Source organism: Yinghuangia soli (genome assembly GCF_021502675.1).
Classification (GTDB): domain Bacteria; phylum Actinomycetota; class Actinomycetes; order Streptomycetales; family Streptomycetaceae; genus Yinghuangia; species Yinghuangia soli.
In genome coordinates this window covers 111,278-168,948 of sequence record NZ_JAKFHA010000007.1, presented here as the reverse complement: position 1 = coordinate 168,948, position 57,671 = coordinate 111,278, and the positions used below count along the sequence as shown (strand labels likewise).

The 57,671-nt window shown below is 71.6% G+C and carries 45 protein-coding genes and 2 pseudogenes (2 of these 47 running past the window's edge); 29 read left to right on the top strand and 18 right to left on the bottom strand.

The genetic code is table 11. The features are described from left to right. The 4 genes from leuC to LZ495_RS15390 form a co-directional block, all read left to right on the top strand. On the top strand, positions 1-825 hold the 3' portion of the coding sequence (gene leuC / locus LZ495_RS15405; RefSeq protein WP_235052759.1) for a 3-isopropylmalate dehydratase large subunit. It extends 597 nt beyond the left edge of the window; only the last 825 of its 1,422 coding nucleotides appear in the window; its start codon lies beyond the left edge, outside the window; its stop codon occupies positions 823-825. A 5-nt stretch (positions 826-830) separates the two neighbouring features. Next, complete coding sequence (gene leuD, locus LZ495_RS15400) at positions 831-1,424, top strand: 3-isopropylmalate dehydratase small subunit (RefSeq protein WP_235052758.1); 594 nt, start codon at positions 831-833, stop codon at positions 1,422-1,424. A gap of 284 nt (positions 1,425-1,708) precedes the next feature. After that, positions 1,709-2,026, top strand: coding sequence for an SCO5555 family protein (locus LZ495_RS15395; RefSeq protein ID WP_235052757.1), 318 nt, complete (start codon positions 1,709-1,711; stop codon positions 2,024-2,026). A 78-nt stretch (positions 2,027-2,104) separates the two neighbouring features. Next, positions 2,105-2,716 (top strand): HU family DNA-binding protein, encoded by a 612-nt coding sequence (locus LZ495_RS15390; protein ID WP_235052756.1) that lies wholly within the window; start codon positions 2,105-2,107, stop codon positions 2,714-2,716. Between the two features lie 869 nt (positions 2,717-3,585). On the opposite strand, the gene LZ495_RS15385 is transcribed toward LZ495_RS15390, so the two are convergent. Next, a complete protein-coding gene (locus LZ495_RS15385) occupies positions 3,586-3,804 on the bottom strand; it encodes a cold-shock protein (RefSeq protein ID WP_235052755.1) in 219 nt (72 codons plus the stop codon). A gap of 93 nt (positions 3,805-3,897) precedes the next feature. Beyond that, positions 3,898-4,596 carry a 2-phospho-L-lactate guanylyltransferase gene (gene cofC, locus LZ495_RS15380; RefSeq protein WP_235052754.1) on the bottom strand — a complete coding sequence of 233 codons (699 nt, stop codon included), beginning with the start codon at positions 4,594-4,596 and terminating at the stop codon, positions 3,898-3,900. 273 nt (positions 4,597-4,869) lie between these two features. Between cofC and LZ495_RS15375 the strand changes: the two genes are divergently transcribed. The 3 genes from LZ495_RS15375 to LZ495_RS15365 all read left to right on the top strand — a co-directional run bounded on the left by LZ495_RS15375 (position 4,870) and on the right by LZ495_RS15365 (position 7,914). Further along, entirely contained in the window at positions 4,870-5,670 is an 801-nt protein-coding gene (locus tag LZ495_RS15375; RefSeq protein ID WP_235052753.1) for a lysophospholipid acyltransferase family protein, read from the top strand. Next, positions 5,667-6,680, top strand: a complete 1,014-nt coding sequence (locus LZ495_RS15370) for an NAD(P)H-dependent glycerol-3-phosphate dehydrogenase (RefSeq protein WP_235052752.1) — start codon at positions 5,667-5,669, stop codon at positions 6,678-6,680. Before LZ495_RS15375 ends, LZ495_RS15370 begins: the two co-directional genes overlap by 4 nt. Positions 6,681-6,756: 76 nt before the next feature. Further along, a complete protein-coding gene (locus LZ495_RS15365) occupies positions 6,757-7,914 on the top strand; it encodes a D-alanine--D-alanine ligase family protein (RefSeq protein WP_235052867.1) in 1,158 nt (385 codons plus the stop codon). A gap of 35 nt (positions 7,915-7,949) precedes the next feature. Here LZ495_RS15365 and LZ495_RS15360 read toward each other — a convergent pair whose 3' ends face one another. Both LZ495_RS15360 and LZ495_RS15355 read right to left on the bottom strand, forming a co-directional pair. Further along, a complete protein-coding gene (locus LZ495_RS15360; RefSeq protein ID WP_235052751.1) occupies positions 7,950-8,558 on the bottom strand; it encodes a DUF3515 family protein in 609 nt (202 codons plus the stop codon). Positions 8,559-8,628: 70 nt separating this feature from the next. Then, positions 8,629-8,865 (bottom strand): Lrp/AsnC family transcriptional regulator, encoded by a 237-nt coding sequence (locus LZ495_RS15355; RefSeq protein ID WP_235052750.1) that lies wholly within the window; start codon positions 8,863-8,865, stop codon positions 8,629-8,631. A gap of 268 nt (positions 8,866-9,133) precedes the next feature. Here LZ495_RS15355 and LZ495_RS15350 point away from each other — a divergent pair, with 268 nt between their 5' ends. Next, positions 9,134-10,078 carry a thiamine-phosphate kinase gene (locus LZ495_RS15350; RefSeq protein ID WP_235052749.1) on the top strand — a complete coding sequence of 315 codons (945 nt, stop codon included), beginning with the start codon at positions 9,134-9,136 and terminating at the stop codon, positions 10,076-10,078. 65 nt (positions 10,079-10,143) lie between these two features. Further along, positions 10,144-10,920 (top strand): annotated as a pseudogene (gene thiD / locus LZ495_RS15345) (bifunctional hydroxymethylpyrimidine kinase/phosphomethylpyrimidine kinase); the annotation flags it as partial. A 266-nt stretch (positions 10,921-11,186) separates the two neighbouring features. Here thiD and rpmB read toward each other — a convergent pair. Further along, positions 11,187-11,297: pseudogene (rpmB, locus tag LZ495_RS45435) on the bottom strand (50S ribosomal protein L28); the annotation flags it as partial. A 206-nt stretch (positions 11,298-11,503) separates the two neighbouring features. On the opposite strand from rpmB, the gene LZ495_RS15335 reads away from it, so the two are divergent. The 9 genes from LZ495_RS15335 to mutM all read left to right on the top strand — a co-directional run bounded on the left by LZ495_RS15335 (position 11,504) and on the right by mutM (position 20,477). Continuing rightward, positions 11,504-13,243: a DAK2 domain-containing protein gene (locus LZ495_RS15335; protein ID WP_372498574.1), complete on the top strand. Its 1,740-nt coding sequence runs from the start codon at positions 11,504-11,506 to the stop codon at positions 13,241-13,243. Between the two features lie 104 nt (positions 13,244-13,347). Then, positions 13,348-15,615, top strand: a complete 2,268-nt coding sequence (gene recG / locus LZ495_RS15330) for an ATP-dependent DNA helicase RecG (RefSeq protein ID WP_235052747.1) — start codon at positions 13,348-13,350, stop codon at positions 15,613-15,615. A gap of 66 nt (positions 15,616-15,681) precedes the next feature. Further along, positions 15,682-16,251: a 16S rRNA (guanine(966)-N(2))-methyltransferase RsmD gene (rsmD, locus tag LZ495_RS15325; protein ID WP_235052746.1), complete on the top strand. Its 570-nt coding sequence runs from the start codon at positions 15,682-15,684 to the stop codon at positions 16,249-16,251. A gap of 59 nt (positions 16,252-16,310) precedes the next feature. Continuing rightward, positions 16,311-16,793 (top strand): pantetheine-phosphate adenylyltransferase, encoded by a 483-nt coding sequence (coaD, locus tag LZ495_RS15320; RefSeq protein ID WP_235052745.1) that lies wholly within the window; start codon positions 16,311-16,313, stop codon positions 16,791-16,793. Positions 16,794-16,853: 60 nt separating this feature from the next. Beyond that, positions 16,854-17,777, top strand: a complete 924-nt coding sequence (locus tag LZ495_RS15315; protein WP_235052744.1) for an ATP synthase subunit B family protein — start codon at positions 16,854-16,856, stop codon at positions 17,775-17,777. Between the two features lie 292 nt (positions 17,778-18,069). Continuing rightward, positions 18,070-18,585, top strand: a complete 516-nt coding sequence (locus LZ495_RS15310) for a YceD family protein (protein WP_235052743.1) — start codon at positions 18,070-18,072, stop codon at positions 18,583-18,585. 2 nt (positions 18,586-18,587) lie between these two features. Beyond that, the gene (gene rpmF, locus LZ495_RS15305; protein ID WP_235052742.1) at positions 18,588-18,761 is read left to right on the top strand and encodes a 50S ribosomal protein L32; all 174 of its coding nucleotides are present in this window, start codon (positions 18,588-18,590) and stop codon (positions 18,759-18,761) included. 20 nt (positions 18,762-18,781) lie between these two features. Then, positions 18,782-19,531, top strand: a complete 750-nt coding sequence (gene rnc, locus LZ495_RS15300) for a ribonuclease III (RefSeq protein WP_235052741.1) — start codon at positions 18,782-18,784, stop codon at positions 19,529-19,531. Between the two features lie 67 nt (positions 19,532-19,598). Next, entirely contained in the window at positions 19,599-20,477 is an 879-nt protein-coding gene (gene mutM / locus LZ495_RS15295; RefSeq protein ID WP_235052740.1) for a bifunctional DNA-formamidopyrimidine glycosylase/DNA-(apurinic or apyrimidinic site) lyase, read from the top strand. 106 nt (positions 20,478-20,583) lie between these two features. Here the strand turns inward: mutM and LZ495_RS44865 are convergent, their stop codons facing one another. Continuing rightward, positions 20,584-21,471, bottom strand: a complete 888-nt coding sequence (locus LZ495_RS44865) for a CAP domain-containing protein (RefSeq protein ID WP_235052739.1) — start codon at positions 21,469-21,471, stop codon at positions 20,584-20,586. 579 nt (positions 21,472-22,050) lie between these two features. Here LZ495_RS44865 and LZ495_RS15285 point away from each other — a divergent pair. Together LZ495_RS15285 and smc are read left to right on the top strand one after the other, a co-directional pair. After that, positions 22,051-22,245: a hypothetical protein gene (locus LZ495_RS15285; RefSeq protein ID WP_235052738.1), complete on the top strand. Its 195-nt coding sequence runs from the start codon at positions 22,051-22,053 to the stop codon at positions 22,243-22,245. A gap of 333 nt (positions 22,246-22,578) precedes the next feature. Further along, complete coding sequence (smc, locus tag LZ495_RS15280) at positions 22,579-26,211, top strand: chromosome segregation protein SMC (RefSeq protein ID WP_235052737.1); 3,633 nt, start codon at positions 22,579-22,581, stop codon at positions 26,209-26,211. Between the two features lie 134 nt (positions 26,212-26,345). Here the strand turns inward: smc and LZ495_RS15275 are convergent, their stop codons facing one another. Further along, positions 26,346-27,338 carry an LLM class flavin-dependent oxidoreductase gene (locus tag LZ495_RS15275; protein ID WP_235052736.1) on the bottom strand — a complete coding sequence of 331 codons (993 nt, stop codon included), beginning with the start codon at positions 27,336-27,338 and terminating at the stop codon, positions 26,346-26,348. Between the two features lie 205 nt (positions 27,339-27,543). Between LZ495_RS15275 and ftsY the strand changes: the two genes are divergently transcribed. Then, positions 27,544-28,743: a signal recognition particle-docking protein FtsY gene (ftsY, locus tag LZ495_RS15270; RefSeq protein ID WP_235052735.1), complete on the top strand. Its 1,200-nt coding sequence runs from the start codon at positions 27,544-27,546 to the stop codon at positions 28,741-28,743. 73 nt (positions 28,744-28,816) lie between these two features. Here the strand turns inward: ftsY and LZ495_RS15265 are convergent, their stop codons facing one another. Next, on the bottom strand, positions 28,817-29,488 hold the full coding sequence (locus tag LZ495_RS15265) for a bifunctional DNA primase/polymerase (protein WP_235052734.1): 672 nt from the start codon (positions 29,486-29,488) through the stop codon (positions 28,817-28,819). Between the two features lie 442 nt (positions 29,489-29,930). On the opposite strand from LZ495_RS15265, the gene LZ495_RS15260 reads away from it, so the two are divergent. Continuing rightward, entirely contained in the window at positions 29,931-31,385 is a 1,455-nt protein-coding gene (locus tag LZ495_RS15260) for an NsdA family TPR-like regulatory protein (protein WP_372498578.1), read from the top strand. A 139-nt stretch (positions 31,386-31,524) separates the two neighbouring features. Here the strand turns inward: LZ495_RS15260 and LZ495_RS15255 are convergent, their stop codons facing one another. The 10 genes from LZ495_RS15255 to LZ495_RS15210 form a co-directional block, all read right to left on the bottom strand. Continuing rightward, positions 31,525-33,171, bottom strand: coding sequence for an ABC transporter substrate-binding protein (locus LZ495_RS15255; protein ID WP_235052733.1), 1,647 nt, complete (start codon positions 33,169-33,171; stop codon positions 31,525-31,527). Positions 33,172-33,599: 428 nt separating this feature from the next. Then, positions 33,600-35,216, bottom strand: a complete 1,617-nt coding sequence (locus LZ495_RS15250; RefSeq protein WP_235052732.1) for an ABC transporter substrate-binding protein — start codon at positions 35,214-35,216, stop codon at positions 33,600-33,602. Between the two features lie 359 nt (positions 35,217-35,575). Further along, entirely contained in the window at positions 35,576-37,126 is a 1,551-nt protein-coding gene (locus LZ495_RS15245; protein WP_235052731.1) for an ABC transporter substrate-binding protein, read from the bottom strand. A gap of 201 nt (positions 37,127-37,327) precedes the next feature. Next, positions 37,328-38,785 carry an ABC transporter substrate-binding protein gene (locus tag LZ495_RS15240; protein WP_235052730.1) on the bottom strand — a complete coding sequence of 486 codons (1,458 nt, stop codon included), beginning with the start codon at positions 38,783-38,785 and terminating at the stop codon, positions 37,328-37,330. A 302-nt stretch (positions 38,786-39,087) separates the two neighbouring features. After that, on the bottom strand, positions 39,088-40,722 hold the full coding sequence (locus tag LZ495_RS15235; protein ID WP_235052729.1) for an ABC transporter substrate-binding protein: 1,635 nt from the start codon (positions 40,720-40,722) through the stop codon (positions 39,088-39,090). A 357-nt stretch (positions 40,723-41,079) separates the two neighbouring features. Continuing rightward, positions 41,080-42,681, bottom strand: coding sequence for an ABC transporter substrate-binding protein (locus LZ495_RS15230; protein ID WP_235052728.1), 1,602 nt, complete (start codon positions 42,679-42,681; stop codon positions 41,080-41,082). A gap of 414 nt (positions 42,682-43,095) precedes the next feature. Continuing rightward, positions 43,096-44,124 (bottom strand): ABC transporter ATP-binding protein, encoded by a 1,029-nt coding sequence (locus LZ495_RS15225; protein WP_235052727.1) that lies wholly within the window; start codon positions 44,122-44,124, stop codon positions 43,096-43,098. After that, on the bottom strand, positions 44,121-45,428 hold the full coding sequence (locus LZ495_RS15220; RefSeq protein WP_235052726.1) for an ABC transporter ATP-binding protein: 1,308 nt from the start codon (positions 45,426-45,428) through the stop codon (positions 44,121-44,123). Before LZ495_RS15220 ends, LZ495_RS15225 begins: the two co-directional genes overlap by 4 nt. Before the next feature lie 38 nt (positions 45,429-45,466). Beyond that, the gene (locus tag LZ495_RS15215) at positions 45,467-46,375 is read right to left on the bottom strand and encodes an ABC transporter permease (protein ID WP_235052725.1); all 909 of its coding nucleotides are present in this window, start codon (positions 46,373-46,375) and stop codon (positions 45,467-45,469) included. Continuing rightward, complete coding sequence (locus LZ495_RS15210) at positions 46,372-47,340, bottom strand: ABC transporter permease (protein ID WP_235052724.1); 969 nt, start codon at positions 47,338-47,340, stop codon at positions 46,372-46,374. Before LZ495_RS15210 ends, LZ495_RS15215 begins: the two co-directional genes overlap by 4 nt. Before the next feature lie 648 nt (positions 47,341-47,988). Here LZ495_RS15210 and LZ495_RS15205 point away from each other — a divergent pair. The 7 genes from LZ495_RS15205 to proS form a co-directional block, all read left to right on the top strand. Further along, positions 47,989-49,299: an ammonium transporter gene (locus LZ495_RS15205; RefSeq protein WP_235052723.1), complete on the top strand. Its 1,311-nt coding sequence runs from the start codon at positions 47,989-47,991 to the stop codon at positions 49,297-49,299. Beyond that, positions 49,296-49,634: a P-II family nitrogen regulator gene (locus LZ495_RS15200; protein WP_235052722.1), complete on the top strand. Its 339-nt coding sequence runs from the start codon at positions 49,296-49,298 to the stop codon at positions 49,632-49,634. The genes LZ495_RS15205 and LZ495_RS15200 overlap by 4 nt, the downstream gene beginning before the upstream one ends. 186 nt (positions 49,635-49,820) lie before the next feature. Continuing rightward, positions 49,821-52,157 (top strand): [protein-PII] uridylyltransferase, encoded by a 2,337-nt coding sequence (locus tag LZ495_RS15195; RefSeq protein WP_235052721.1) that lies wholly within the window; start codon positions 49,821-49,823, stop codon positions 52,155-52,157. Positions 52,158-52,276: 119 nt separating this feature from the next. Beyond that, entirely contained in the window at positions 52,277-53,812 is a 1,536-nt protein-coding gene (gene ffh, locus LZ495_RS15190; RefSeq protein ID WP_235052720.1) for a signal recognition particle protein, read from the top strand. 97 nt (positions 53,813-53,909) lie between these two features. After that, positions 53,910-54,458: a GNAT family N-acetyltransferase gene (locus LZ495_RS15185; protein WP_235052719.1), complete on the top strand. Its 549-nt coding sequence runs from the start codon at positions 53,910-53,912 to the stop codon at positions 54,456-54,458. Positions 54,459-54,549: 91 nt separating this feature from the next. Further along, positions 54,550-56,304, top strand: a complete 1,755-nt coding sequence (locus tag LZ495_RS15180) for an alkyl sulfatase dimerization domain-containing protein (RefSeq protein WP_235052718.1) — start codon at positions 54,550-54,552, stop codon at positions 56,302-56,304. A gap of 86 nt (positions 56,305-56,390) precedes the next feature. Then, positions 56,391-57,671, top strand: partial view of a proline--tRNA ligase gene (gene proS, locus LZ495_RS15175; RefSeq protein ID WP_235052717.1) — the 5' portion only. 132 nt of this gene lie beyond the right edge of the window; the window shows 1,281 of its 1,413 coding nt (coding positions 1-1,281); the start codon lies at positions 56,391-56,393; its stop codon lies beyond the right edge, outside the window.

The window sequence follows — 57,671 nt, the reverse complement described above, 5'->3', positions numbered from 1 at the left end:
GTCATCGAGTACCGCGGCGAAGCGATCCGGAACCTCTCGATGGAGGGCCGGATGACCGTCTGCAACATGTCCATCGAGGCGGGCGCCCGGGCCGGCATGATCGCCCCGGACGACACGACGTTCGCGTACCTGAAGGGCCGCGACCACGCGCCCCAGGGCGCCGACTGGGACGCCGCGGTCGAGTACTGGTCCTCGCTGAAGACCGACGAGGACGCCGCGTTCGACCACGAGGTGGTCATCGAGGCCGCCGAGCTCACGCCGTTCGTCACCTGGGGCACCAACCCGGGCCAGGGCGCGCCGCTCTCCGCGAAGGTGCCGGACCCGGCCTCGTTCGCCGACCCGTCCGAGCGCAACGCCGCCGAAAAGGCCCTGGAGTACATGGGCCTGACCGCCGGCCAGCCGCTGCGCGACATCAAGGTCGACACCGTCTTCATCGGCTCGTGCACGAACGGCCGCATGGAGGACCTGCGTGCGGTCGCCGACATCCTGCGCGGCCGCAAGGTCGCCGACGGCGTGCGCATGCTGGTCGTCCCGGGCTCGGTCCGGGTCTCCATCGAGGCCGTCAGCGAAGGCCTGGACAAGGTGTTCACCGACGCCGGCGCCGAATGGCGTTACGCGGGCTGCTCGATGTGCCTGGGCATGAACCCGGACCAGCTGGCCCCGGGCGAGCGCAGCGCCTCGACGTCCAACCGCAACTTCGAAGGCCGGCAGGGCAAGGGCGGGCGCACCCACCTCGTCTCGCCCCAGGTGGCCGCCGCCACGGCGGTCCTGGGCCACCTGGCCGCCCCCGCCGACCTCGACGCCGCCGTGCCCGCAGGAGTCTGATCGCCATGGAACCGTTCACCACGCACACCGGTACGGCCATCCCGCTGCGCCGCAGCAATGTCGACACCGACCAGATCATCCCGGCGCACTGGCTCAAGAAGGTCACCAAGACCGGCTTCGAGGACGGGCTGTTCGAGGCCTGGCGCAAGGACCCGGAGTTCGTCTTCAACGAGCCGGCCCGGCAGGGCGCCTCGGTCCTGGTCGCCGGACCGGACTTCGGCACCGGCTCGTCCCGCGAGCACGCCGTCTGGGCGCTGCAGAACTACGGCTTCAAGGCCGTCATCTCCTCGCGCTTCGCGGACATCTTCCGCGGCAACTCGCTGAAGGGCGGCCTGCTGACGGTCGTCCTCCCGCAGGAGACCGTGGACGCCCTGTGGGCGCTGACCGAGGCCGACCCGGCCGTCGAGGTCACCGTCGACCTGGTCGAGCGGCAGGTCCGAGCGGGCGATGTGGTCGCCGACTTCGAGATCGACGACTACACCCGCTGGCGGCTGCTGGAGGGTCTGGACGACATCGGACTGACCCTGCGGCACGAGGAAGACGTCACCGCGTTCGAGGCCGGCCGGCCGTCCTGGCTGCCCCGCACGCAGAGCGTCTGAGCCCCTTCGAGCGGCTCTCCGGACGGGTCTTCGGGCAGGTCCGAGCCCTGCCGGGCGGGCCTTCCGGCACGCAAAATCCGGCCACTGCGGGAGCAACCCGGAGGTAGGCCAACTGCCTTGCGGAAGCGGGGGGGGGGGGCCGCCCACCCCCGGCGGGCCCCCCCGGGTTGGCGCCCCCGGTGCGTGCGGGCGGCGGCGGACCCCCCCCCCCCCCCCCCGCTTCCGGCTTTTCCCGGACGGGGCAAGAGGGTTCCCCCGATCCGGCTCAACAGGCTCATTGTCGGATGAGCTGTCACAATCACGGTGTGGAGCAAGCACAGCATCCAGACAGCCCTGACGAAGTCGGGCTATACGCCGAACTCGCCACCCGGTTGAAGGAGGCGCATGCACGGGTGCGTAAGCTCGACATACCGGACGGCGCGAAAGTGGCGCTGGTACGCCGCCTCCTGGTCGTCACCGATGCCGCAAAGCACGATCTGGCGGACGCCGCACGGCGTCTGACCAAGCTCATGGAGGAGCTCGACGAGGATGCCGCGGGAGCCGCGGACACCGCCGAGATCTGTAATCCGTTGCGACACAAGGGTGATTCGTCCGTTCGGTAATTGCTTCAGCACAATTGGGCGCTTAGCGTGCCCAATGCCGGACTATCTGATACGGCATCGGTTTTCGAAGGGGAAGACGTGAACAAGGCTCAGCTTGTCGAGGCGGTCCAGGACCGACTGGGTGGCCGTGCGGCCGCCGCAGACGCGGTGGACGCCGTCCTCGACGCCATCATCCGCGCGGTCGCGGGCGGAGACCGCGTGTCCATCACGGGGTTCGGCTCGTTCGAGAAGGTCGAGCGCGCCGCCCGCTACGCACGCAACCCGCAGACCGGTGAGCGCGTCCGGGTCAAGAAGACCGCGATCCCGCGCTTCCGTCCCGGCCAGGGCTTCAAGGACCTGACCTCGGGCACCAAGAAGATGCCGAAGTCGGGCAGCGCGGCCGCCAAGGCCAGCCCGACCCCGCGTCCCAGCAGCGCCAAGCCGGCCCGCAAGACCGCGGCGAAGGCCACCACCCGCGCGGCTGCCGCGAAGAAGACGACGGCTGCCGCCGCGAAGCCGGCCGCGACCCGCAAGACGGCTGCTGCCGCCAAGCCGGCCGCGACCCGCAAGACGGCCGCCGCGAAGAAGGCGACGCCGGCGAAGAAGGCCACGGCCACCGCCAAGAAGGTCGCGGCGAAGCCCGCCGCCAAGAAGACCGTGGCGAAGAAGACCACGGCCAAGAAGACGGCGACCAAGCGCGCCGCCAAGTAACACCACCGCGCCAAAGCCGACGCGGATCCCGACCCGAGGTCCTGCAGCACCGGGATCCCCATCGGTCCCCGGCGACGGTCCGAAGCACGGACCGGACCCGAGCCGGAACTGCGGCAAAGCGCGACGGGCCGGACCCTCCCCGAGGGTCCGGCCCGTCGCGCGTTCCGGCCCGGGAGGGGGAGAACTCCCGCTTCAGGCCTGCGGGAAGCCGAGGGCACGCCGCCGCCCGCCACGCCCGCCACAGGGGCCGCGGCGGCCGCGGCAGGCGGTTCCGGCCCACCCGGGGCGACCGCGAGACCCCGACCGGGACCCGGTGGCCCGCAGTGCGGCTCGTCGCTCGACCGGCCCGCGGATCCGGTCCGGTACCGAGGGGTTCACCGATCGACGGCTTACTCCGGTTGCGCCACATGGGTGTTCGTGGGCCCCGGCAGGAGTGAAGCTTGCGCTCCGCGGAGACACGGTGCGGGACCCGCGCGTTCGCGGCCCGGCCGGGCCGCGCACCGGTCCGGGAGCCGATTTCCCGGTCTGGAGCGGCCGTACGAGCCCCGGTGCGGGCGGATATGGTCTGCTGGCGCACATGCGGTGCCGCACAGGGCCGTGCGGGGCCGCCAGGCCCCTCAGGCGCGTTGCGGCCGTACGGGTGCTCTTTCGTACGGCGCAGGGCCCGCGCAGTCGGAATGAACCCTGCGCGGGGGCAAGGGAACTGGCGTCGGAACCCGCCGGTTTCCCGTATCTGCACCGGAGTTCGCCCTGCGCGGCGCCGATCCACCGGCCTAGGCGGCGACTTCGGTTGTCCACGCGCTGATTTTCCCCGTGCCAGGGCCTGTTCGGTCCCGGTGCCGCCGAGCAGGCTTAGGCCGTACGGGTGTTCACACGAACGGGTCGGAGAGTGTGGCGATGGTCAGGAAGACCGCGGCCCGTTCCGGTCCTTCGCCCTCGACCTTGAGGCGTACGCGTTGGCCCGGACGCAGCAGCCGCAGCCCCGACGCGTCGAACGCCGAAGCGGGATAGGCCAGCGCGGTGCCGTCGTCGAGCAGCACGGTGCCGGAGCGCGTCGCGGCGTCGAAAGTGTGCACGGTTCCCTGCATGCCCCGAGCGTAGCCGCCGCAGGCTGCAGACCCGCCCCGCAGCGCCCCCGCAGCGCCCCCGCAGCGTCCTCGGCCCGCGGCGGCCGCCGGCGCTCAGCAGCCTGCGGTCAGCAGCGGCAGGACCGCCCAGGTGCGCGGACCCACGCCCAGTTCGACCGCCCGGGCCAGGTCCGCACCAGTGTCCACGTCGCGGCGTACCGAGTCGACGTCGGCCGGCCCGAGTTCATACGCCCCCGAAGCGCGGTGCCGGGCGCGCGAGGCGCCCCCGAAGCCCGGGGCCAGCGCGATGCCCGGCGCGGCGGCCAGGAGGGTCGTGCCGATGCCCGCCGCATCGGCGAGGAACGCCCGGCGGTGGGCGCCCGCTTCGGCCAGCACCCGGTCCAACTCCTCGGGGCGCAGGGCCGGCAGGTCGGCGGACAGCGCGGCGATCCCGGCACCGGGGCGGCGCCGCGCGGCATGCACCGCGCCGTGCTCCAGCGCCCGGTTGAGGCCGCCGCCCACATCGCCGACGGTCTCCGCACCCGCGGCCCGCACCGCGGCGCGGACCGCCGCATCGTCGGTGACCACGAGCACGCCGTCCACCCGGGAGCAGGCGAGCGCCGCGCTCACGGTGTCGACCGCGAAGGCGAGCGCGAGCTCTCCGCGGTGCTCGCCGGTGGCCGGCGCCAGCCGGCTCTTCGCCAGCGGCAGCGGCTTCACCGGGACGACCAGCTGCCAGCGGCGCGCTGCGGGCGGGACGACGGGAAGTCCGGGCCGGGCCGCGAGGCCGGGGATCACACGGGGTTCCCGCATTGCCGTTCCCTGCCCTTTCCGCGCTCCGGCGGCGCCTGCCCGGGGCCGCCCACCGGCAGTGATCCGGAGTGCGCCGGTCCGGTGGACGAGCGCCTTTCTCGACATTGCGACGATTCACACGGGAAACTACGGAGGTCGACCGGGGCCCGGGGGTATCGCCCGGGTGAGATCACACCATGGTGTTCCCTTGTACATAATCGGCATCCGCTCAGCCCGGGCGCCGATTGTGTGAGCAGGGACACGGCGCAACACGACTCAGGAGGCTCGCTACTGATGGCCCGCAGAAGGATCGGCTTCTGGTACCGCGTCGTGGTCGTGGTGGTCAAACCCCTTCTCCTGCTGTTCACGAAGCGGGAATGGCGCGGCATGGAGCACATCCCGGCCGAGGGCGGTTTCGTCACCGCGGTCAACCACATCAGTTACGTCGATCCTCTGACGTACGCGCATTTCCAGTACGACTCGGGCCGTGAGGCGCACTTCCTGGCCAAGTCCTCGCTGTTCAAGATCCCCGTCGTCGGGCGCATCATCAAGGGCGCCGGCCAGATCCCCGTGTACCGCGACTCCGCGGACGCCGCGCTGGCCTTCAGGGCGGCCGTGGAGGCGGTGGAACGCGGCGACTGCGTGGCGGTCTACCCCGAGGGCACGATCACCCGCGACAAGGCCATGTGGCCGATGCCGGGCAAGACCGGCGCGGCGCGCATCGCGCTCAGCACCGGCGCCCCGGTCATCCCGGTCGCGCAGTGGGGCGCGCAGGACATCCTCCCGCCGTACGGCAAGCGCCCGAAGCTGCTGCCCCGCAAGAAGATCAAGGTGCTCGCCGGACCGCCGGTCGACCTCGACGAGTTCCGCGGCCGCGAGATGACCGCCGAGGTCCTGCGCGGCGCCACCGACCGCATCATGGACGCGGTCACCGAACTCCTCGTCAAGCTGCGCGACGAGCCCGCGCCGCCGCGCGAGCAGCGCCGCAAGGGCAAGGCCGCGGCTGCGAACGGCACCGAGAACGGCACCGAAGGCACCACCGGCGGCAGCGCCGCGGCGGACGGCGGCAAGCCCGTCGAGGACGGCGCCGCATGACGCGCTGCGCGGTGTTCGGCACCGGCTCGTGGGGGACCGCGTTCGCGATGGTGCTGGCCGATGCCGGCTCCGAGGTCACGTTGTGGGGCCGCCGCCCCGAACTCGTCGAGGCGATCGACGCCCGGCACGAGAACCCCGACTACTTCCCCGGCGTACGCCTGCCGGACTCGATCTCGGCGACCACCGACCCGGCCAAGGCCGCCGAGGGCGCCGACTTCGTGGTGCTCGCGGTGCCGTCCCAGACGCTGCGCGCCAACCTCACCGCCTGGGCCCCGCTGCTGCCGCCCGACGCCGTCCTGGTCAGCCTCATGAAGGGCATCGAACTGGGCAGCGCCAAGCGGATGAGCGAGGTCATCGGCGAGGTCGCCGGCCTCGGCGCGGACCGCGTCGCGGTGGTCAGCGGCCCCAACCTGGCCCGCGAGATCGCCGCCCGGCTGCCCGCCGCCAGCGTGGTCGCGTGCGCCGACGAGGACGTCGCGCGGCGGCTCCAGGCCGCCTGCATGGCGCCGTACTTCCGCCCGTACACCAACACCGACGTGGTCGGCTGCGAGTTGGGCGGCACCGTCAAGAACGTGATCGGACTGGCCGCGGGCGTCGCGGACGGCATGGAACTCGGCGACAACGCCAAGGCCTCGCTCATCACCCGCGGCCTGGCCGAGACTTCCCGGCTGGGCGCCGCGATGGGCGCCGACCTGCACACGTTCGCCGGCCTCGCCGGGCTCGGCGACCTGGTCGCGACCTGCACGTCGACGCTGTCCCGCAACCACACCTTCGGGGTCAACCTCGGCCGCGGCATGACGATGGCCGAGGCCACCGCGGCGGTGCGGCAGACCACCGAGGGCGTGAAGTCCTGCGTGGCCGTGCAGGATCTGGCCCGGCGGCACGGCGTCGAGATGCCGATCGTCGACACCGTGGTGTCGATCGTGCAGGACGGGAAGTCGCCGTACCTGTGCATGAAGGAGCTCATGTCGCGCTCCGCCAAGCCCGAGCGGTACGACGTCGACGGCTGACCCGCGGCCCGCATCCCCGCGATCGAACACGTGTGGCTATAGGGTTTTCGACACCATGGAAGACGCAGACGACGCAATGAACGACGTGAACCACATCCCTGCCGCTCCCGCGGCCCCCGACACGCGGCCCCGCGTCGCGGTGGTCTTCGGCGGGCGCAGCTCGGAGCACGCGATCTCCTGTGTCACCGCGGGCAGCGTGCTGGCCGCGATCGACCGCGCCAAGTACGACGTGCTGCCCCTCGGCATCACCCAGGACGGCCGCTGGGCCCTGGTCGCGGACGCCGCCGAGCGCCTCGCGATCGGCCCGTCCGGCGACCTGCCCGACGTCGAGGGCATCGCCGAGCCGGGCGGCTCGGTGGTGCTGGCCGCCGACCCGACGCAGCGCGAGATCACCGTCGTGGCGCAGGGCGAGGTGGCCAAGCTGCTCGGCGAGGTCGACGTCGTCTTCCCGCTGCTGCACGGCCCGTACGGCGAGGACGGCACCATCCAGGGGCTCCTCGAACTGGCCGGCGTGCCCTACGTGGGATCCGGCGTGCTGGCCAGCGCGGTCAGCATGGACAAGGAGTACATGAAGCGGGTCTTCGAGGGCTTCGGCCTTCCGGTGGGCCCGTACGTGACGATCCGGCCGCGCGACTGGGAGCGCGACCCGCAGACCTCGCGCGACGCCGTCGCGGCGCTCGGCTTCCCGGTGTTCGTCAAGCCCGCCCGGGCCGGTTCGAGCATGGGCATCACCAAGGTGCACCGCATCGAGGACCTCGACGCGGCGGTCGAGGAAGCCCGCACGCACGACCCCAAGGTCATCGTCGAGGGCATGCTGCGCGGCCGCGAGATCGAGTGCGGCGTGCTGGAGTTCGAGGACGGCCCGCGGGCCAGCCTGCCCGCCGAGATCCGGGTCGGCGGCGGCCACGAGTTCTACGACTTCGCCGCGAAGTACCTGCCGGACAACGGCACCGAGCTCGACGTGCCGGCCAAGCTGACCGGCGCCGAGACCGGCGAGGCGCAGCGCCTCGCGGTGGCCGCCTTCGAGGCGCTGTCCTGCGAAGGCCTGGCCCGGGTGGACTTCTTCCTGCTCGAGGACGGCTCGTACGTCATCAACGAGGTCAACACGATGCCGGGCTTCACGCCGGTCTCGATGTACCCGCAGATGTGGAAGGCCACCGGGGTCGACTACCCCGCACTGGTCGACCGCCTCGTGCAGGCCGCGCTCGGCCGTACCAACAGCCTGCTGCGCTGAGGCTTTTCGCCCCCCGGCCCGGTGCGGGCCGGGGGTCAGCCCTCGCCCATGGTGGCCGGCACGGTGCGCTTGAGCGGCTCCGCGAACGCGGTCAGCACGCCGGGCGCCTGGTTGAACGACGCGGGGACCGTCACCTCGACGTTGACCTCGCGGTGCAGCGTGGTGAACCGGACGCCCTTGCCCTCGCCGAGGAACGTGAAGGTCCAGTCGACGCCGTTCACCCCGGCGGTGTTCTGCGCGGGATCGTAGTTCGGGTCGTCCGGCCGCAGCGAGACCGGCTTGGGCACCCCGCAGCGCAGCACCACGGCCGGGTCGCCCCACGCCGCGGTCAGGTCGGAGGCGGGCACCGTCTTGCGGGACTTGTTGCCCAGCACGTCGGACGGCAGCTGCCGGTCCAGTTCGCGGCACATCGCCTCGATCTTCCCGCGGACCTCCTCGGGCGGCTGCGGCAGCTTGACCCGGGCCGGGTCGTCGCCGTCCAGGGCCGCCACCAGGGTCAGCAGCAGACCGCCCGCGACCACCGCGGCCGGCAGGCCGTAGCGCAGCAGGCGGGACTTGCGCGGGGCGCCCGGGCCGGGCGCCGCCGCCTCGGCGGGCGCGGCCGCGCGCACCGGACCGGAGGCGGGGGAATCGGAGTCGGTCACGGACCGATCCTAGGGACCGGGGGAGCCGGCCCGGGCATCGGGGCGGGGCGCGGCGAGCGCTCCGGACGCGTCAGGCGAGGTGCACCACCGGGCAGGTGAGGGTCCGCGTGATGCCTTCGACGCGCTGGACCTGGGCGACCACGAGACGGCCCAGTTCGTCGACGTCGGCGGCCTCGGCGCGCACGATCACGTCGTACGGCCCGGTCACGTCCTCGGCTGCGGTGATGCCGGGCAGTTCCGCGATCGCCCGGGCCACTGCCTCTGCCCGACCGACCTCGGTCTGGATCAGGATGTATGCCTGTACCACCAGGGCCTCCCGGCACGCCAGGATCGAGGGGACCTTCCGGAGCCGCCACCGTACCGTGCGCGCACGGACGCGGCGGATGCAACCATTGTCGACCGCGCGACCGCGCACGACCACATGGCTGCCGCGCCCGCATCATCCTGACAACATGCATGACCGGAACATGACCGGTATTCGCCGGAAACTGGACACGGTCGGCAGATCCGGCACATTCGACAGTTTCGACGGACTCGACAGTCCCGACGGATTCGACAGAACAGGGGCGCACCGCATGAGTGGGACGCTGGGGGATCTCGGCGAGTTCGGACTCATCGGCGCGCTCACCGAACGCGTGCCGGTCGGCCCGCACGTGCCGCTCGGTCCCGGCGACGACGCGGCCGTGGTCGCGGCGCCCGACGGCCGCGTGGTGGCCACCACCGACCTGCTGGTCGAAGGCCGGCACTTCCGCCGCGACTGGTCCACCGCGTACGACGTGGGCCGCAAGGCGGCCGCCCAGAACCTCGCCGACGTCGCCGCGATGGGCGCCCGCCCCACGGCGCTCCTGATCGGCCTCGTGGGCCCCGCGGAGCTCCCGGTGGCCTGGGCGCTCGAACTGTACGACGGGCTGCGCGACGAGTGCGCCGTGGTGGACGCCGGGGTCGCGGGCGGCGACGTGGTGCGCGGCAGCGCGATCATGATCTCCATCACCGCACTCGGCGACCTCGAAGGCCGCCCCCCGGTCACCCGCTCCGGCGCGCGGCCCGGCGACGTCGTGGCGGTGGCCGGCTGGCTCGGCTGGTCCGCGGCCGGGCTCGCGATCCTCAGCCACGGGCACCGCAACCCGCGCGCGTTCGTCGAGGCGCACCGGCGCCCCGAGCCCCCGTATGCCGCGGGTCCGGCGGCCGCCAAGCTGGGCGCCACCGCGATGCTCGACGTCAGCGACGGCCTGATCAGCGACCTCGGCCACCTGGCCCGGGCCTCCGGAGTCCGCGTCGAGCTGTCCGGCGAGCTGTTCGACATCCCCGCGCAGATGCGCGACGTCGGGCGCGCCCTCGGCGCCGACCCCCTGCAGTGGGTGCTCACCGGCGGCGAGGACCACGCGCTGGTCGCGACCTTCCCGGCCGGCACGCCGCTGACCGCGCGCTGGCGCGTGGTCGGGCGGGTGACGGAGGGGCGCGGGGTGACCGTGGACGGCGAGGAATGGTCCGGCACGGGCGGCTGGGACCACTTCGGCTGATCCGGACGGGTGGCTGCCGGGGCGGGGCCGCGATGCCGTACGAGCCGGTCGATAAGCTGACAAGCATGGTGCAGACTCCCGCCCGCGTGCTCACGATCGCCGGCTCCGACTCCGGCGGCGGCGCCGGCATCCAGGCCGACCTGAAGACGATGCTCGCGCTCGGCGTGCACGGCATGAGCGTCGTGGCGGCCGTCACCGCGCAGAACTCGCTCGGCGTGCAGGGCTACTGGGAGCTGCCCGCGGACGCGGTCCGCGCGCAGTTCCGCAGCGTCGTCGACGACATCGGCGTGCAGGCGGTCAAGACCGGCATGCTGGCCTCGCCGGTGCTCGTCGAGACGGTCGCCGAACTCCTGGCCGCGCTGCCGCAGCCGGTGGTCGTCGACCCGGTCTCGGTGTCCAAGCACGGCGACCCGCTGCTGGCCGAGGAGGCCCTCGACGCAGTGCGCGGCAAGCTCCTGCCGGCCGCGACCGTGGTGACCCCCAACCTCTACGAGGTCCAGCAGCTCACCGGGCTCGAGGTCCGCGAAGAGGCCGACATGCGCAAGGCCGCCGACGCCATGCTCGCGTTCGGCCCGGAGTGGGTGCTGGTCAAGGGCGGCCACCTCGCCGGCGAGGCCGCCGACCTGCTCTTCGACGGCTCGCGCGAGTACTGGTTCCGCAGCGAGCGGTACGACAACCGGCACACCCACGGCACCGGCTGCACGCTGGCCAGCGCGATCGCGTCGTACCTGGCCCTGGGCCGGGACGTGCCGCGCGCGGTGGGCCTGGCCAAGGAGTACGTCACCGGCGCGATCCGCGAGGGCTTCCCGCTCGGCGCCGGGATCGGCCCGGTCGACCACGGGGGGCAGTCCGGGGTCTCACCCCCCCCCTACTGCCGAATTGGCCGTGGGCCCCTGCAGTGCAGGGGCCATCGCCATATTCACGCCGGGTACGGAACCTGCACGGCGACATTCGCAACGCCGGCGACGTCCGTCCAGGAACGCCGAACAGCCGGGCCGCCTTTCGGTGGCCCGGCTGTTCGATCAAGCTCAGGTCAGCGGGTAACCTTGCCCGCCTTGATGCACGAGGTGCAAGCGTTCAGGCGCTTCGGCGTGCCGCCCTGCACCGTGCGAACCGTCTGGATGTTCGGGTTCCAGCGACGGCGGGTGCGGCGGTGCGAGTGCGAGATGTTGTTGCCGAAACCCGGCCCCTTGCCGCAGACGTCGCAGTTGGCAGCCACGGGAGACACTCCAAAGACGATAAGGATTTGCGCGTACGTTCACGTGCCGGCAGGTGCCAGGCAACCGAGGAAGAGTAACCGACGAGCAGGGCCGGATGCCAATCCGCGATGCGAACGCATCCCTGGCAGCCTGAAGTCCGACAGTCGACCCGACCAAAACGACGGCAGGCGGCTGAACTCGTCACGCTTCACCATCAGAGTAGCGCATGGGTACGCACGTCCTCCGGGGCCCCGGTCCGGATACGCTGCCTGCACGATGCGCAGGGCGGCAGCGCCCTTACGGAGAACGGCGAGGTGGGGCGTTGCTGGGTGAGCTGGACGCTCCGGCGGTCCGCCGCTGGTGCCGGGCCGGGCTACAGCAGATGGGGCGCGCCCGCGAGGAGATCGACGCCCTCAACGTGTACCCGGTCCCCGACGGCGACACCGGCACCAACCTCTTCCTCACCCTCGAAGCCGGCACCGCCGAGATCGAGGCGCTGTTCGGGCGCGAGAACACCGCCGAGGGCCCCGGCCTGCCGGAGACCATCCGCGCCCTCGCGCACGGCGCGCTCATGGGCGCCCGCGGCAATTCCGGGGTGATCCTCAGCCAGCTGCTGCGCGGCATGGCCGACCAGATCGAGGCCGAGTACCAGGAAGCGGTTGCCGAGGGCGTCGAGCGTGCCGGCGGCCCGGTCCTGCGCCGCGCGCTGCGCCGGGCCGCGGACGGCGCGTACGAAGCCGTCTCCCGGCCCGTCGAAGGCACCATGCTCACCGTCGCCCGGGCCGCCGCGGTCGGCACCGAAGAGGCCGGCGACGACCTGACCGCGGTCGTGCGGGCCGCGGCCGCCGCCGCCCGCGAGGCGCTTGCGCGCACCCCCGAGCAGCTGGACGTCCTGCGCCGGGCCGGCGTGGTCGACGCCGGCGGCCGCGGGCTGTGCGTGCTCTACGACGCGCTCGTCTCCGTCGTCACCGGCGAACGCCCCGCGTCCGCACCGCGCACGCATGTCCCCGTCCCGCTGCGCTTCGTCCCGGACACCGTGCCGGACGACGAGCCGCAGGCCCCCGCGTTCGAGGTCATCTACCTCCTCGACGCCCCCGACGAGGCGATCCCGCCGCTGCGCGACCGGCTCGACGTCCTCGGCGACTCGCTCGTGGTGGTCGGCGGCGAAGGCCTGTGGAACGTCCACGTGCACGTCGACGACGCCGGCGCCGCGGTCGAGGCCGGCGTCGAGGCCGGGCGCCCGCACCGCATCCGCATCACCCACCTCGCGGTCGCGGACGCCGTGCACCGCGAGCCGCCCGCGACCGGCCGCGCGATCGTCGCGGTCGTCCAAGGCGACGGCCTGGCCGCACTGTTCACCGAGGCGGGCGCGCACATCATCGAGGCCGGGCCGGGCCGCGCCCCGTCCACCGGCGCCCTGGTCGAGGCGATCCGGGCCACCGGCGCCCGCGAGGTCGTCCTGCTGCCGAACGACGCGGACGGCCACGCGGTCGCCGCGGTCGCCGCCGAGCAGGCCCACGCCTTCGGCCTCCGGGTCCAGGTCGTCCCGACCAAGGCCGCGGTCCAGGGCATCGCGGCACTGGCCGTGCACGAACCCGGCCGCCGCTTCGACCAGGACGTGGTCGGCATGACCTCGGCGGCCGGTGCGACCCGCTACGGCGCGCTGACCACCGCCACTCGCGAGGCGTGGACGATGGCCGGCGTCTGCCAGGCCGGCGACGTGCTCGGCATCATCGACGGCGACATCGCGGTCATCGGCCAGGACCTCGCCGAGACCGGCAAGACCGTCCTGGACCGCATGCTCGCGGGCGGCGGCGAACTCGTCACCCTGGTCACCGGCGCCCAGCTCGACCAGACCGTCGCGGATTCCCTGGTCGGCGCGATGCGCGTGGGCCGCCCCGAGGTCGACGCGGTCGTCTACACCGGCGGCCAGTCCCTCTACCCGCTCCTCATCGGCGTCGAATAGCTCCCCCGGCAGCCCTCCCGGCCCGAATGCGCCGCACTGTCCGCCCCGCCCGGTAGCGTCGGCGGTATCTCCGTCGCCGGCCAGTCAGGGAGAACGTCCGCGCCATGTCCCGCCTCGATGAACCGCTGGCCAAACTGGTCGGGGACCGGACCGCGAAGGTGCTGGCCAAGTCCCTCTCCCTCGACACCGTCGGGGACTTGCTGCGGCACTACCCGCGCCGGTACGCGGAGCGCGGCCGCCTCACCGACCTCACGCGCCTCGAAGTCGACGAGCACATCACCGTCATGGCCGAGATCGCCAAGGTCACCGCCCGGCAGTTCCGCAACCGCCGCGGCAACCTCCTCGAAGTCGTCATCACCGACGGCCGCGGCAACCTCAAACTGACCTTCTTCAACCAGGCCTGGCGCGAACGCGAACTGCGCCCCGGTATGCGCGGCCTCTTCGCCGGCAAGGTCGCCCGCTTCCGCGACGAGTTCCAACTCAACCAGCCCGACTACCAGTTGATGGACCAGGATGACGAGGACGGCGACGGCGTCGCCAAGCTGTTCGCGGGCGCCCTCATCCCGGTCTACCCGGCCGCCGCCGCGATGCCGTCCTGGAAGCTCGCCCAGTGCGCCCAAGTCGCCCTCGACACCCTCGGCGAAGTGGGCGACCCCCTCCCCCCGGAGCTCCTCGAAAAACGCGGCATGCCAGGCCTGCGCCAGGCCCTGCAGTGGATCCACCGGCCGTCCTCCTGGGGCGAGGTCACCGCCGCCAAGGACCGCCTCAAATGGGACGAGGCCTTCGTCCTCCAGGTCGCCCTCGCCCAGCGCCGCCGCGCCGCCGAATCCCAGACCGCCGTCCCCCGCCGTGCCTCCGACGACGGCCTCCTCACCGCCTTCGACGCCCGCCTCCCCTTCACCCTCACCGAAGGCCAGGTCAAGGTAGGCGCCGAAATCGCCGAAGACCTCGCCGCCGACCACCCCATGCACCGCCTCCTCCAAGGCGAGGTCGGATCGGGCAAGACGATGATCGCCTTGCGGGCGATGTTGACGGTGGTGGATGCCGGGGGGCAGGCGGCGATGTTGGCGCCTACTGAGGTGCTTGCCCAGCAGCATCATCGGTCGATTGTGGAGATGCTCGGGCCGCTGGCGGAGGGGCCGGGGATGTTGGGCGGGTCCGAGGTGGGGACCAAGGTGACGCTGCTGACCGGGTCGATGGGGGTGCCGGCGCGGCGGGCTGCGCTGCTGGACCTGGTGACCGGCGAGGCCGGGATCGTCATCGGGACGCATGCGCTGATCGAGGACAAGGTGAAGTTCCACGACCTCGGGCTGGTCGTGGTGGACGAGCAGCACCGGTTCGGGGTGGAGCAGCGGGACGCGCTGCGCGGGAAGGCCGAGCGGCCGCCGCACCTGCTGGTCATGACCGCGACGCCGATCCCGCGGACCGTGGCGATGACGGTGTTCGGCGACCTGGAGACCTCGGTGCTGGACCAACTGCCGTCCGGACGCTCGCCGATCGCGACGCATGTGGTGCCCGCGCGGGAGAAGCCGAACTTCCTGGACCGGGCCTGGGAGCGGCTGCGCGAGGAGGTCGGCAAGGGCCACCAGGCCTATGTGGTGTGCCCGCGGATCGGGGACGAAGAGGACGATCCGAAGAAGAAAAAGGGGAAGGGCAAGGCGAAGAAGGCGGCGGACGATGCCGATCTGCCGCCGGAGGCGTACTTGGACGACCCGGACGACATGGGGGCGGACGCAGAAGGCGGCGGCGAGGAGAAGCGGCCGCCGCTGGCGGTGCTCGACGTCGCCGCGGGGCTGCAGGCCGGGCCCCTCAAGGGGCTGCGCATCGGCATTCTGCACGGCCGCATGGCGCCGGACGCCAAGGACGACATCATGCGCCGCTTCGGAGCGGGCGAGGTGGACGTCCTCGTGGCGACCACGGTCATCGAGGTCGGCGTCAACGTCCCGAACGCCACGGTCATGGTGATCATGGACGCCGAGCGGTTCGGCGTCTCGCAGCTGCACCAGCTGCGCGGCCGCGTCGGCCGCGGCAGCGCGCCCGGGCTGTGCCTGCTGGTCAGCGACATGCCCGCGGCGACGTCGGCGCGCGAGCGGCTGGACGCGGTCGCGGCCACGCTCGACGGCTTCGAGCTGTCCCGCATCGACCTCGAACAGCGCCGCGAAGGCGACGTGCTGGGCGATGCGCAGTCCGGCAGCCGCTCGTCGCTGCGCATGCTCGCGGTGGTCCGGGACGAGGACGTCATCGTGGCGGCCCGCGACGAGGCCGCCGAGATCGTGGCCCGCGACCCGGAGTTGGCCGCGCACCCCGAGCTGCGCAGTGCGCTGGCGAGCCTCCTGGACGAGGACCGTGCGGAGTACCTCGACAAGGGCTGACCGGCCCGCGGCAAGTAGCGTGGTCCCCATGAACGCACAGCCGACGCCCGGCCCCGGGGCCCGCCGATGACGCGCGTGATCGGCGGGGCGGCCGGCGGCCGCCGCCTTTCCGTCCCGCCCGGCGAGGGCACCCGGCCGACCTCGGACCGGGCCCGCGAAGGGCTGTTCTCGACCCTGGTGTCGCTGCGCCGCAGCCTGCACGGCGCGCGCGTGCTCGACCTGTTCGCCGGATCCGGCGCGGTCGGCCTGGAGGCCCTGTCGCGCGGCGCCGCGCACGCCCTGCTGGTCGAGGCGGACGCGGGCGCGGTGAAGGTCGTGCGGGCGAACGTGGCGGCGCTTGCGCTGCCCGGTGCCGAGGTGCGCGCCGCGCGCGCCGAGCGGCTGGCCGCCGAACCGGCCCCGCCCGAGCCGTACGACGTGGTCTTCCTCGACCCGCCGTACGTCCTGCCGGATGCCGACGTCGCCGCGCTGCTGACCGCGCTCCGGGAGAACGGCTGGCTGACCGCGGACGCACTCGTCACCGCCGAGCGGGCCACCCGCGGCGGCGTGTTCGCCTGGCCGCCCGGATTCGAGGAGATCAGGTCCCGTAAATACGGCGAGGCGACCCTCTGGTACGGTCGCGCCGCGCGCTCATGACGTGGCTCGGCACGAGCCCAGAGGGAGCCTCAAGTACCCGCGATCGAGGGGAAGAACCCGTGCGTCGAGTCGTCTGCCCCGGGTCGTTCGACCCGGTCACCAACGGGCATCTGGACATCATCGGCCGGGCGTCCACCCTGTATGACGAGGTGTACGTCGCGATCGGCTTCAACCGCACCAAGCGGTCCGGCCTGTTCGACGTCGACGAGCGCGTCGAGATGATCGAGGAAGTCACCGCGCACTACGGCAACGTCAAGGTCGAGGCCTTCGAAGGCCTGCTGGTCGACTTCTGCCGGCGCCGCGACATCCCGGCCATCATCAAGGGCCTTCGTGCGGTCACCGACTTCGACTACGAGCTCCAGATGGCCCAGATGAACTACGGTCTGACCGAGGTCGAGACTCTGTTCGTGGCCACGAACCCGCTTTACAGCTTCCTCTCGTCGAGCCTCATCAAGGAGGTCGCGACGTACGGCGGCGATGTGTCCGGACTGGTCCCGCCGACCGTGCTGCGCCGTCTCACCGAACGGTTGGCCGACAAGTAGCGCGGTTTCTGCTCGTACGCTGTGGTGTCGGCCCCGGCATCTGGAGAGAGAGCAACGCCCGTGGACGTATCGCCCAAACTCGACGAGCTGATCGCTCTGGTCGAAAGCGCCCGCTCGATGCCGATGTCGGCCTCCTGCGTGGTGAACCGGGCCGAGGTCGTCGCCCGCCTGGAAGAGGTCAAGAACCTCCTGCCCGAGGAGATGAACGAGGCGCGGCGCATCATCGGCGACCGCGACGCGGTCCTCGAGGAGAGCCGCCGCGAGGCCGAGCGCGTGGTCTCCGGGGCGCGCGAGGAGCGCGGTGCGCTCATCGCCGACACGGACGTGGCCCGCGAGGCGTACGCGGAGGCCGAGCGCATCCTGACCGGGGCACGCCTGGAGGCGGAGCGCATCCGCGGCGAGGCCGACGACTACGTCGACCAGAAGCTCGCCAACTTCGAGGTCGTCCTCACCAAGACCCTGTCCGCGGTCGGCCGCGGCCGCGACAAGATGCGCGGCCGCAAGGCGATCGACGACCTGGGCGAGTACCTCAAGGCGCAGGACGAGGCCGGGGGCACCGGCCAGCACCAGGTCGGCAGCCTGCAGGCCCGGCTGGACGCCGAGGAGGGCGACGCGCCCTTCCTGGGCCAGGCCGCTGCGGTCCCGGCCCAGCAGGGCTACCCCGAGCAGCCCGGATACGCGCCCGCCGCGCAGCAGGTGCCGCAGCCGCAGCAGGGCTACTACGACAACGGCTACGGCCAGCCGCAGCAGCCGGTCTACGACCAGGGCGGCTACGAGTCCGGCGGCTACGAGATCCCGCAGTACCAGCAGCAGGCCCCGTACGGCCAGCCCGGGCAGCCCGGTCAGCACACCCAGGGCGGCGTGCCGCAGCAGGGTGGACACGTGCAGCAGCGGTACGATGCGGCGCTCGACGAGACGAGCTTCTTCGACACCAGCCTGATCGACGTCCGGCAGTTCAATCCGGACGGCCGCCAAGGCGGCTGACAAGCTCCGCGACATCCGGCCTGACCTGCACGTTCCTCGGAGACGAGGACGGGCGGGGCCGGGCGGTCCGGGGCCGTTTGGGGCCCCGGGCCGTAGTTGCGATAGTCTTGTGGACCGGCCCTGCTCGGGATGCCAGAAACACAGGCGACCCCGGGGCCGACAATTATGACCGCCGCACCTCCTTCGTTCCCGGGGGAGGTGGCACCGCATGAGGTAGGACGCTCTGGACCGCTTGGACCCCCGCAACCCGCTCGTCGTGGACACACGCGAGCTGGGCCGTCGGCCTGGGTCCATGCGCAAGGCGTCCCTCGACGTGCCGGCCCCGGCGGACATGAAGATCGAGGTGATCGGCGTCCCCGAAGGTGCGCCGCTCGAGCTGGACCTCCGGCTCGAAGCGGTCATGGAAGGGGTGTTGGTCTCCGGCGTCGCCGAAGTGCCGCTGGCCGGTGAGTGCGCACGGTGTCTGGAGCCGCTCGAGCGAGAGCTCACGGTGGAGTTCCAGGAGCTGTACGTCTACCCGGACAGCGAAGCGGAGGAAGACGACGCTCCCCGGCTCGTGGGCGACTTGTTCGACCTGGAGCCGGTGCTGCGCGACGCGGTGGTGCTCGCACTTCCGCTCGCGCCGGTGTGCCGTGAGGACTGCGGCGGGTTGTGCCTCCAGTGCGGGGTCCTGCTCGACGAACATCCGGGGCATTCCCACGACAGCGCCGACCCCCGGTGGGCGGCCTTGCAGGGCATCTTCGGCGGATCGACTGCCGAAGCCGACGACAACGGCGCCAGTGGCGCCGATGAGAACCAGGAGAAGTAGCCGTGGCTGTTCCGAAGCGGAAGATGTCGCGCAGCAACACCCGCCACCGCCGCAGCAACTGGAAGGCCGTCGCGCCCAACCTGGTGACCTGCGACAGCTGCCGTCAGCCCAAGCTGGCCCACATCGCCTGCCCGACCTGCGGCACCTACAACCGCCGCCAGGTCCTCGAGGTCTGAACCCCGGGTAGGTCGTCCCGGTGACGGACTCGCTTGCGAAGTACACGGATCTGGAAGAGCGGCTCGGCTGGACGGTCGACGCCGCTCTTCTGGAGCGTGCACTCACACATCGTTCGTACGCGTACGAACACGGTGGCCTGCCGACCAACGAACGCCTCGAATTCCTCGGGGACTCGGTGCTCGGCCTCGTGGTCACCGACACTCTCTACCGCGCGCACCCCGAGCTGCCCGAAGGGCAGCTCGCCAAGCTGCGTGCCGCGGTGGTCAATTCGCGCGCCCTCGCGGGCGTCGGCCGCAAGCTCGACCTGGGCCGGTTCATCCGGCTGGGCCGCGGCGAGCAGGGCACCGGCGGGCGCGACAAGTCGTCGATCCTCGCGGACACCCTCGAGGCGATCATCGGCGCGGTCTACCTCGACCAGGGCCTGGACGCCGCCTCCGAGCTGGTGCACCGCCTGTTCGACCCGCTGATCGAGGCGTCCGCCGGACTCGGCGCGGGCCTGGACTGGAAGACCAGCCTCCAGGAGCTGACCGCCGCGACCGGCATCGGCGTGCCCGAATACGTGGTCTCCGAGACCGGACCGGACCACGAGAAGACCTTCACCGCGCTCGCGCGCGTCGGCGGTGTCGACTACGGCACCGGCGTCGGCCGCAGCAAGAAGGAAGCCGAGCAGCAGGCCGCGGAGAGCGCCTGGCGGGCCATCCGCGCGCAGTACGGCGACGGCACCACGCCGGTCAACGGCACTGCCGCCGAGGCCTCCAAGGCCAACTGAGCGCCCCACCGCCTTTCGACAGCGCGATTCGACACCGCTTCGAAGCGCCGTACCCCGGAGGTCGACCGTGCCCGAGCTGCCCGAGGTCGAGGTGGTGCGCCGCGGACTGGAGCGCTGGGTCGTCGGCCGCACCATCGCCGAGGTCGAGGTCGGCCACCCGCGCGCGGTACGCCGGCACACGGCCGGCGCCGAGGACTTCGCCGCGGCGCTGCGCGGTGCCCGGGTATCCGGTGCGCTGCGCCGCGGCAAATACCTCTGGCTCCCGCTGACCGCGCCCGAGGCGTCGGCTCCCGAGGACGCGATGCTCGCGCACCTCGGCATGAGCGGCCAACTGCTGCTCAAGGACCCGGAGACGCCGCGCGAGAAGCACCTGCACGTGCGCTTCACCTTCACCGACGGCGGCCACGAGCTGTGGTTCGTGGACCAGCGCACCTTCGGCGGCGTCTCGGTCGAACGCGGCGGCGCCGAGCTGCCGCCGTCCATCCGGCACATCGCCCGCGACGTCCTGGACCCGGAGTTCGACGACGACGCGTTCCACGCCGCGCTGCGCCGCCGCGACTCCGAGCTCAAGCGTGCGCTGCTCGACCAGTCCCTGGTCAGCGGTATCGGCAACATCTACGCCGACGAGGCCCTGTGGCGCTCGCGCCTGCACGGCAACCGCTCGACGGCCACCATCACCAAGCCGCAGACCACGCTTCTGCTGGCCTCGGTCCGCGACGTGATGACCGACGCACTCGCGGTGGGCGGCACATCGTTCGACAGCCTGTACGTGAACGTCAACGGCGAGAGCGGCTACTTCGCGCGCTCGCTGGACGCCTACGGGCGCGAGGGCGAGCCGTGCAACCGCTGCGCGACGCCGATCCGGCGCATCACCTTCATGAACCGCAGCAGCTACTTCTGCATGAAGTGCCAGCCGGTGCCGCGCCCGCGCCGCGTGGTCAAGTAACCGCGCAGCCCCGCTTCCGGCCCCGAGACACGGCCCCGAGACAAGGCCCTGCGACTCGACCGTGGGACACGGCCCGCGGGGACACGGCCCCGCGGCACGGCCTGCGTCAGCGGCCGAACTCCTGGGTCCACCACGGCCCTCCGCTGCCGGTCCGCACCCCCACGCCCAGCTTGTCGAAGCTGCAGTCGAGGATGTTGCGCCGGTGCCCGGGGCTGTCCATCCACGCGGCCATGACCGCCTCGGGCGTCTTCTGCCCGCGGGCGATGTTCTCGGCGGCCAGATACCCGACCCCGGCCGCGGAGGCCCGCTCCCACGGCGTCGTGCCTTCGGGGGTGTTGTGCGAGAAGTAGGCACGGTCGGCCATGTCCGCGCTGTGCGCTCGGGCGAGGTCGCGCAGCCCGGTGTCGGCCTGCAGCGGCCCGCAGCCGGCCGCGGCGCGCTCGTTGTTGACGATGGCGAGGACCTGCTCCTCGTAGGCCCCGGCGTCGGCCGGCGGCGAGGAACTCGCGGACGGGACGGGCACGGGCATGCGGGGGCTGGGCGCGGCGGTCTCCGGCGGCGTGCTCGCCGGGGGAGTGCTCGCAGCGGGCGTCTCGGTCGCGGCGGGTGCGGGCGGCGGTGAGGACTGCGCCGGACCGGACGCCTGCCCGGCCGCCGGGTCGGCCTGGACCGCGGCCCCGGGCCCGCCCGCGGCGGCCTCGGAGCCTGCGCCGCCGGTGTCGGGCAGACCGGTGGCGGTGCCGGTGGGCGTGACCCCGGCCGACGTGCCGGCGATCTGCGTGCGTCCCGGGCCGTCGTCGACGAAGCCGATGCCGATGTGCGTGCCGAGCGCGGCCAGCCCGATGCCGAGCACGAACACGGCGGCCCGCAGCGGTCCGCTGCGGCGCTTCTTGCGCCGGTGCCCGCGGCGGGCGCGGGGCGGCGCTGCGGGCGGCGCTGCGGGGGGCGGTGCGGGTGCGAGTGCGGGTGCGGAGCGACGGCTGTGCCGGGCCACGGCCTCTCCTCGGTCCTCTGCGGGGGACGCAGTGCGCGGGCGCCGCGCGGGCCGCGGAGGGCCCTGGACGCCGCGCCGCGCGGGGCGCTGGTCTCACTCGTGCTCACTCGAAGGGGTGAGCTTGCGCAGGCGACTCTAGAGCACGGCACGTGTCGTGTGGCTGCTGATACGCCATCGCCGGGTGGGCGTGTCCGGTACGTGCCGAACCCCCTGGGAAGCCCGTGGCCAGGGCGATCCGAGGGACCGGCGGCAACGGGTGCGACTGCGGTGGCGCACGGGGCGGGATACCAAGATCGACAACTCGGCAGCGGAAAGAGCCCCGCACGGTTGGCGGGTCTCGAATATGTTCTTGACTGGCAAGAGAATTGATGATCTCGTACAGCCAGACAGGAGCCGTCCCGTCCGCGTGAGCACACCGCCGACCGGGTGACGGTTCAGTTATCGCGCCGTGATCATATTGACCTGCCGCGCTTTTGGTGCGACGCTGGAAGCCCGCGCACCCTATCAGGAGCCACGTGGCCGGGTGCGTACTTTCGACCCGCAGATGCCGGTCGGTCACTCAGCGTGGAGGACCCTCTAATGGCGAAGGCGCTTCTCGGTTACGTCGGCGGCCCCGACCCCCGGCTGGTCTCCGAGATGCGACGGCTTCAGCAGCGTGTCCGTGACCTGGAGACGGAGCTTGTCCGTGTCCAGGCCGAGAACGACGCGCTCTACGCCGCCGCGGATGATCGGTTCGACGTGACCTCGGTCGAACCCGCGCTCTCCCGGGCGTGAGTTCGATCCGATAAACCAGGGACGCCTCCGGCGTCCCTTTGTCGTTTCCGGGGCCGGTCTCCCGGCCCGGAGGCGACAACCGCACTCCGCATGTTCCGCGGTATCCCGCACGCGAGGCCTTCGGCCTCTCGACTCTGCGCTACCCCCGCCGCCCCCTCGCAATCCCCCTCGGCTGGTGCCGTCCCGGCCCCGGTATGACCATGGGCCGAATCGCGGTCGGCCGCCGTGCTGATGTGATACCCCGTCATATCCCATGTCACACACCGGCCGACACGCAGGCAGGATGTCCGTTCTGCGACCCCCTGCGCGGGGCGGGCCGGTACGCTGCGGCGGGTGCACCTCAAGAGCCTCACCCTCCGCGGATTCAAGTCCTTCGCATCCGCGACGACGCTGCGGTTCGAGCCGGGCATCACCTGTGTGGTCGGTCCCAACGGCTCCGGGAAATCCAACGTCGTCGACGCCCTGAGCTGGGTCATGGGCGAGCAGGGCGCCAAGTCGCTGCGCGGCGGCAAGATGGAGGACGTCATCTTCGCGGGCACCGCGGGACGTCCGCCGCTGGGCCGCGCCGAGGTCAGCCTGACCATCGACAACACCGACGGCGCCCTGCCGATCGACTACACCGAGGTCACCATCACGCGGACCATGTTCCGCAACGGCGGCTCCGAGTACGCGATCAACGGCAACACCTGCCGGCTGCTCGACATCCAGGAGCTGCTCTCCGACTCCGGCATCGGCCGCGAGATGCACGTCATCGTCGGCCAGGGCCAGCTCGACTCGGTGCTGCAGGCCGACCCGATGGGCCGCCGCGCGTTCATCGAGGAGGCGGCCGGCGTCCTCAAGCACCGCAAGCGCAAGGAAAAGGCGCTGCGCAAGCTGGACGCGATGCAGGCCAACCTCACGCGCGTCGCCGACCTCACCAACGAACTGCGCCGCCAGCTCAAGCCGCTCGGCCGGCAGGCCCAGGTCGCCCGCCGCGCCGCGGCGATCCAGGCCGACCTGCGCGACGCCCGGCTGCGGCTGCTCGCCGACGACCTCGTCATCCTGCGCACCGACCTCGAAGAGGAGATCGCCGACGAGGCCGCGCTGCGCGAGCGGCGTACCGCGGTGGAGCGCGAACTGGGCGAGGTGCAGGCCCGCGAGGCGGCCCTCGAAGCCGAGGTGAAGGCGCTCACGCCGCGCCTCGCCCGCGCCCAGGAGACCTGGTACGAACTCTCCTCGCTGGCCGAGCGCGTGCGCGGTACCGCGGGCCTGGCCCAGCAGCGCGTCAAGCATGCGAGTGCGCCGCCCGCCGACGAGCGCCGCGGCCGCGATCCCGAGGACATGGAGCGCGAGGCCGCCCGGATCCGCGAGACCGAGGCGGAGCTGAAGGAAGCCCTCGAAGAGGCGATGGTCCAGCTCGCCGAGACCGCCGAGCGGCGTGCGGACCTCGAACGCGCGGTCGGCGAGGAGGAGAAGCGCCTCAAGGCCGCCGCGCGGGCCATCGCGGACCGCCGCGAGGGACTGGCCCGGCTGGCCGGCCAGGTCGGCGCCGCACGCAGCCGGGTGGCCGGCGCCGACGCCGAGATCGGCCGCCTCACCGAGTCGCTGACCGGGGCGCGCAGCCGCGCCGAGGCCGCCCAGCAGGAGTACGACGCGCTGCAGGCCGAAGTGGGCGGCGGCGACGAAGGCGAGGAGGGCGGCGGCGACGTCGAGGCCCGGCTCGCGGCGGCCCGCGAGATGCTGTCCGCCGCCGAAGAGGCCCTGGCCGAGGCCCGCGAGGTGGAGAAGGAGTCCGAGCGCGAACGCGCCGCCGTCACGGCCCGCAAGGAAGCCCTGGAACTCGGCCTGACGCGCAAGGACGGGGCCGGTGCGCTGCTGGCCGCGGGGGACCGGCTCAACGGCGTCCTGGGCACCGTCGCGGCCCTGGTCACCGTGCAGCACGGCGCCGAGGCGGCGGTCGCGGCGGCGCTGGGTGCCGCCTCCGACGCGGTCGCGGTCGGCGACGTGGGCACCGCGGTCGATGCCCTGCGGCTGCTCCGCAAGGACGACGCCGGCCGCGCCGGACTGCTGGTCGGCGGCGGCCCGGGCGGCGGAAGTGCCGTACCGGACCCGGCCGATTGGCCCGCGCTGCCGGCCTCCGCGACGTACGCGGTGCGGCTGCTCACCGTGCCCGGCGAACTCGCCGGGCCGGTCCACCGGCTGCTCGACAAGGTCGCCGTGGTCGACGACCTGGCCGCGGCCGCCGACCTCGTCCACGCGCTGCCCGGAGTACGTGCGGTCACCCGCGACGGCGACGTCGTCGGCGCCGACTTCGCGTCCGGCGGCTCGGCCTCCGCGGCCAGCCTCCTGGAGGTGCAGGCCGCGGTCGACGAGGCCGCCGAGCGGCTCGCCGCCCTGGTCGGGCGCTGCGCGGCCGCGAAGGACGCGCTGGCCGCCGCCACCGCGGCGCGCAAGGACGCGTCCGCCGCCGTCGAACAGCTCACCGCGGAGCGCCGGGAGGCCGAGAAGCGGCGTTCTGCGGCCGCCAAGGAACTGGGGCGCCTCGGCGGCCAGGCCCGCGCCGCGGTCGGTGAGGCCGAGCGGCTGGCGAGTGCCGTGGCCAAGGCGGAGGCCGCCAAGGAGCAGGACACCCTGGCGTACGAAGAGCTGTCCGCCCGCCTCGAAGTCGCCGAGGAGATGCCCGACGAGGAGGAGCCCGACTCCGCCGACCGGGACCGGATGGCCGCCGAGGCCACCGCCGCCCGGCAGGCCGAGATGGAGGCGCGCCTCTCGCTGCGCACCCACGAGGAGCAGGTCAAGGCGCTGTCCGGGCGCGCCGATTCGCTGGACCGCGGGGCCCGCATGGAACGCGAGGCGCGGGCCCGCGCCGCCGAGCGCCGCGAGCGGATGGCCGTCGAGGCCCGGGTGGCCGGCGCGGTGCTGGCCGGCACGCAGACCCTGCTGCGGTACGCCGAGGCCTCTTTGTCCCGCGCCGAGGCCGAGCGCAGCAGCGCCGAGCGGGCCCGCGCCGAGCGCGAGCAGGAGCTCGCCCGCGAGCGCAGCCGGGTGCGCGAGCTGGCCGGCGAACTGGAGAAGCTCACCGACTCGGTGCACCGCGACGAGATGCTGCGCACCGAGAAGCGGCTGCGCATCGAGCAGTTGGAGGCCAAGGCGCTCGAAGAGCACGGCATGGACGCGGCCGGCCTCATCGCCGAGTACGGCCCCGACCAGCTGGTGCCGCCCACGCCGCCCGCGGAGGGGGAGGTGCGCGACCCGGACTCCAAGGAGGCCCAGCCGCGCCCGTACGTGCGCCCCGAGCAGGAGAAGCGCCTGGCCGCCGCGGAAAAGGCGTACGTGCAGCTGGGCAAGATCAACCCGCTGGCGCTGGAGGAGTTCGCGGCGCTGGAGGAGCGCCACAAGTTCCTCACCGAGCAGCTGGAGGACCTCAAGAACACCCGGCGCGACCTGCTGACCGTGGTCAAGGAGGTCGACGAGCGCGTCGAGCAGGTGTTCACCTCGGCGTACCACGACACCGCACGCGAGTTCGAGGGCGTCTTCTCCCGGCTGTTCCCGGGCGGCGACGGGCGCCTGGTGCTCACCAACCCCGACGACATGCTGACCACCGGCATCGAGGTCGAGGCCCGGCCGCCCGGCAAGAAGGTCAAGCGGCTGTCGCTGCTGTCCGGCGGCGAGCGCTCGCTGACCGCGGTGGCCCTGCTGGTGGCCATCTTCAAGGCGCGGCCCAGCCCGTTCTACGTGATGGACGAGGTCGAGGCCGCGCTCGACGACACCAACCTGCAGCGGCTGATCCGGATCTTCTCCGAGCTGCGGGAGAGCTCGCAGCTCATCGTCATCACCCACCAGAAGCGCACCATGGAGGTCGCCGACGCGCTGTACGGCGTGTCGATGCGCGGCGACGGCGTCACCACGGTGATCAGCCAGCGGCTGGCCCGCGAGGACGACAAGGTGACCATCACGGGCTCGGAGTCGGTGACCGCTGCGGTCTGAGCGGGGGCTCCGACCGGGAGAGCGGCCGGCCCGGCACCGGGCCGGGGGAGCGGACGACGCGAAGGGCACCCCGGGATTCCGGGGTGCCCTTCGGCGTGGTGTGCGGGCGCGGTGCCGGGGCGGCACCGGCGCTGCTACTCGGGCTTGTTGTGCGGCAGGACCTTGTCCTTGAACAGCTGCAGGCTGGCCCAGCCCGCGTCGATCGGCAGGCCGCCGACCAGCGGGTGCAGGATCAGCGCGTCGGTCAGGCCGCCGGTCTTCGCGCGCTCGATGCACTCGTCGGGGGTGAGGCACGCGTAGATGCCCTCTTCGCGGAGCGCCTCGACGGTGTGCGCCTCGGACTCCATGACCGACGCGATGTCGGGGGTCTGCCACGCCGCGTAGGTCTCGGCCTCGTGCAGGAAGTACGAGCCGTACTCCGCCCACGCCTTGTCCGGGTCCTCGGTGCAGTAGATCATCGTGGTGGCCGCGGACGGCAGCATCGCGAAGCCGCCTTCGAAGCCTTCCTCGGCGGCCAGCTCGTAGTAGTACTGCTCGAGCTCGGGCAGCGGGGCCGCGGCGAAGAACGGCAGGCGCAGGCGGACCGCGCGGCGGACCGAGGCCTTGGCGGTGCCGCCGATCATCAGCATCGGGTGCGGGTCGGTGAACGGCCGCGGGGTGACCCGGACGGTCTCGCCGCGGTACTCGAACGGCTCGCCGGTCCACGCCTTGAGCAGCGTCTCCAGGACCTCGTCCTGGATCTTGCCGCGGCGCTTCCACTCCTTGCCGATCGCCGCGTACTCCTCCGGCCGGTAGCCGAGGCCGGCCACGATGGAGAGGCGGCCGCCGGAGATGTTGTCGAGGACGGCGATGTCCTCGGCCAGCCGGATCGGGTCGTACAGCGGGGCCAGCAGCGCCGAGATGATCACGCCGATGCGCTCGGTGGCTCCGAAGATGGCGCCCGCGGTGCTGAGCGGGGACGGGCTCCACCCGTTCTCCGCACCGTGGTGCTCCTCGAGGGTCACCATGTCGAAGCCGTTCGCATCGGCGAACTTCGCCATCTCGATGGTGGCCTGGTAGCGCGACGCCACGTCGGCACGGTCCAGTCCGGGCGTCACCTGGTTGAACCGCAGATTCGTCACTGCCATGGGGGCTGCACACCTTCCGATCAACCCGTCGACCCGTGCGTCTCCCGCGGCGGCCGACCTGGGCGCATGCTTGGCCCCGGCAAGCTATCTGACAGGCCGTCAGGATTCAACGGTTGACAGACTGTGATTGCCGCTGATCCGGCAGGTGCGGCTTCGGGTGGCGGATTCGATCGGGATCGGGACCGTCTGGGAGACTGAAGCTCCTATGGAGATTCTGATCCTTGCCATCGTCCTCGCGGTCGTGGTGCTGGGCGCCGCCGGCTGGCTCGTCGTCGGCTCCCGCCGCCGCGGCTCCGTCGCCCCGCCCCCGCCCCGCACCCCCGTCGAGCCGGGCGTCGGCGAGGATGCCGCAGCGCTGCCGGAGGCCCCGCGGCGCGGCGTCGAGACCGTCGACCTGCCGGATGCCGCGGCCCCGCCCGCCGAGGCGCCCGCCGTCCCCGACACCGTCGAGGAGGCGCCCCCCGCCCTCGACGTCCCCGAGCCGACCGCCGGGCGCCTGGTGCGGCTGCGCGCCAAGCTGGCCCGCTCCCAGACCACGTTCGGCAAGGGGCTGCTCGCGCTGCTGTCGCGCGAGCACCTCGACGAGGACACCTGGGAGGAGATCGAGGACACCCTGCTGACCGCGGACGTCGGCGTGGCCCCCACCCAGGAGCTGGTCGAGCGGCTGCGCACCCGCGTCAAGGTGCTCGGCACCCGCACCCCGGCCGAACTGCGCGGGCTGCTCCAGGAGGAGCTGCTCGCCCTGGTCGGCACGGACTACGACCGCTCGCTGGACACCGCCAAGCGCACCGACGGCCGCCCCGCGACCGTGATGGTCGTCGGCGTCAACGGCACCGGCAAGACCACCACGACCGGCAAGCTGGCCCGCGTGCTCGTCGCCGACGGCCGCACGGTCGTGCTGGGCGCCGCGGACACCTTCCGCGCCGCGGCCGCCGACCAGCTGCAGACCTGGGGCGAGCGCGTCGGGGCGCACACCGTGCGCGGCCCCGAGGGCGGCGACCCGGCCAGCGTCGCGTTCGACGCGGTCAAGGAAGGCATCGCGGAGGGCGTCGACACCGTCCTGATCGACACCGCGGGCCGGCTGCACACCAAGACCGGCCTCATGGACGAGCTCGGCAAGGTCAAGCGGGTCGTCGAGAAGCACGGCCCGGTGGACGAGGTGCTGCTCGTGCTGGACGCCACCACCGGCCAGAACGGCCTGGTGCAGGCCCGGGTGTTCGCCGAGGTCGTGCAGATCACCGGCATCGTGCTGACCAAGCTGGACGGCACCGCCAAGGGCGGCATCGTGGTCGCGGTGCAGCGTGAGCTGGGCGTCCCGGTCAAGCTGATCGGGCTGGGCGAAGGCCCGGACGACCTGGCTCCGTTCGACCCGGCCGCATTCGTGGACGCGCTGATCGGGGACTGACCCGAGGGACAAATGGTGAGGGGCCGCCCGATGCGTTCGGGCGGCCCCTCATTGCGTCTGCGGTGCGAGGGCCTCAGGAGGCCAGCCACATCCCGCTGCCGGTACGGGCGCTGTTGCGGTGGCACGCGTACGCGAGCGTGCCGAGCAGCAGCCGGGCCTCGGGCAGCGGCGTCGTCTCGTCGTCGGCCGGCGGGCGGATCCACTCCGCGGTGCCCAGCATGCCCAGCGGCGAGGGCGGCGCGAAGATGTAGTCGCCGGCCCCGTGGCAGCGCAGGTCCAGCTCGGCGTCGTCCCAGCCCATCTGGTAGAGCAGATGCGGGAGTTCGGGTGCCGCGCCGGGGGCCACCAGGAAGAACAGGCGGCCGGTGGGGGTGCCGAGCACCGGGCCGAGCGGGGTGCCCATGCGCTCGAGGCGGACCAGTGCGCGCTGTCCGGCGTGCCGCGGGACGCTGATGGCGTCGAAGGCGTGGCCGGTGGGGAGGACCACGGTGCTGTCCGGCCACTGCGACCACAGATAGCGGGCCGCGGCGGGGGTGTTGGTCGCGTGGGCGGACCACTGCGGGTCCGAGGGGTGCATGCCGGGCGCGGCACAGCCGACCCGGCCGCAGGAACAGCGGGTGCTGCGGCCGTCCCGCACCAGGTAGGTACCCTGCGTGACGGGCCAGCGCCGCTGCTCGACATACTCCGACACCGCCTGCCACAAGGCAGTCCGGGTGCGTCGGCGCGATCCGAGCATGATGTCCATGACCTCCCAACGGCTCCCGTCACTTTTGGTTACGGCCCGGCGGCGTCCCCGCGGCCTGCTCGCCGCGCCCCCGCGGCGGACCTGCGGGGCGGCACCGGGACGGATTGCGCACGCGCGTCGTCGGGACGATCCCGGCCGGATACCGGCCATCGTCCAGTCAAGCGCCAACCCGCCGGGCGGACCCCTGGCGCAAGGGGTGGCGAACAGTGGCGTTTTGCCGTTCCCACCCCGGGAGCCGGGCTTGCCGCCTACTTTCGGCATACGGGACATTGCGCACGGTCCGTGCGGATCTTCCGGGTGGACGGTACGGCGTGCCCAGGGGGAGAGACCGGTGACGATCGCACAGACCGAAGCCGACGGCCAAGCAGTCGGCGAGCCGTACGGCATCCCGTCCGGCGGACCCGCCGACGACGGCCGCTTCGGCGCGCGCTTCGAGCCGCCCCTGCCGGCCCTGGGCCCGGGGACCCGCATATCCGGCGGCAAGCAGCCCAACGACCGGCTCGCGTCGTGGTTCGAGCGCACCGGCTGGTCCAAGGGCGAGTTCGCCCGCCAGGTGAACCGCCGGGCCCGGCGGCTCGGGGCGCTGCATGTCAGCACCGACACCTCGCGGGTGCGGCGCTGGCTCGACGGCGAGCAGCCGCGCGATCCGATACCGCGCATCATCTCCGAGTTGTTCAGCGAGCACTTCGGCTGCGTGGTCGCGGTGGAGGACCTCGGCTTCAAGGAGCCGGGGGCGCTGTTCACCGGGTCGGGCGTGGACCTGCCGTGGGCCCCGGAGTCGGTGGTCGACCTGCTCGGCGAGTTCTCGCGCAGCGACTTGATGCTGGGCCGCCGGGGCTTCCTGGGGGCCTCGCTCGCGCTGTCCGCGGGCCCGGCGCTGGTCGAGCCGATGCAGCGCTGGCTGGCGCCGGTCCCGGTGCCCCCGCTGCCGCCCCGCGGTCCGCAGGCGCGCGGCCGCCTCGGGCTCGGCGAGCTGGAGCAACTGGAGGAGACCGTAAGGCTGTTCCGCAGCTGGGACATGCAGTGCGGCGGCGGGCTGCGGCGCAAGGCCGTGGTGGGCCAGCTGCAGGAGGTGACCGACCTTCTGCAGGATGCCTATCCGGAACCGGTGCGCGACCGCTTGTTCCGGCTCACCGCCGAACTCGCGCTGCTGGCCGGGTGGATGTCGTACGACGTCGGCATGCAGCCGGGCGCGCAGAAGTACTTCGTGCTCGCGCTGCACGCCGCCAAGGAGGCCGGAGACCGGCCGCTGGGCGCCAACGTGCTGGGCGTGATGAGCCGTCAGATGATCCATCTGGACCGGCCGTCCGACGCCCTGGAGCTGATCCATCTTGCGCAGTACGGCTCCCGCGACAGTGCCGGGCCGCGGACCCAGGCGATGCTGTACGCGGTCGAGGGCCGGGCGCACGCGGGGCTCGGGCAGGCGGACAAGTGCCGGCGCGCGCTCAGCGTCGCCGAGCAGCTGCACGCGGACGCACCGGAAGGAGACGAGCCGGACTGGATCCGGTACTTCGGCGAGGCCGAGTTCTCCTCCGAGGTCGGCCATGCGTACCGCGACCTGGCGTACCGCGGGGCCGGACCGGCCGAACGCGCCCGCGAGCCGCTGGAGAAGGCGGTGCGGCTCTTCGAGGGCACCGCGGAGTACCGCAGGTCGCTGGCGCTGTCCCGGGTCGGGCTGGCCGCGGTGTACGTCCTGGAGCGCGAGGCCGAGCCGGCCTGCGAGGCGGCGTCCGGGGCGCTGGCGCTGGCCGGCAAGGTGCGCTCGGAGCGGCTGAGCTCGCGGCTGCGGCGCACCGCGAAGAGCGCGGTGGACCTGTTCGGCGAGCTGCCGCCGGTACGCCGGTTGGCCGACCGGCTCCTCGGCGAGCTGCCCGAGGCGGCGTTCCCGTCGCCTTGAGCCTGCTGCGGCGGTCCGGAACCGGCCGCAAAAGGGGCGGCGCCCCTCCGCGGGTGCGGAGGGGCGCCGTGGAACTGCGGTGCGGCTGCGCTGTGCTGCGTCGCGCCCTGCCGGGCCGTGCCGCGCAGCGCGGGCCGGCCTACTTGAAGCCGATCCGGTCCATGAAGACGACGCCGGTGTTGTACTGCTCGACACCGGTGACCTTCTTGGAGTAGATCGGGCCGATCAGCGACTCGGCGTACACCCAGACCGGCAGGTCGGCGATCATCGCCTTCTGCAGCTCGGCGTAGGCCGCCTTGCGGGCCGCCGGGTCGGTGCTGGCGCGGCCGGCCTCCAGGGCCGCGTCCGCCGCCGGGCTGCGCCAGCCCACGAAGTTGAGCAGGCTCTTCGAGTGGAACGAGTTGAACAGGACCGGCTCGGGGTCCACGTTCCACTGCTGGAACAGCATCGCGGTGAAGTCGCGCTGGATCGCGTACTTCTGGATGTACTGGCCGATCTCCAGCGACTGGATCTTCATGGTGACGTTCTTCATCTGCGCCAGGCGGCTCTGCATGTACTCCGCCACCGCCTGCGAGGACGGGTTCTGCGGGATGAGGAAGTCGAAGGAGAGGGGCTTGCCCTCGGCGGCGAGCGCGTCGAGCAGCTGCTGCGCCTTCTCCTTGTTCTGCGCCGGCTGGACCGCGGTCGGGTCGAAGAACTGCGACGACTCGTTGAAGTAGCTCTTCGCCGGGACGTACCCGTTGTTGAGCTGCTTCGGGATGTCCGCCGGGTCGAAGGCCAGCGACAGCGCCTGGCGGGCCCGGATGTCGTCGAACGGCGGCTTGTTCATGTTGAACTGGATCATCTGGCCGCCGAGGTCGGCCATCTTCTGGACCTGCAGCTCCTTGGCGGCCTCTTCCAGGCGCGCGCCGTCCGAGCTGTGGAAGATGTCCGCACCGCCGGACTTCACGGTGTTGTACTGCTGCTTGATGTCCGGGACGTTCTTGATGACGACTTCGTCGACCTTGGGCAGGCCCTTGTCCTTCTGCCAGTAGTTCGGGTTCTTCACGAACTCCTGGTGGCTGCCGCGGACCCAGTTCTTCAGCATGAACGGGCCGGCGCCGACCGGGTTCTGGCCGGCCTGGTCGATGCCCTTGCTGATCGCCGAAGGCGCTTCGATGTACGTCAGCTCGGTGGCGACGGTGCGGTCGAAGTTCGGGTTCGGGCCGGTCAGGTTGGTGATCTTGACGGTGGTCTCGTCGACCACCTCGGTCTTGATCATCATGGCCGCGGCGCGGTGCAGGGACTGGGTCTCCGCCTTGCCGTGCGCCTCGTAGTTGATCTTGACGGCCTCGGCGTTGAACGGCGTGCCGTCGCTGAACTGCACGCCGGGGCGCAGCTTCAGGGTCCAGGTGGCGCCGTTGTCGGCGGTCGACAGCGACTCGGCCAGGTGCGGCTTGACCGCGCCGGTCTTGGTGTCGATGTAGAACATCGGGTCGTAGAGCGCGGCGAGGCGGGGCTCGTCCGCGACCGCGACGTAGGAGGTGCGGAACACGTCCAGGCTCTTGGAGTCCTGGACGGCGAGCATGGTGAGCTTGCCGCCGTTCTTGGGGGTGCCCCCCGTCTCGCTGTTCCCGCCGCTCTTCTTGTCGCTGTCGCCGCCGCAGGCGGTCGCGGTCAGGGCGACGGCCGCGAGGCCTGCCACCACGGTGCCGCGGGCGCGCAGCCGGGCGAGGCCGGTTCGGCCGTTCGCCGCGGGTATTGCCGTGCTGATGGTGCGTCGTGCTGCCGTGCGTCGTGCTGACACCGTCTTGCCACCTCCGCCGAGAACATGACGACCGGACAGGGGCCGGTCGGATTGTGCTGTCGTGCTTGTGGAGCCTTGGCCGTGCAGGTCGTACAGGTCGAGCAGTCGTACAGATCGAGCAGTCGAGCAGGTTGTGCAGGTCGTGCAGATTGTGCTGGTCGAGCGGGTCATGAGCCGGCGAAGCGCCGCCCCCCACACGTGTGCGACAGATCACGGATCTTGTGCGCTGGGGGCCACCGTAAGAGCAGTTGCCCCAACATGCACGCATCCGAAGCCGATCTGTTACACAGTCAAGTTTCTTTGTCGTTTCCCGGACATGCAGCAGCGCCCCTCCGTTCGACGGAGGGGCGCTGCGCGGTCACCCGAGGTGACGCCTCGTCAGTTCCCGCGGTGCGGCCGGGGCCGCGGGGGTGCGGGGCGGGGCCGGCCTACTTGAAGCCGATCCGGTCCATGAACATGACGCCCGAGTTGTAGTGCTCGATGCCGGTCACCTTGTCGTTGAAGATCGGCCCGTTCGAGGACTCCGCGTACACCCACATGGGCAGCTCGTCCACGAGCGCCTTCTGCAGCTCGGAGTAGGCCTGCTTGCGGACCGCGGGGTCCGAGCTCTGCCGGCCCTTGTCGAGCGCGGCGTCGGCGGCCGGGCTGTTCCAGCCGATGACGTTGAACATGCTCTTGGAGTACAGCGAGCTGTAGAGGGTCGGCTCGGGGTCGACCACCCACTGCTGGAAGAGCATGCCCTGGAACTCGCGGCTGATCGCGTACTTCTGGATGTACTGGCCGATCTCCACCGCGTCGATCGTCATGTTGACGTTCTTGAAGGTGCGCAGCCGGCTCTGCATGAACTCGGCGACCTTCTGCGACGACGGGTTGAGCGGCACCAGGTAGGAGAATTCGAGCTTCTTGCCCTCGTTCGCCAGTTCGTCGAACAGCCGCTGCGCCTCGGCGGTGTTCTGCGCCGCCTGGGAGATGTTCGGGTCGGCGAACACGCCGGCCGCGTTGAAGAATCCCTTGGCCGGCACATAGCCGTTGTCGAGCGTGGCCGGGATGTCCGCGGGGTTCAGCGCCAGCGTGACCGCCTTGCGCGCCCGGATGTCGTCGAACGGCGGCTTCTTCATGTTGAACTGCATCATCTGGCCGCCGTCGGTCTTGAACTCCGACGCGTTGAGCTCCTTGCGGGCCTTCTCCAGGAGCTTCTGGTCCGAGCTGACGAACAGGTCGGCCTGCCCGGACTTAACGCTCGCGAACTGCTGCTGGATGTCGGCCAGCAGCTTGACCGAGAACCCGTCCAGCTTGGGCAGGCCCTTGTCCTTCTGCCAGTAGTTCGGGTTCTTGACGAAGACCTGCTCGGAGCCGCGCGTCCAGCTCTTGAGCATGAACGGTCCGGCGCCGACCGGGCTGCCCTGGTACGTCTCCGCACCCTTGTCGAGCGCCGACGGCGCCTCGATGTACGGCAGTTCGATCGCGATGGCGCGGTCCAGGTTGGGGTTGGGCGCGCCCTGCGGGGTGAGCTTCAGTGTCAGCGGGTCGACGACCTCGGTCTTGAACGTGGCCGCCGCGCCGATGTGCACGGACCTGGTCGCGAAGTTGGCGTGCATGTCGTAGTTCTTCTTGACCGCTTCGGCATTGAAGGGCGTGCCGTCGCTGAACTGCACGCCCGGCCGCAGCTTCATGGTCCAACTGGCGCCGTTGTCGGTGGTGGCAAGCGATTCGCCCAGGTGGGCCGCGACCTTCTTGCTCTTCCCGTCGATGTAGAACAGCGGGTCGTACAAGGCCGCGAGGCGCGGCTCGTCCGCGACCGCGACATTGGACGTGCCGAAGGGGTCGAGCCGCGCGGAGTCCTGCACCGCGAGCATCCGCAAGGTGCCGCCGGGCTTCGCCTCGGCGGTGGCCCCCTGGTTCGGGGGCGCGGGCTCCTTGTCCTTCTTGTCCTCGCTGCATGCGGTGGCCGCGAGCCCCAAGGCCACCAGGGCCGCGACGACACCGCTGCCGCGGCGGCGGGCCGACTTGCCGAACCCGGGTCGTGCCGTACGTCGTGCTGACACCGTTCTTGCCTCCTCCTGGCGAGTACGTGGCGGCCGGACAGGGGCCGGCCTGATCGTGCTGCCGTGCGGTTCCCGGGCCGCCGGGGCGGCCTGGGGGATGGAGCGTGTGCAAGGTGTGCTGGGTGTGCAGTGCGGTCGTGCGGAAGTACGAACGTGCGGGTGTGCAGAGGTACCGATGTGCAGGTGGTGCGTGGTGATGTCCGGCCACCGTAGGCGGCGGATGCGGTGAAGACACGCCGCGACGCGAATCTGTTACATCGTCAGATTCGGATGTGCCACTGATCAACGGCACGCGCAGTAGCGGGTGGTGCCGCGGAGCCCTGCGGCAAGCGGCCGGAGGGCTCCGCGGCACCCGTGGGTCAGGACTTGGTGACCCGGTCCATCAGCATGCCGCCGTCCTGGACGCCGACGATGCCGGTGACCTTCGGACCGGCCACGATGACTGTGACCGCCTCCTGGTACGCGACCACCGGGAAGTCGGTGACCAGCGCCTTCTGCAGCTGCGCGTACGCGGTCTTGCGCACCGCCTCGTCGGCGCTCGCCCGGCCGGCCAGCAGCGCCTGGTCCACGACCTCGTTCTTGTAGCCCATGAAGTTCTCCGGGCTCTTCGACATCAGCAGCTTGAACATGATGGGCTCTGGGTCGCTGGCCCAGACCTGGTACAGCGCGGCCTGGTAGTCGCGCTGGATGTTCAGCTTGTTCGTGTACTGCTTGACGTCGATCTTCTCGAGCTTGACCTCGACACCCTTGAACCCGTTGAGCGCCGTCATGGTGTACTCGGCGGTCTTGTTGGACGCCGGGTTGTCCGGCACCAGGTAGGTGAACTTCACCGGCTTGCCCTCGGCCGCCAGCGTGTCGAAGAGCTGCTGCGCGGCCGCCTTGTCGGGGGCCGGCTGCACCGCGGACGCGTCGAAGAAGCGGTCCTTGGAGTTGAAGATGCCCTTCGCGGGCACGGCGGTGCCCCCGAAGACCGTCTCGTTCAGGTTCGCGGGGTCCAGGGCCAGTGCGACCGCCTGGCGGGCCCGCGGGTCGTCGAAGGGCGGCTTCGTGCTGTTGAAGGCCATCATCTGGCCGCCGTCCAGCGTGAACGGGGTGAGCGCGAGGCCGTCCTTCTTGGCGTTCGCGGTCTTCTCCGGGTCGATGGTGAAGAACGCGTCGGCGCCGCCCGCCTTGACGGTGTTGAGCTGCTGGGCGATGTCCGGCAGCACCTTGATGACCAGCTTGTCCAGGGCCGGCTTGCCGGCGCCCTGCCAGTACGTCGGGTTCTTCTCGAACACCATCTGCGAGCCCTTGTCCCACTGCTTGAGCAGGAACGGCCCCGCACCCACCGGCTTCTCGCCCTTCGGGTCCTCGGCCAGCGACTTGGGCGAGGCGATGTAGGTGAGCTCCAGCGCGATCAGCCGGTCCAGATTGGCGTTCGGCGCCAGCGGCTTGATGCGCAGGGTCAGCGGGTCGACGACCTCACTGGTCAGGCTCGCCGCGGCGGCTATGTGGTAGCTGCCGGTCTCCTTCTTGGCGTGCATGTCCCAGTTGGCCTTGACGGCCTCGGCGTTGTAGTCCGTGCCGTCGCTGAACTTCACCCCGGACTTGATCTTCAGGGTCCAGGTGGCGCCGCCGTCGTCCGTGGTCAGGCTCTCGCCGATGTGCGGGACGATCTTGTTGGTGCCGTTGTCGGTGTAGAACAGCGCGTCGTACACGGCCAGCATGCGGTTGAGGTCGGTGACCGCCGCGTAGGTGGCGTGGAACGGCTCGAACTGACGGGCGTCCGACACGGCCAGGATGGTCAGGGACTTGTCCCCGCCCTTCGCTCCCGAACCGCCGTCGTCGCTGTCGCCGCAGCCGCTCAGTCCCAGGGCCAAGGCCCCGGCAGCGGCCAGTGCGGCCGCCTTCTTCATGTGGTTCTTCCGCATGCGACTCCTCCAGGTCACATAGGGACTGCGCCGGCCGACAGGCCGGCGCCCTGGCGGCCCGCACGGCACCCGCCGGCCGGGCATCCGGCGCAGCGGGTGGTGTTCCGGCGGGCCGCCGGCACAAGGGCGCCTCACAGGCGCGTGGGGCCGGCTACGTCACGGCCTCGTCCTTTCCGCGGGCGGGCACACCGCGCCGCCGGGTCACTTCCGCATCCCGATCCGGTCGAACAGCAGCACGCCGTCGTTGAACAGCTGCAGGCCGGTGACCCGCGGAGCGCAGACGTACGCGGCGACCGCTTCCTGGTACACGTAGAACGGCAGGTCCTTGTTGAGCTGCACCTGGACCTTCGTGTACGCCTGGGCGCGCTGCTCCTGGTCGCTGGTGTTCCGCGCCTCGGTCAGCGCCTGGTCGACGAGCGGGCTGTTGTAGCCCATGACGTTGCTGTACATGGCCTTGGAATGCAGGAACTGGTAGAGCCCGGGCTCCGGGTCGTCGGCCCACAGCTGGAAGACCGCGGCATCGAAGTTCGCATCGAGCGACGTGCGCTTGATGAAGTTCGGGATGTCCTCGACCGCGACGTTCATGGTCACGGTGTTCTTGGACGTCTCCTCGACCCGGCTCTTGATGTACGCCGCGATGGTCTCGGCCTTGGGGCTGCGCGGCACGACGTACGTCAGGCTGAGCGGCTTGCGGCCGTTCTGGGTGGCCTTCGCGAACAGCGTGGCGGCTTCCACCGGGTCGTTCTCCGGCGAGGCGAGAAGGACGTTGGCCAGCGGCGAGGACGAGTCGAAGATGCCCTTGGCGGGTGCGCCGATGCCGTTGTAGAAGCGCTTGTCGATCTCCAGCGAGTTCAGCGACAGCACCACGGCGCGCCGCAGGTCCGGGTTGGCGAACGCCTCGTCGGCCCGCATGTTGAAGACGATCATGAGACCGCCGTTCAGCGGGATGTCGCCCACCGACAGGCCGCGGTCCCGGGCCTCCTCGATGAGCAGCATGTCGGTGCTCACCGTGATGTCGGCATCGCCCGCATCGATCATCCGGGTGGCCGCGGGAGTGTCGGCGTTCACCCTGAAGACCACCGTGTCCAGGTGCGGCTTGCCCGCGCCGGCCTGCCAGTAGCCGGGGTTGCGGTCCAGCGTCATGTGGGAACCTGCGACCCACTCGCGCAACTTGTACGGTCCCGCGCCGACCGGCTGGCGCTTCGACGCTTCCAGCGCGGCCGGTTCGAGGGTGTTCGGCGACGGGATGAAGTTGAGGAGCCGGGCGACCATGCGGTCGAAGTTGGCGTTCGGCGCGGGCAGCTTGATGCGCAGCCGGAGCTTGTCCTCGACCGTGAGGGTGACGCCGATGAGGGCCGTGGCGCCCACCGAGCGCAGCTTCGCGTCCAGGTGCTTCTGCCACGCGCGCTGCACGGCCTGGGCGTCCAGGTCGGCGCCGTCGGTGAACTTGATGCCCGGCCGCAGCGTGAGCAGCCAGTTGCTCGCATCCCCCTCGGGGGCCAGCGATTCCGCCATCTGGGGCTGGATGGTCCCGGTGGCCGGGTCGCTCCACACCAGCACGTCGTACAGCGCGGACAGGCGGCTGCCGTCCGCGACGTTGCTCGCACTTGCGGTGTAGGGGTCGAGACCGCGGGCGTCGCCGGGCAGCAGCATGGTCATCGTCCCCCCCTTCCGCGGTGTTCCGTTCGGGTCGGGGGCTGTTCCGGTCGATGGTGAACACGCGGCCAGGACCGCGAGCACGGCCGCGAGGCAGCCGATCCGCATCGTCCGCAGGCTTCTTCGCCTGCGCGTCCCCCATTTACGGTCGTGCCGAATCACGGACTTCTGACCTCCACCTGTGTCGTGGCCTTGCTGCGGATGTGCGCCTTGCGGCCCCGCGCGCCCTTGCGGGCGCGCGGGGTCTGGTGCTCGTCGTGCAGGAAGTGCTCGCGGTGCGGTGGTGCGAAGCCGTGCGCCCAGGACTACCGGCGCAGTCCGATGACGTCCCAGTGGATGAGTCCGTCGTTGAACAGTTCGAGGCCGGTGACCTTCGAGGTGTACAAGGCGGCCGCGGCGGCCTCCTGGTAAACCCAGAAGGGCAGGTCCTGGTTGAGCCGCATCTGCACCTGCGTGTAGTAGTCCCGACGGGCGTCGGTGTCGGTCTGCAGGCGCGCGGCGGCCAGGGACTTGTCGACCTCCGGGCTTTCGTAGCCGGAGGAGTTGGCCAGGCTCTGGCTGTGGATCGTGTCCCAGATACCGGGCTCCGGGTCGTCGATCCACTGCTGGCCGACGGCCGCGTCCCAGGGCAGGCCCTTGCGCACGGTCTTGATGTAGGTGGGGATGTCCACCTGTTCGATGGTCATCTTCACGCCGGGGTAGGCGCTCAGCTTCTGCTGGATGAACCGGGCCACGTCCACGGTGGTGGGTGCGGACGGGCTGATGTAGCGGAACTCGAACGGCTTGGTGCCGTTCGCGGTGATCTCGTTCCAGAGCTTGCGGGCCGTCTCGGGGTCGTTCTCGGGCGCCGACAGCTGGACGCTGGCGAGCGGCGAGGACGAGCTGAAGATGCCCTTGGCAGGTGTACCGGTGCTGTTGTAGAAGCGCTCATTGATCTCCGCGCTGCTCAGCGAAAGCACCATGGCGCGGCGCGCCTTCACGTCGGAGAACGGCCCGACCTTGGTGTTGAACAGCACCATCGCGCCGCCGTTCAGCTGCAGCGCCTCGACGCCCAGGCCGCGGTCCTTGCCGGCCTTGATGTTCTCCGGGTCGACGGTGAGCATCAGGTCGGAGGACTTCCCGATCCCGTCGACGCTGCGCTTGACGTCGATGTCGACCCGGATGACCACCTCGTCGAGGTAGGGGAGCCCCTTGTCCTTCTGCCAGTAGTTCTGGTTCCGGACGTAGCGCTGGGACTCGCCCTGCTTCCACTCGGTCAGCAGGAACGGGCCGGCGCCCACCGGAGTGGTGCGCAGCTTCTGCACATTCTCCGGCTTGAGCGCCTCGGGGGAGACGATGAAGGACAGATTGCGCGCGACCAGGCGGTCGAAGTTCGCGTTCCGGCCCTTGAGCGTGATGAGCAGCCGCAGCGGGTCCGCGGGGTCCACCGTGGTCTGCCCGTGGTCGATGGTGAACGCCGCCGGGAACTGGAACGACTTCAGTGTGAAGTCGGCGTGCCGGGCCCAGTTCGCCTTGACCGCGGCGGCGTCGTACGGCGTGCCGTCGGTGAACTTGATGCCCGGCCGGATGCGCAGCTCCCACTTGTCGGCCAGCGCGCCGACCGGGACCAGGCTCTCGGCGATCTTCGGCTGGACCGTCCCGGTGGCCGGGTCGGTCCACACCAGGGAGTCGTAGACGGCCGACATGCGGCTGCCGTCCGCGACGTTGACGAACGAGGTCTGCGCCGGGTCGAAGCTCGCCGCGTCGCCGGGCAGGGTGATGGTGAGTGATCCGCCCTTGCGCGGGGTCCCCGCGGGGGAAGGCGGCGATTCGTCGGACGTGCCGCACCCGGCAAGGAGGATGCCCAGGGCGGCGGTGGCGGCGAGGAGACGGCCCCGGCGGAACGAGGTATTCCGCCGGGGAAAAAGGGGTATTCGGGTGTCGCGGGAAGTACGAGTCACTGACGGGCCAACCTTCACCTGACGGGCCGTCCGTTGCAGCGGGCGGCGGTGGTGCGCGGGGCCGAGGCCTCTGCGGACTTCCGTCGGGGGGATGGACGGCCGAAGAGGCTCCGGATTGTGCGTGGTTCGGCTGTGCTTGGTTCCGTGCTTCGTGCTGCCGGGCTCCGGTACGGACGGTACGGAGGAGCCCGGTCGTGCCGCGGTGCCCGCCGTGGGCCGGCCCCCCGCTCCGCGGGTACAGGGGGCCGGGCGGCGCGCGGCATGCGTCGTCCGGCTTCTCTGCGGTCCTCGGGGCTGCCCCTTTCTACTGCTTGTCGTCGGTGCGGTCCATCTCGGTCCGGGCGGTATCCGATGCGGTCACCGCTTCATGCCGATTCGGTCGAAGAGAAAAACGCCGTCGTTGAACATCTGCACACCGGTGACTTTCGACGAGAAAACCCCTACGGCGACGGCCTCTTGGTACACCCACAGCGGCATGTCCCGGTTGAGCGCCAGCTGCACCTGCGTGTAGGCGTCGCGCCGGGTCCCGATGTCGGTCGCCACGCGGCCGCGCTGCAGCGCTTCGTCGACCTGGGGGTTGTTGTAGAAGCAGCAGTTGCCCGGGTCGCCGCCCTTGAGGAAGCCGTACAGCCGCGGCTCGGGGTCGTCGATCCAGATCTGGTCGACCTTGACGTCGAACCGGCGTTCCACGTTGGACCGGTAGATGAACGCGGGAAGGTCGAGCGCCTCGACGGTCAGCTTGACGCCCGGGTACTTGGCGAGCGTGGTCTGCACGTACTGCGCGATCTTGACGGTGGCCGGGGTGTTCGGGATGACCAGCGTGGCGGTCAGCGGCTTGGTGCCGTCGGCGGTCACCTTCGCGAACAGCCGGGCGGCTTCCGCGGGGTTGTTGTCCGGCGCGGCCAACTGCACGTTGGCCAGCTGGCTGGAGCCGGAGAACAGGCCGCGGGCGACCGTGCCGGTGCCGTCGAAGATCTGCTGGTTGATCGCCGCGCCGTCGAGCGCGTAGGCGGTCGCGCGGCGCGCATCGGCGTCCGCGAACGGGCCCTTGGCGGTGTTGAAGGAGAGCATCTGGCCGCCCGAGAGGGTGACCGCCTCACGGCCCAGGTTCTCGCGCTGCGCAGCCGCGGCGACCAGCGGGTCCACGGTCACCGAGACGTCCGCGTCGCCGCTCTTGATGGCCGCCGTCATGTTCGCCGGGTTCGGGTCGACCCTGAAGACGACCCGGTCCAGGTACGGCGCACTGGCCTTCCAGTAGCGCGGGTTGCGTTCCAGCGTCAGGGACTGGCCCTTGACCCAACCGCCCGGCGCCATCACGAACGGCCCCGCGCCCACCGGCTCTTCGGCCGACTTGCCGCCCGCTATCGCCTTGGGCGAGGCGATGAAGGTGAGGTGCCGGGCCACCATGCGGTCGAAGTTCGCATTGGGCTTGGGCAGGGTGATCCGCAGGTTGCGGGCGTCCACGACCTCGGTGGTCACGCCCAGCACCGCGCCGAGCTGCTCCGACTTGAACTCCGGCTGCGCGTGCCGGTCCCAGTTCGTCTTGACGGCTTGTGCATCGAACGGCTCGCCGTCGCTGAACCTGATGTCCGGACGCAGCGTCAGCATCCAGGTCTTGGCGACGGCGTCGGTGGGCACGAGGTTCTCGGCGAGCTGCATCTGCACGGTGCCGGTGGACGGGTTCGTCCACACGAGCATGTCGTACAGCGCGGCCATCCGGTTTCCGTCGGTCACGTTGATGTAGCTGGCCGTGAACGGGTCGAGGCCGCGGGCCTCGCCGGGCAGCAGCACGGTCATCGTGCCGCCCTGCCTGGGGGTGCCGGCCGCCAGCGGCGTGCCGCCGTCCGAACCGCAGCCCGCGGTCAGGACGAGGCCGGCGGCGGCGAGGAGGAGGAGCGGCTTGCGGAGCCTGCCGAACGTGCGGCGGGCCGGGCGGTGCGGGGGTCGTGCGTGTACCACTGCTGACGGGTCCTAACGCGTTGCCCGGTCGGCGGGGCCGACCGGTGGTGCCGGTGGAGGTGCGGACGTGCGGCGTGCGGGACGTGCTGTGGTGGTGCGCGGTGCGGGTGCTGCGGTGCTGCGGGGATGGCGTCCTGCGGTGATGCCGGGTGTCGCGTGGTGCAGGGCGGTGTACGGGTGCCGGAGTGACACGTGTCCTATAACGGCGTTACAGGGCAGGCGTGCGTCTTCCGGACGGTTGGCGGCGATTTGGCGCCCCCGCCGGGAAAGCCGTCCGCCGGGTCGCGCGGCCCTGGAGCTGCGCGGCCCGGCGGACGGCCGGTGTACCGGTTGTGCTGCGCTGATTGCCGGTGCTGCGTGTACCGAGGTGCGATTCGTGCGGTCCGTACGGTGCGGGCGGCGCCCGCGAGCCGGTCAGGACGCGGCGGCGACCGGCTCCTCGTTGTCCCCGACGAGCGGGAAGTGGCAGGCCACCCGGTGCCCCGGGGCGACCTCGCGGAGCTGCGGGACCTCGGTCTCGCAGCGCTCACTGGCCAGCGGGCAGCGGGTCCGGAACCGGCACCCGCTGGGCGGGTTCATGGGCGAGGGGATCTCGCCCTTCAGCGCCGGACCGGCGTGCGCGGCACCCGGGTTCGGGGCCGGCACCGCGTCCAGGAGGGCCCGCGTGTACGGGTGCGCCGGGCTGTCGTAGATGGCGTCCGTGTCGCCGGTCTCGCAGATCGTGCCCAGGTACATCACCGCGACGTCGTCGCTGATGTTCCGGACCACCGCGAGGTCGTGCGCCACGAAGATCATCGAGACCCCGGTGGACGACTTCATGTCGTCCAGCAGGTCCAGCACCTGGGCCTGCACCGACACGTCCAGCGAGGCCACCGGCTCGTCGCAGATGAGCAGGTCCGGGTTGACGACCATGGCCCGCGCGATCGCGATGCGCTGGCACTGGCCGCCGGAGAACTGGTGCGGCCGGCGCTCCGAGACCAGCGCCGGGTCGAGACCGACCTTGCGCAGCATGGCCTCGACACGCGGTCCGATCTCGTTCTCCGGCACACCGGAGATGACCAGGCCCTCGGCGACGATGTCCTTGATCTTGCGGCGCGGGTTGAGCGCCGAGATCGGGTCCTGGAACACCATCTGGATGCGGCGGCGCATGACGCGCAGCCCTTCCTTGGACAGCTTGGTCAGGTCCTGGCCGTCGAAGACCACCGAGCCCGCGGTGGGCTTGGTGAGCTGCAGGATGGCCCGGGCCAGCGTCGACTTGCCGCAGCCGGACTCGCCGACCAGGCCGAGCGTGCGGCCGCGCTGCAACCGGAAGTCCACGCCGGCGACCGCGTTCATCACGCCGCCGGGCACCCGGAAGCTCTGGATCAGCCCGGCCACGTCGAGCAGGACGTCGTCGTCGGCCGCGGGCGCGGGGACCGCGTCCTCCTTGGTCTTGGCGGTCATGCCGAGACCTCCTTCGTCAGACTCGTCTCCTCGGCCTCGCCGTCGTCGGCCTTGCCGGCCGCTTCCGCCTTCTCGGCCGTCTCGGCCTCGTCAGCATCGTCGGCAGCCTCGACCGGCTCGGCAGTCTCGGCGTCGTCGGTCTTCTCGACCGCCTCGGCCTTTTCCGCCTTCTCGGCCGTCTCGACCTTCTCGACCGCCTCGGCCTTCTCGGTCTTCTCGACCTTTTCGGTCTTCTCGGCCTTCTCGGCCGTCTCGACCTTTTCGGTCTTGCCCGAGTCCACCGCGGCCGAGCCGTCCACCGGGTGGTGGCACGCGAACAGGTGCAGGACGTCGCCGTTCGAGATCATCGCCGGCTGCTCGGTGCGGCAGAGGTCGTCCGCCGCCCCGCAGCGGCCCGCGAACGCGCAGCCGCCCTTGAACGTCACCAGGTCCGGCGGGGTGCCCGGGATGGGCTTCGGCCGCTGCGACTTGGGCACGTCCAGACGCGGCACCGCGGCGAGCAGCGCCTCGGTGTACTGGTGCTTGCGCTGCGCGAACAGCGCCTCGGTGGGCGACTTCTCCACCATGCGCCCGGCGTACATGACCGCGATCTCGTCGGTACGCCCGGCCACCACGCCCAGGTCGTGGCTCACCAGGATCATGCCCATGCCGCGGTCCGCCTGGATCTCCTCCAAGAGGTCCAGGATCTGCCGCTGCACGGTCACGTCCAGTGCGGTGGTCGCCTCGTCCGCGATCAGCAGGTCCGGGTCGCAGGCCAGCGCCATCGCGATGGTGACGCGCTGGCGCATGCCGCCGGACAGCTGGTGCGGGTACTGCTTGGCGCGCTTCTCCGGCTCCGGGATGCCGACCAGCTTGAGCAGGTCGACGGCCCGGGTCTTGGCGTCCGCGCGGGATATGGAGGTGTGCTCGCGCATCGACTCGGTCAGCTGGCGCTCGATGCGCACGACCGGGTTGAGCGAGGTCATCGGGTCCTGGAACACCATCGCGATGCGGTTGCCCCAGATGCTCCGCGCCTTCTTGCGCGGGATCCCGACCAGTTCGGCGCCGTTCAGCTTGACGCTGCCGCTGATCTCGGCGATCGCCGGGCTGATGCCCATGAGCGAGCGCACCAGCATCGACTTGCCCGAGCCGGACTCGCCGACCAGGCCCAGGGTCTCGCCGTTGCCGATCCGGAACGACACGCCGTCGACCGCTTTGAGCACGCCCCGCGGGGTGTTCAGGTGGACTTTGAGGTCCTCGACCTCGAGCAGCGGCGGTTCCGTGACAGCGGAGGTCGACGCGCCCTCGTCCTTCTTCCGTTCCATGAATACGGTCCCGTCTTTCGAGACTAGGGTCTGGCCGACTAAAGGTTGGAGTCGCGCACGTCGAACTTGGACCGCAGGCGGTCGCCGATGACGTTCAGCGAGAACACCGTCAGGAAGAGCACGGCGCAAGGCACGAACACCTGGCCCGGGTAGGTCTCCAGGTTGTCCTTCTCCTTGTAGACCATGCCGCCCCAGCTGGGCTCGGGGTCCGGGACGCCGACGCCCAGGAACGACAGCGAGCCTTCCGCGACGATCATGATGGCCATGACGATGACCGCGTACGACAGGATCGTCGCGACGGTGTTCGGCATGAGCTCCTTGAACATGATCCGGCCGGGCCTGGCACCCATCGCCTTGGCCACCACCACGTATTCGCGCTTCGACTGGGCGATCGCGTTCGCCTTCGTCAGCCGGTAGAAGCCGGGGACGGTGAGGACCGCGAGGCCGATCGTGATGGTCCACACGCTCGGCGGCTTGAGCACCGAGGCGAGCATGAGGAGCAGCAGCAGCGGCGGGAACGCGAGCAGCGCGTCCGCGAAGATGTCGATGACCGTCTCGGCGGTGCCGCGGAAGTACGCGGACACCAGGCCGAGCAGGCCGCCGAGCAGGATGCCGAAGGCCACCGGGATCGTCGAGACGATCAGCGAGGTGCGCGCGCCGGCCGCGATACGGGACAGCGTGCTGCGGCCGAGGTAGTCGGTGCCGAGGAACTCCGGCCACGACTGGAACGGCGGCAGGTGCGCGTCGCCGACCGGGCGGTCGTACTCCGCAGGCAGCAGGTCCGCGAAGACCACCATCGCGAGCACGAGGCTCAGCCACGTGACGGCCAGCCACCACAACAGGCCGGCACGCTTCTTCTTGCCCTTGCGCTCGGCGGCCGCTTCCGCGGGCGTCTCGACGCCGGACTCGGTCAGGCCGAGGCTGTTCTCGGTTTCGACGAGGCTCATCGCGCCCTCACTCTCGGGTCGATCAGCATGTACGCGACGTCGACCAGGGTGTTGAGCAGGACGTAGCCGACCGCGATGACGACCACGGTGCCCTGCACGGTCGGGATGTCGTTGCTGGTGATCGCACCGACGATGCTCTGCCCGAGGCCCGGGATGCCGAAGTAGAACTCGACGATGACCGTGCCGCCGATGAGCCGGCCCAGGGTCAGGCCGGAGATCGTGATGAGCGAGAACGACGACGGCCGAAGCGCGTGCCGGAAGAGCACATACGGTGCCGACATGCCCTTGGAACGCGCGGTGAGGATGTAGTCCTCCTGCAGCGTGCCGAGCATGTCACTGCGCAGCAACCGCTGGAACTGCGGTATTTCCGCCAGAGCGAGCACGATCGCCGGGAGCATCAGCGTCTCGATGTTCGCGGAGAGCGACTCGGAGGCCTTGGTCCAGCCCTGGTTCGGGAAGACCTGGCCGAGTTTGCCCGGCGCGGCGAAGAGATAGACCAGCAGGATCGAGCTGATGAACGGCGGGATGGCCAGAAGTCCGGAGGACAGGCCACCCAGGAACTTGTCCGGGAGTCGGCCCGCCTTGGCCGCCGCCCACACGCCCAACGGCACGGCTACCGCCAATGCCAGGAGGAGCGACACGAGGGCGAGTTCGAGAGTGACCGGATAGCGTTCCTTGATGCTGTCCGCCACCGGGGTGTCGGTCGCCATCGAGGTGCCGAAGTCGCCGGTGACGGCGTCTGCGACCCACCTTCCGTAGCGCTCGTACAGCGGGTCGTCGTATCCGTACTGTGCTTCGAGCCGCTTGACATCCTCAGGGGTCATGTCGGCACTGAGCTTGGGTCCCACCGGGGTCGCGGACGGATCGCCGAGTTTCAGCATGTCCGGCATGGCGGTGGTGGCGAGCGTGACCAGGAACAACACCGGTATCAGATGGAGGACCTTGCGACCGAGCAGGCGCCACACGACGGCGTCACCCCCTCTCGCAGGTCTGGTCGGCTGACAGGTATTTGGGACACATGGGACGCGCGCGATGACGGGAGCGATTCCGGCTGGTGACACGTGCCATGACGGTCCGTCAGTTAAGCGCGGTGATTAATTACGGCAGTGAGTGCGATCAATGTCAATGCATTCGAGTGATCCGTCTCACCGTGCCCGCCAGGCTTTGCCAACCGTTCGGTGGGAGTTTTCGCATCCCTCCTGACCAGTGGTGATTGGGCTGTGCCCGGCGGATCTGACGGAATGTCATTCCATACGGCTGCGTAGGGCTGCGTAGGTCCGAGAGAGGCGGCCGCACGGCCGGCGCCCCTCGCGCGCGCGGGCGCGCCACGCGCGCGCCATGTCACAGAGCCGCCCGCCCGCGGCGGCACCCCGGCGGCGGGAGTGCCCCGGGACGCCGCCGAGCCTGCCATGTGCGGCCCATGTGCGGCGCGAACTGGCCTGCGGGGACCCGGACATCCGGCCATGCGGAGCCGTTCACGTCCCCGAAACACTCGTGCGGGAACCGTCACCCGTGCGAAACACGCCGCGACACGCCGTGAAACCTCACGCCTCGAAGGTTCTTCCCATGAGCCCCCGGAGGTCGGCCGGGGACACGGAGAAGAGAGGCAGAGTATGGACACGGGTAACACCGCTTTCGTACTCCTGTGCGCCGCACTGGTCATGCTCATGACGCCCGGGCTGGCGTTCTTCTACGGCGGCATGGTCCGCGTGAAGAGCGTCCTGAACATGCTGATGATGTCGTTCATCTGCCTGGCGGTCGTGACCATCCTGTGGGTGCTGTACGGGTTCTCGATGGCCTTCAGCACGGACGCGTTCGGCGGCCTGGTCGGCAACTTCGACTGGGCGGGCATGGGTGACCTGGGCAAGGAGAAGCTGTGGGACGGCTACACCGTCCCGATCGTCGCCTTCGCGATCTTCCAGCTGATGTTCGCCATCATCACCCCCGCGCTGATCAGCGGTGCGGTCGCGGACCGCGTGAAGTTCGTGTCCTGGGCGGTCTTCGTGGCCCTCTGGGTCACGATCGTGTACTTCCCGGTCGCGCACTGGGTCTGGGCGGCCGACGGCTGGCTGTTCAAGGAAGGCGTGATCGACTTCGCGGGCGGTACCGCGGTCCACATCAACGCCGGTATCGCGGCGCTCGCCCTGGTCCTGGTGGTCGGCAAGCGCGTCGGCTTCAAGCGCGACCCGATGCGCCCGCACAACCTGCCGTTCGTCATGCTCGGCTGCGGCCTGCTGTGGTTCGGCTGGTTCGGCTTCAACGCCGGCTCCTGGCTCGGTGCGGACGGCGTCACCGCCGCGGCCGCGATCAACACCCAGGTGGCCACCGCCGCCGCGATCATCGGCTGGCTGACCCTGGAGAAGATCCGGGACGGGCACTTCACCACGCTGGGTGCCGCGTCCGGTGCGGTCGCCGGCCTGGTCGCCATCACCCCCGCGTGTGGTGCGCTCAGCCCGGTCGGCTCGATCGTCCTGGGCCTGGTCGCCGGTGCGGTCTGCGCCGCCGCGGTCGGCCTGAAGTACAAGCTGGGCTACGACGACTCGCTCGACGTCGTCGGCGTCCACCTGGTCGGCGGCATCATCGGCTCCATCGCCCCGGGCCTCCTGGCCACCGGCAAGGTGCAGAGCGACGTCGAGGGCCTCTTCTACGGCGGCGGCACCGACCAGCTGGTCAAGCAGCTCACCGGCGTCGGCGCGGTGCTCGGCTACTCGTTCGTGGCCACGTTCGTCATCGCCATGCTCATCAAGGTCACCATCGGCTGGCGCATCAGCGAGGACGACGAGGTCAGCGGCATCGACCAGGTCGAGCACGCCGAGACCGGCTACGACTTCGCCGGCCTGGGTGGCTCGGTCGGCCGTACCAGCACGACCGTGGGCGCGCCTGCTGCCGCTGCCCCCGCGGCGGAGACGAAGGTGGACGCATGAAGCTGATCACCGCGGTCGTCAAGCCGCACCGGCTCGACGACGTCAAGAACGCCCTCCAGGCCTACGGGGTGCACGGGCTCACCGTCACCGAGGCCAGCGGCTACGGCCGGCAGCGCGGCCACACCGAGGTCTACCGCGGTGCGGAGTACCAGGTCGACCTGGTGCCGAAGGTCCGCATCGAGGTCGTCGCGGACGACGACGACGCGGACGAGCTGCTCGAGGTGATCGTCAAGGCGGCCCGGACCGGCAAGATCGGCGACGGCAAGGCCTGGGTGGTTCCGGTGGAAAGTGTGGTCCGGGTCCGTACCGGGGAACGTGGACCGGAAGCGCTCTAAGGCCACCCCGCCGCTCACCGATCCGCCCGGATCCCCCGGACCGCCGGTCCCCGCCGGCGTCCACCGGATCCGAAGGAACAAGAACGGCACACGCACCATGCGGCAGACGCAGGCCCGCACCGCCATCCGGCGGGCGGGCTTGCGTCGTCCGCGTTCCGACGCCCGCGACCTCGAGGAGGGGCGCCCGTGGTGGACCCGAACCCGTCGACCGTCCGCTTCACCCGCAGCCGCGAGGAACTCCTCGCCGACCCCGCAGGCGGCGGCCCCGAACGCCGCCGCGCCCTCGCCGCCCTCGCCGACCGCTGGCTGACCGGGCTGCTGGAGGACGCCGGCGCCGACCGCACCGGGATCGCACTGGTCGCGGTGGGCGGCTACGGCCGCCGCGAACTGTCCCCGGGCAGCGACCTCGACGTCCTGCTGCTGCACGACGGCCGCGGCGACATCGCCGCCCTCGCCGACTCCGTGTGGTACCCGGTGTGGGACGCCGGCATCGCCCTCGACCACTCGGTGCGCACCCCGGACGAGGCCCGCCGGGCCGCCGACGACGACCTCCGCGTGCACCTCGGCCTCCTGGACGCCCGGCACGTGGCCGGCGATGCCGCCCTCACCGCCCAGGTCCGCACCGCCGCGCTCACCGCGTGGCGCACCCAGGCTCCCAAGAAGCTGCCCGCGCTCCTGGAGTCCGGCGCCGAACGCGCCGAGAAGCACGGCGAACTGGCGTTCCTCCTCGAACCCGACCTCAAGGAGGCCCGCGGCGGGCTGCGCGACGCCGCCGCCCTGCGCGCGGTGGCCGCCTCCTGGGTGGCCGACGCACCGCACGAGGAGGTCGATGCGGCCCGCACCACCCTCCTCGACGTCCGCGACGCGCTGCACCTGACCACCGGACGGGCCGGCGACCGGCTGCTGCTCCAGGAGCAGGACCCGGTGGCCCGCACCCTCGGCCTGCTGGACGCCGACACCCTGCTGCGCCGCGTCTCGGAGTCCGCCCGGGCCCTCGCGTACGCCTCCGACGTCACCTGGCGCGAGGTCAACCGGGTGCTCGCGGCCCGCACCGGACCGGTCCGGCGCGTGCTGCGCGGCCGGACCGCCGGACCCGAGCGTCGCCCGCTCGCCGAGGGCGTGGTCGAGCACGGCGGCGAGGCGGTCCTCGCGCACGGTGCCCAGCCGGCCCGCGACCCCGGGCTGCTGCTCCGCGCCGCGGCCGCCGCCGCGCAGGCCGGACTCCCGCTGTCCCGGCACGCGGTGGACCGGCTCGCGGTCGAATGCCCGCCGCTGCCCGACCCCTGGCCGCCCGCGGCCCGCGAGTCCTTCGTCGCGCTGCTCGGCGCCGGGCGCAGCGCCCTGCCGGTCTGGGAGGCGCTCGAATCGCGCCGCCTGGTCACCCGGCTGCTGCCGGACTGGGAACGCGTGCGCTGCCGCCCGCAGCGCAACGCGGTGCACCGCTTCACCGTGGACCGGCACCTGGTCGAGACCGCAGTGCAGGCCGCCGCGCACACCCGCCGGGTGGCCCGCCCCGACCTGCTGCTGGTCGCCGCGCTGCTGCACGACGTGGGCAAGGGCTGGCCGGGCGACCACAGCCTCAGCGGCGAGGTCATCGCCCGCGAGGCCGCCACCCGGATGGGCTTCGCAAAGGACGACGTCGACGTCATCGCCACACTGGTCCGGCACCACCTGCTGCTCGTCGACACCGCCACCCGCCGCGACCTGGACGACCCGCTCACGGTCTCCGGCTTCGCCGAGGCGGTCGGCGGCCTGGAGACGCTCGAACTCCTGCACGCGCTCACCGAGGCGGACGCCGCCGCGACCGGGCCGGCCGCGTGGAGCGCGTTCCGCGACGCGCTGTGCCGCGACCTGGTGGCCCGGGCCCGGGCCGTGCTCGCCGGGCGGCCCGCAGCCGCCGCACAGCCCATCGACACCGCCCGGCTGCGGCTGGCCGGCAAGGCCGAGGGCGGCTTCGCGGTCACCCTGGAGCCGCTGTCGTACGGCGCCGAGGTCACCGTGGCCGCCCCGGACCGGGTCGGCCTGCTGGCGCTGGCCGCCGGGGTCCTGGCCCTGCACCGGCTCACCGTGCGCTCCGCGGTCGCCGACGTGGTGGACGGCACCGGCATCACCGTGTGGACCGTGGAGACCGAGTTCGGCGCGCTGCCCGACCCGGCCGCGGTACGCGAGGACGTGCGCCGGGCGCTCGACGGCGGGCTCGACGTCGCGGGCAAATTGGCGCGGCGCGAGGCCGCGTACGCGCCCCGGCGCGGGATGACGCCCGCGCCGCCGCGCGTGGAGGTCGTCCCGGGCGTCTCGGAGACCGCCACGGTCCTCGAAGTGCGCGCCCACGACGGCCCGGGCCTGCTCCACCGGATCGGCAAGGCGCTGGCGGAGGCGCAGGTCAGCGTGCGGCAGGCGCGCGTCAGCACGCACGGCGCCGAGGCCGTCGACGCGTTCTACGTGGTGGACGGCAACGGCGAGCCGCTGGCCGCCGACACCGCCCGCCAAGTGGCCAGGACGCTGGAGAAGGCGCTGTCCTGACCGACCGGCCGGCGCCCCGCGGCCGCCCGCGGGGCCCGGCACCGCCGCCGGGTCGCGCGCGGCCCGGGTAGGCTGGCGGGGACCGTAGACCATCCCGCATACGAAGGACCTCTGCCGACGTGTTCGACACTCTTTCCGACCGCCTCGCAGCGACCTTCAAGAACCTCCGCGGCAAGGGCCGGCTCTCCGAGGCCGACATCGACGCCACCGCCCGGGAGATCCGGGTGGCGCTGCTCGAGGCGGACGTCGCGCTGCCGGTCGTCCGCGAGTTCGTCGCGCACGTCAAGGAGCGGGCGCGCGGCGCGGAGGTGTCGCAGGCGCTGAACCCGGCGCAGCAGATCGTCAAGATCGTCAACGAGGAGCTCGTCCGGATTCTCGGCGGCGAGACGCGGCGCCTGCGGTTCGCCAAGACCGCCCCGACCGTGATCATGCTGGCCGGCCTCCAGGGCGCGGGCAAGACGACCCTCGCGGGCAAGCTCGGCCAGTGGCTCAAGTCGCAGAAGCACTCGCCCCTGCTGGTGGCCTGCGACCTGCAGCGCCCCAATGCGGTCAACCAGCTCAGCGTGGTCGCCGAGCGCGCCGGCGTCGCGGTCTACGCGCCCGAGCCGGGCAACGGCGTGGGCGACCCGGTCAGGGTGGCCCGCGACTCGATCGAGTACGCCCGCACCAAGCAGTACGACGTGGTCGTCGTCGACACCGCCGGCCGCCTCGGCATCGACGCCGAGATGATGCAGCAGGCCGCGGACATCCGCGACGCCGTCAACCCGGACGAGATCCTCTTCGTGGTCGACGCGATGATCGGCCAGGACGCGGTGACCACCGCGCAGGCCTTCCTCGACGGCGTCGGCTTCGACGGCGTGGTGCTCTCCAAGCTCGACGGCGACGCCCGCGGCGGTGCCGCGCTCTCGGTCGCGCAGGTCACCGGCCGGCAGGTCATGTTCGCCTCCAACGGCGAGAAGCTGGACGACTTCGACGCGTTCCACCCGGACCGCATGGCGTCCCGCATCCTCGGCATGGGCGACATGCTCAGCCTCATCGAGATGGCCGAGCAGAAGTACGACGCGGACGTCGCGCTCAAGGCCGCCGAGAAGATCCAGAAGGGCGGCAAGGACTTCACTCTGGAGGACTTCCTCCAGCAGATGGAGCAGGTCAAGAAGATGGGGTCGATCTCCAAGCTTCTCGGCATGCTGCCCGGCATGGGGCAGATGAAGGAGCAGATCGACAGCATCGACGACCGCGACCTGGACCGGGTCGCGGCCATCATCAAGTCGATGACCCCCGGCGAGCGCGACGACCCGAAGATCATCAACGGCTCGCGCCGGGCCCGTATCGCCAAGGGCTCCGGGTGCACGGTCACCGAGGTCAACAACCTCATCGAGCGGTTCTTCGAGGCCCGCAAGATGATGACGTCGATGGCCCGCGGCGGCGGCTTCCCCGGCATGCCGGGCATGGGCGGCGGGGCCAAGAAGAAGGGCAAGGCGCCCAAGCAGGCCAAGGGCAAGCGCCAGTCGGGCAACCCGATGAAGCGCAAGCAGGAGGAGATCGCCGCGGCCCAGCGGCGCGAGGAGCGCGCCGCGGGCGGCTTCGAGCTCCCGGCCGGCGCCGACGCGGGCAAGTTCGAACTGCCGAAGGGATTCGAGGACTACCTCAAGTAGCCCTCGGCACGGCGCTCATGGCCCAGCACACCCCGTTCTCTGTTTCCCGCGGGTCCCGCGCGTCCCGCGGCGGCGCGGCATCCGCCGCGCCGGCGCGGTGAGCGCGGCGTACACCCGGCCCGGCTACCGGGTCGGGATCCGCGCGGCCCGCGAGGACGACGCGCAGGCGTACCGCGAGGCGGTGCTGCGCTCGCTGGAGCACATCGCCGCCTGGAACCCGGCGCGGCCGGACGGCTTCGCCGAGATCCTGGCCGCGCAGGGCGCCGGGATGCGCACGTTCATGGTCGTCGACCTCGCGGACGGCGGCCTGGCCGGCAAGATCACGGTGGCCAACATCGTGCGCGGCGGCTTCCGCAACGCCACGGTCGGCTACGACGCCTACCTGCCGTACGCCGGGACCGGCCGCATGACCGAGGGCCTCGCGCTGGTGGTGGACCGGGCGTTCGCGCCCGCCGACCGCGGCGGCCTGGACCTGCACCGGCTGGAGGTCAACGTGCAGCCGGCCAACCAGCGGTCCATCGCGCTGGCCAAGCGGCTCGGCTTCCGGCACGAGGGCTTCTCGCCGCGGATGATCCACGTCAACGGCGCGTGGCGCGACCACGAGCGGTTCGCGATGACCGCGGAGGAGTGGCCCGGACTGGGCTGAGTCCGCTCCGGGACCGGCCTGCCGCCCCTCTTCCGCCGCCTTGCTTGCCCGTGACAAGCTTCCCGCGGTCCAACCGGAAGGGGAGCAGGTCGTGACAGACAGCCAGCCGACGCCGTACCTCGTGGAGCCGTGCATCCACCCGGAGCTCGCCGCGCACACCGGGCACTTCGAGAAGCGCGTGCACACCGTCGCGGACCGCGTGCACGTCGCGGTGGGCTGGTCGTCCGCCAACGCCGTCTTCGTCGAGGGCCCGGACGGCATCGTGGTCGTCGACACCGGCAGCGGGACCGACCTCGCCGCCGCCATCGAGCCCGAACTGCGCCGGCACCTCAAGGACCCGGACGCCCCGGTCCGCGCGGTCGTCGTCACCCACCACCACCCGGACCACGTCAACGGCCTGCGGCACTGGGTGTCCCCGGAGGCCGCGGCGTCCGGCGAGATCGCGGTGTACGCGCACCGCACGTTCCTGGACAGCCTCACCGACCAGTCCGGCCCCGCGCTGCACATCATGGGCCTGCGCTCGGTCTACTCGCTCGGCAATCTGCTCGGCCCCGCCGACACGGCCGGCATGAACGACGCGGTCGGACCGCACGCGGGCGTCGGGCAGCCGTCGTTCGTCATGCCCACCCACCTCGTGGACGACGAACTCGAGGTCGCCGTCGCGGGCCTGCGGCTGCGCCTCTTCCACAACCCCGGCGAGACCGACGACGCGATCAGCGTGCACGTCCCCGAACTCGGGGTGGTGCTCTGCGGCGACACCATCCAGGGCCCGACGCTGCCCAACATCCACACCCTGCGTGGCTGCCGCTACCGCGACCCCATGCAGTGGGTGCGCAGCATCGACGCACTGCGCGCCTGCCGCGCCGAGCACCTGGTGCCCAGCCACGGGCAGCCGGTCACCGGCGCGGCCGCCGTCGAGGACGTGCTGAGCTTGGAGCGCGACTGCATCCAGTACATCCACGACCAGACCGTGCGCCTGATGAACCAGGGCCTGACCCCGGACGAACTCGCCGACGAGCTCCGGCTGCCCGCGCACCTCGCGGACGCCAAGCCGTACGCCCGCGAGTACTACGGCACCGTCAAGCACACCGTGCGGCAGATCTTCTTCGGCTACCTCGGCTGGTTCGGCGGCGACCCCGTCGACCTCGACCCGCTGCCGCGCCCCGAGCGCGCCCGGCGCACGGTCGAGCTCATGGGCGGCCGCGAGCGCGTCCTCGCGGCAGCGCGCACCGCGTACGAGGCCGACGAGTTCCAGTGGGCCGCGGAACTCGCCACCCACCTCACCCGCATCGACCGCGAGGACACCGAGGCGCGGCAGCTCAAGGCCGCCTGCTTCCGGCGCCGGGGCTATGCGCACATGAACATCAACTGGCGCAACTGGTACCTGAGTTCGGCCGATGAGCTGGAGGGGAGGATCCAGCCGATCCTGCCCTTCATCAACTTCGCGCAGATCTTCGCGCCGCGCGACCTCGTGGCCCGCATCCGCGCCGCCTGGCTCGTCGAGCTCTTCACCACCCGGCTGCGCGCCGAGGACGCCCTGGACACCGACCGCGTCCTCGGCTTCCGCATCACCGGCGGTGAGCACTACGGCACCGAAGAGGTGTCGCTGCACATCCGGCGCGGCGTGGCCCGCTTCGCCGCGTCCCTGCCGGACACCGCGGAGCCGGTCGTCGAACTGACGCGGGCTTCGATGGAGGCCCTGCACCTGGGCACCACCGACCTGGCCGCCGCCCTCGCGGCAGGCAACGCCTCGGTCGTGCGCGGCACGGCCGAGGAGGCCGCGTCGCTGCTGGGCCTCTTCGAACCGATCAAGCCCGAGGTGCCCACCGAGATCACGCTGCGCTGACCGGCGTGCATGCTCCGCGCCCGCCTGCCCCGTCCGACCGGTAACCCGGTTCGAGGGCGGGCGCGGAGCCCGTACGATGTGGCCTCATGGCAAAGGCTCCCATCCTCACCCCCCAGGCGGACGACTTCCCGCGCTGGTACCAGGACCTCATCGGCAAGGCCGAACTGGCGGACAACGGACCGGTGCGCGGCACCATGGTCATCCGACCGTACGGCTACTCGCTGTGGGAGCGGATGCAGTCCGAGGTCGACGCGCGGATCAAGGACGCCGGGGCGCAGAACGCGTACTTCCCGATGTTCATCCCGGAGAACTACCTGACCCGCGAGGCCGAGCACGTCGAGGGCTTCAGCCCCGAGCTCGCGGTCGTCACGCACGGCGGCGGCAAGAAGCTCGAAGAGCCGGTCGTGGTCCGCCCCACCTCCGAGACGATCATCAACGAGTACTTCTCGAAGTGGGTGCAGTCGTACCGCGACCTGCCGCTGCTCATCAACCAGTGGGCCAACGTGGTCCGCTGGGAGCTCCGGCCCCGCGTCTTCCTGCGCACCACCGAGTTCCTGTGGCAGGAAGGCCACACCGCGCACATCTCGTACGAGGACGCCCGCGACTACGCGGCCCGCATCCACCGCCACGTGTACGGCGAGTTCATGCGCGACGTGCTCGGCATCGACGTCGTGCTGGGCCGCAAGACCGCGCGCGAGCGCTTCGCCGGCGCCATCAACACCCTCACCCTCGAGGGCATGATGGGCGACGGCAAGGCGCTGCAGATGGGCACCTCGCACGAGCTCGGCCAGAACTTCGCCAAGGCATTCAACACCCAGTTCCTGGCCGACAGCGGCGAGCGCGAGTACGTGTGGCAGACCTCGTGGGGCGTCAGCACCCGCATGGTCGGCGGCCTGATCATGAGCCACGGCGACGACAACGGCCTGCGCATCCCGCCGCGCCTCGCGCCGGTGCAGGCCGTGGTCATGGCCATCAAGGGCGACGACGCGGTGGTCGAGGCCGTGCGCGCGCTCGGCGACCGCCTCAAGGCGGCCGGCGTCCGGGTGGTCGTGGACGACAAGACCGACACCCCCTTCGGCCGCCGCGCGGTCGACTGGGAGCTCAAGGGCGTGCCGATCCGCCTCGAGATCGGCCCGCGCGACCTGGAGGCCGGCACCGCGATGCTGGCCCGCCGGATCGCCGGCGGCAAGAGCCCGGTCCAGCTGGACGGCGTCGTCGAGACGGTCGCTGCGATCCTCGAAGAGGACCAGGCGCTGCTGCTCGCGCAGTCCGCCGAGCGCCGTGCGGCCCGTACCGTCGACGTCACCTCGATCGGCGAGGCCGTCGAGGCCGCGGCCACCGGCTGGGGCCGCATCTCGTGGGCCGAC

Bases quoted from the DNA above. Each gene is read 5' to 3' on its own strand.
- leuD (WP_235052758.1), top strand. From the start codon at position 831: ATGGAACCGTTCACCACGCACACCGGTACGGCCATCCCGCTGCGCCGC.
- LZ495_RS15395 (WP_235052757.1), top strand. From the start codon at position 1,709: ATGAGCTGTCACAATCACGGTGTGGAGCAAGCACAGCATCCAGACAGC.
- LZ495_RS15385 (WP_235052755.1), bottom strand. From the start codon at position 3,804: ATGCAGGGAACCGTGCACACTTTCGACGCCGCGACGCGCTCCGGCACC.
- cofC (WP_235052754.1), bottom strand. From the start codon at position 4,596: ATGCGGGAACCCCGTGTGATCCCCGGCCTCGCGGCCCGGCCCGGACTT.
- LZ495_RS15375 (WP_235052753.1), top strand. From the start codon at position 4,870: ATGGCCCGCAGAAGGATCGGCTTCTGGTACCGCGTCGTGGTCGTGGTG.
- LZ495_RS15370 (WP_235052752.1), top strand. From the start codon at position 5,667: ATGACGCGCTGCGCGGTGTTCGGCACCGGCTCGTGGGGGACCGCGTTC.
- LZ495_RS15365 (WP_235052867.1), top strand. From the start codon at position 6,757: ATGAACGACGTGAACCACATCCCTGCCGCTCCCGCGGCCCCCGACACG.
- LZ495_RS15350 (WP_235052749.1), top strand. From the start codon at position 9,134: ATGAGTGGGACGCTGGGGGATCTCGGCGAGTTCGGACTCATCGGCGCG.
- LZ495_RS15335 (WP_372498574.1), top strand. From the start codon at position 11,504: ATGGGTACGCACGTCCTCCGGGGCCCCGGTCCGGATACGCTGCCTGCA.
- recG (WP_235052747.1), top strand. From the start codon at position 13,348: ATGTCCCGCCTCGATGAACCGCTGGCCAAACTGGTCGGGGACCGGACC.
- rsmD (WP_235052746.1), top strand. From the start codon at position 15,682: ATGACGCGCGTGATCGGCGGGGCGGCCGGCGGCCGCCGCCTTTCCGTC.
- LZ495_RS15310 (WP_235052743.1), top strand. From the start codon at position 18,070: ATGCGCAAGGCGTCCCTCGACGTGCCGGCCCCGGCGGACATGAAGATC.
- LZ495_RS15285 (WP_235052738.1), top strand. From the start codon at position 22,051: ATGGCGAAGGCGCTTCTCGGTTACGTCGGCGGCCCCGACCCCCGGCTG.
- LZ495_RS15275 (WP_235052736.1), bottom strand. From the start codon at position 27,338: ATGGCAGTGACGAATCTGCGGTTCAACCAGGTGACGCCCGGACTGGAC.
- ftsY (WP_235052735.1), top strand. From the start codon at position 27,544: ATGGAGATTCTGATCCTTGCCATCGTCCTCGCGGTCGTGGTGCTGGGC.
- LZ495_RS15265 (WP_235052734.1), bottom strand. From the start codon at position 29,488: ATGGACATCATGCTCGGATCGCGCCGACGCACCCGGACTGCCTTGTGG.
- LZ495_RS15245 (WP_235052731.1), bottom strand. From the start codon at position 37,126: ATGCGGAAGAACCACATGAAGAAGGCGGCCGCACTGGCCGCTGCCGGG.
- LZ495_RS15240 (WP_235052730.1), bottom strand. From the start codon at position 38,785: ATGACCATGCTGCTGCCCGGCGACGCCCGCGGTCTCGACCCCTACACC.
- LZ495_RS15225 (WP_235052727.1), bottom strand. From the start codon at position 44,124: ATGACCGCCAAGACCAAGGAGGACGCGGTCCCCGCGCCCGCGGCCGAC.
- LZ495_RS15220 (WP_235052726.1), bottom strand. From the start codon at position 45,428: ATGGAACGGAAGAAGGACGAGGGCGCGTCGACCTCCGCTGTCACGGAA.
- LZ495_RS15215 (WP_235052725.1), bottom strand. From the start codon at position 46,375: ATGAGCCTCGTCGAAACCGAGAACAGCCTCGGCCTGACCGAGTCCGGC.
- LZ495_RS15205 (WP_235052723.1), top strand. From the start codon at position 47,989: ATGGACACGGGTAACACCGCTTTCGTACTCCTGTGCGCCGCACTGGTC.
- LZ495_RS15200 (WP_235052722.1), top strand. From the start codon at position 49,296: ATGAAGCTGATCACCGCGGTCGTCAAGCCGCACCGGCTCGACGACGTC.